This is a genomic window from Zobellia sp. B3R18 (assembly GCF_018860715.1).
Classification (GTDB): Bacteria; Bacteroidota; Bacteroidia; order Flavobacteriales; family Flavobacteriaceae; genus Zobellia; species Zobellia russellii.
The window spans coordinates 173,015-230,685 of record NZ_JAHKQG010000010.1; the positions used below are offsets into that span (position 1 = coordinate 173,015).

At 37.8% G+C, this 57,671-nt stretch carries 49 protein-coding genes (2 of these 49 running past the window's edge); 20 read left to right on the plus strand and 29 right to left on the minus strand.

Translation table 11 applies throughout. The annotated features are described in order from the left end of the window. Window positions 1-249, minus strand: partial view of a DUF1569 domain-containing protein gene (locus KO513_RS06045; protein WP_215912685.1) — the 5' portion only. It extends 204 nt beyond the left edge of the window; the window shows 249 of its 453 coding nt (coding positions 1-249); it begins with the start codon at window positions 247-249; its stop codon lies off the left edge, out of view. 197 nt (window positions 250-446) lie between these two features. On the opposite strand from KO513_RS06045, the gene KO513_RS06050 reads away from it, so the two are divergent. From KO513_RS06050 to KO513_RS06065, 4 genes are all read left to right on the plus strand, one after another. Then, on the plus strand, window positions 447-875 hold the full coding sequence (locus KO513_RS06050; protein ID WP_215912686.1) for a hypothetical protein: 429 nt from the start codon (window positions 447-449) through the stop codon (window positions 873-875). Window positions 876-1,017: 142 nt separating this feature from the next. Further along, a complete protein-coding gene (locus KO513_RS06055; protein ID WP_215441776.1) occupies window positions 1,018-2,100 on the plus strand; it encodes an efflux RND transporter periplasmic adaptor subunit in 1,083 nt (360 codons plus the stop codon). 24 nt (window positions 2,101-2,124) lie between these two features. Next, window positions 2,125-5,373, plus strand: a complete 3,249-nt coding sequence (locus KO513_RS06060; protein WP_215912687.1) for an efflux RND transporter permease subunit — start codon at window positions 2,125-2,127, stop codon at window positions 5,371-5,373. 3 nt (window positions 5,374-5,376) lie between these two features. After that, the gene (locus KO513_RS06065) at window positions 5,377-6,804 is read left to right on the plus strand and encodes a TolC family protein (protein ID WP_215912688.1); all 1,428 of its coding nucleotides are present in this window, start codon (window positions 5,377-5,379) and stop codon (window positions 6,802-6,804) included. A gap of 84 nt (window positions 6,805-6,888) precedes the next feature. On the opposite strand, the gene KO513_RS06070 is transcribed toward KO513_RS06065, so the two are convergent. Both KO513_RS06070 and KO513_RS06075 read right to left on the minus strand, forming a co-directional pair. Beyond that, the gene (locus KO513_RS06070) at window positions 6,889-7,803 is read right to left on the minus strand and encodes an SMP-30/gluconolactonase/LRE family protein (protein WP_215912689.1); all 915 of its coding nucleotides are present in this window, start codon (window positions 7,801-7,803) and stop codon (window positions 6,889-6,891) included. Next, on the minus strand, window positions 7,803-8,645 hold the full coding sequence (locus KO513_RS06075) for a sugar phosphate isomerase/epimerase family protein (RefSeq protein WP_215912690.1): 843 nt from the start codon (window positions 8,643-8,645) through the stop codon (window positions 7,803-7,805). The genes KO513_RS06070 and KO513_RS06075 overlap by 1 nt, the downstream gene beginning before the upstream one ends. Window positions 8,646-8,744: 99 nt before the next feature. Between KO513_RS06075 and mazG the strand changes: the two genes are divergently transcribed. The 5 genes from mazG to KO513_RS06100 all read left to right on the plus strand — a co-directional run bounded on the left by mazG (window position 8,745) and on the right by KO513_RS06100 (window position 13,423). Continuing rightward, window positions 8,745-9,527 (plus strand): nucleoside triphosphate pyrophosphohydrolase, encoded by a 783-nt coding sequence (gene mazG / locus KO513_RS06080; protein ID WP_215912691.1) that lies wholly within the window; start codon window positions 8,745-8,747, stop codon window positions 9,525-9,527. 70 nt (window positions 9,528-9,597) lie between these two features. Beyond that, complete coding sequence (locus tag KO513_RS06085) at window positions 9,598-10,968, plus strand: MATE family efflux transporter (RefSeq protein ID WP_215912692.1); 1,371 nt, start codon at window positions 9,598-9,600, stop codon at window positions 10,966-10,968. A 1-nt stretch (window position 10,969) separates the two neighbouring features. Beyond that, complete coding sequence (locus tag KO513_RS06090) at window positions 10,970-11,197, plus strand: hypothetical protein (protein ID WP_215441783.1); 228 nt, start codon at window positions 10,970-10,972, stop codon at window positions 11,195-11,197. A gap of 5 nt (window positions 11,198-11,202) precedes the next feature. Then, the gene (locus KO513_RS06095; protein WP_215912693.1) at window positions 11,203-11,778 is read left to right on the plus strand and encodes a phosphatase PAP2 family protein; all 576 of its coding nucleotides are present in this window, start codon (window positions 11,203-11,205) and stop codon (window positions 11,776-11,778) included. Continuing rightward, on the plus strand, window positions 11,768-13,423 hold the full coding sequence (locus tag KO513_RS06100; protein WP_215912694.1) for an ArnT family glycosyltransferase: 1,656 nt from the start codon (window positions 11,768-11,770) through the stop codon (window positions 13,421-13,423). The genes KO513_RS06095 and KO513_RS06100 overlap by 11 nt, the downstream gene beginning before the upstream one ends. A gap of 17 nt (window positions 13,424-13,440) precedes the next feature. Here KO513_RS06100 and KO513_RS06105 read toward each other — a convergent pair whose 3' ends face one another. The 3 genes from KO513_RS06105 to KO513_RS06115 are packed head-to-tail and all read right to left on the minus strand — an operon-like array spanning window position 13,441 to window position 16,051. After that, a complete protein-coding gene (locus KO513_RS06105) occupies window positions 13,441-14,403 on the minus strand; it encodes a glycosyltransferase family 2 protein (protein ID WP_215912695.1) in 963 nt (320 codons plus the stop codon). Window positions 14,404-14,444: 41 nt separating this feature from the next. Then, a complete protein-coding gene (gene meaB, locus KO513_RS06110; protein WP_215441787.1) occupies window positions 14,445-15,488 on the minus strand; it encodes a methylmalonyl Co-A mutase-associated GTPase MeaB in 1,044 nt (347 codons plus the stop codon). A 2-nt stretch (window positions 15,489-15,490) separates the two neighbouring features. Next, window positions 15,491-16,051 carry a DUF2911 domain-containing protein gene (locus tag KO513_RS06115; RefSeq protein WP_215912696.1) on the minus strand — a complete coding sequence of 187 codons (561 nt, stop codon included), beginning with the start codon at window positions 16,049-16,051 and terminating at the stop codon, window positions 15,491-15,493. A 154-nt stretch (window positions 16,052-16,205) separates the two neighbouring features. Between KO513_RS06115 and KO513_RS06120 the strand changes: the two genes are divergently transcribed. Further along, complete coding sequence (locus tag KO513_RS06120) at window positions 16,206-16,631, plus strand: organic hydroperoxide resistance protein (RefSeq protein ID WP_215441789.1); 426 nt, start codon at window positions 16,206-16,208, stop codon at window positions 16,629-16,631. A gap of 57 nt (window positions 16,632-16,688) precedes the next feature. Here KO513_RS06120 and KO513_RS06125 read toward each other — a convergent pair whose 3' ends face one another. The 3 genes from KO513_RS06125 to KO513_RS06135 all read right to left on the minus strand — a co-directional run bounded on the left by KO513_RS06125 (window position 16,689) and on the right by KO513_RS06135 (window position 19,598). Continuing rightward, window positions 16,689-17,594, minus strand: coding sequence for an aldose epimerase family protein (locus KO513_RS06125; RefSeq protein WP_215912697.1), 906 nt, complete (start codon window positions 17,592-17,594; stop codon window positions 16,689-16,691). Between the two features lie 185 nt (window positions 17,595-17,779). Then, window positions 17,780-18,379: a peptide-methionine (S)-S-oxide reductase MsrA gene (gene msrA / locus KO513_RS06130; protein ID WP_252735693.1), complete on the minus strand. Its 600-nt coding sequence runs from the start codon at window positions 18,377-18,379 to the stop codon at window positions 17,780-17,782. A 208-nt stretch (window positions 18,380-18,587) separates the two neighbouring features. After that, window positions 18,588-19,598, minus strand: a complete 1,011-nt coding sequence (locus tag KO513_RS06135) for a malectin domain-containing carbohydrate-binding protein (RefSeq protein WP_215912699.1) — start codon at window positions 19,596-19,598, stop codon at window positions 18,588-18,590. A gap of 520 nt (window positions 19,599-20,118) precedes the next feature. Between KO513_RS06135 and KO513_RS06140 the strand changes: the two genes are divergently transcribed. Both KO513_RS06140 and KO513_RS06145 read left to right on the plus strand, forming a co-directional pair. Further along, a complete protein-coding gene (locus tag KO513_RS06140; protein WP_215912700.1) occupies window positions 20,119-20,358 on the plus strand; it encodes a hypothetical protein in 240 nt (79 codons plus the stop codon). Window positions 20,359-20,868: 510 nt separating this feature from the next. After that, window positions 20,869-21,108 (plus strand): hypothetical protein, encoded by a 240-nt coding sequence (locus KO513_RS06145; RefSeq protein WP_215912701.1) that lies wholly within the window; start codon window positions 20,869-20,871, stop codon window positions 21,106-21,108. Window positions 21,109-21,620: 512 nt separating this feature from the next. On the opposite strand, the gene KO513_RS06150 is transcribed toward KO513_RS06145, so the two are convergent. The 10 genes from KO513_RS06150 to KO513_RS06195 form a co-directional block, all read right to left on the minus strand. Then, complete coding sequence (locus KO513_RS06150; protein ID WP_215912702.1) at window positions 21,621-22,835, minus strand: sensor histidine kinase; 1,215 nt, start codon at window positions 22,833-22,835, stop codon at window positions 21,621-21,623. Window positions 22,836-22,965: 130 nt separating this feature from the next. Beyond that, complete coding sequence (locus KO513_RS06155; protein WP_215912703.1) at window positions 22,966-24,357, minus strand: Gfo/Idh/MocA family protein; 1,392 nt, start codon at window positions 24,355-24,357, stop codon at window positions 22,966-22,968. Window positions 24,358-24,437: 80 nt separating this feature from the next. Next, a complete protein-coding gene (locus tag KO513_RS06160) occupies window positions 24,438-25,646 on the minus strand; it encodes a sensor histidine kinase (RefSeq protein ID WP_215912704.1) in 1,209 nt (402 codons plus the stop codon). A 245-nt stretch (window positions 25,647-25,891) separates the two neighbouring features. Further along, on the minus strand, window positions 25,892-27,100 hold the full coding sequence (locus KO513_RS06165) for a sensor histidine kinase (protein ID WP_215912705.1): 1,209 nt from the start codon (window positions 27,098-27,100) through the stop codon (window positions 25,892-25,894). A 299-nt stretch (window positions 27,101-27,399) separates the two neighbouring features. After that, window positions 27,400-30,762, minus strand: a complete 3,363-nt coding sequence (gene secA, locus KO513_RS06170) for a preprotein translocase subunit SecA (protein WP_215441799.1) — start codon at window positions 30,760-30,762, stop codon at window positions 27,400-27,402. 198 nt (window positions 30,763-30,960) lie between these two features. After that, complete coding sequence (locus KO513_RS06175; RefSeq protein ID WP_013994285.1) at window positions 30,961-31,185, minus strand: DUF2795 domain-containing protein; 225 nt, start codon at window positions 31,183-31,185, stop codon at window positions 30,961-30,963. A gap of 171 nt (window positions 31,186-31,356) precedes the next feature. Beyond that, complete coding sequence (locus KO513_RS06180; protein WP_215912706.1) at window positions 31,357-31,941, minus strand: cob(I)yrinic acid a,c-diamide adenosyltransferase; 585 nt, start codon at window positions 31,939-31,941, stop codon at window positions 31,357-31,359. A gap of 239 nt (window positions 31,942-32,180) precedes the next feature. Next, window positions 32,181-32,684 (minus strand): hypothetical protein, encoded by a 504-nt coding sequence (locus tag KO513_RS06185; protein WP_215912707.1) that lies wholly within the window; start codon window positions 32,682-32,684, stop codon window positions 32,181-32,183. 62 nt (window positions 32,685-32,746) lie between these two features. Beyond that, entirely contained in the window at window positions 32,747-34,624 is a 1,878-nt protein-coding gene (locus KO513_RS06190) for an ABC-F family ATP-binding cassette domain-containing protein (protein ID WP_215912708.1), read from the minus strand. Between the two features lie 4 nt (window positions 34,625-34,628). Then, window positions 34,629-35,807 carry an Lnb N-terminal periplasmic domain-containing protein gene (locus tag KO513_RS06195; RefSeq protein ID WP_215912709.1) on the minus strand — a complete coding sequence of 393 codons (1,179 nt, stop codon included), beginning with the start codon at window positions 35,805-35,807 and terminating at the stop codon, window positions 34,629-34,631. A 103-nt stretch (window positions 35,808-35,910) separates the two neighbouring features. Here KO513_RS06195 and KO513_RS06200 point away from each other — a divergent pair, with 103 nt between their 5' ends. Beyond that, entirely contained in the window at window positions 35,911-36,654 is a 744-nt protein-coding gene (locus tag KO513_RS06200; protein WP_215441805.1) for a CDP-alcohol phosphatidyltransferase family protein, read from the plus strand. A gap of 2 nt (window positions 36,655-36,656) precedes the next feature. On the opposite strand, the gene lptB is transcribed toward KO513_RS06200, so the two are convergent. The 3 genes from lptB to KO513_RS06215 all read right to left on the minus strand — a co-directional run bounded on the left by lptB (window position 36,657) and on the right by KO513_RS06215 (window position 39,309). After that, window positions 36,657-37,397: an LPS export ABC transporter ATP-binding protein gene (lptB, locus tag KO513_RS06205; RefSeq protein WP_194524294.1), complete on the minus strand. Its 741-nt coding sequence runs from the start codon at window positions 37,395-37,397 to the stop codon at window positions 36,657-36,659. A gap of 92 nt (window positions 37,398-37,489) precedes the next feature. Beyond that, entirely contained in the window at window positions 37,490-38,344 is an 855-nt protein-coding gene (tatC, locus tag KO513_RS06210; protein ID WP_215441806.1) for a twin-arginine translocase subunit TatC, read from the minus strand. Further along, on the minus strand, window positions 38,344-39,309 hold the full coding sequence (locus KO513_RS06215) for a KpsF/GutQ family sugar-phosphate isomerase (RefSeq protein WP_215912710.1): 966 nt from the start codon (window positions 39,307-39,309) through the stop codon (window positions 38,344-38,346). Before KO513_RS06215 ends, tatC begins: the two co-directional genes overlap by 1 nt. A gap of 256 nt (window positions 39,310-39,565) precedes the next feature. Between KO513_RS06215 and recQ the strand changes: the two genes are divergently transcribed. Further along, a complete protein-coding gene (recQ, locus tag KO513_RS06220; RefSeq protein ID WP_215912711.1) occupies window positions 39,566-41,776 on the plus strand; it encodes a DNA helicase RecQ in 2,211 nt (736 codons plus the stop codon). 80 nt (window positions 41,777-41,856) lie between these two features. On the opposite strand, the gene KO513_RS06225 is transcribed toward recQ, so the two are convergent. The 7 genes from KO513_RS06225 to KO513_RS06255 form a co-directional block, all read right to left on the minus strand. Further along, entirely contained in the window at window positions 41,857-42,909 is a 1,053-nt protein-coding gene (locus KO513_RS06225) for a S66 peptidase family protein (RefSeq protein WP_215912712.1), read from the minus strand. Window positions 42,910-42,998: 89 nt separating this feature from the next. Further along, window positions 42,999-44,330, minus strand: a complete 1,332-nt coding sequence (locus tag KO513_RS06230) for a carboxypeptidase-like regulatory domain-containing protein (RefSeq protein ID WP_252735695.1) — start codon at window positions 44,328-44,330, stop codon at window positions 42,999-43,001. A 192-nt stretch (window positions 44,331-44,522) separates the two neighbouring features. Then, window positions 44,523-45,254 carry a 23S rRNA pseudouridine(2604) synthase RluF gene (gene rluF / locus KO513_RS06235; RefSeq protein WP_215912713.1) on the minus strand — a complete coding sequence of 244 codons (732 nt, stop codon included), beginning with the start codon at window positions 45,252-45,254 and terminating at the stop codon, window positions 44,523-44,525. 89 nt (window positions 45,255-45,343) lie between these two features. Next, the gene (locus tag KO513_RS06240) at window positions 45,344-46,567 is read right to left on the minus strand and encodes a DUF3999 family protein (RefSeq protein WP_215912714.1); all 1,224 of its coding nucleotides are present in this window, start codon (window positions 46,565-46,567) and stop codon (window positions 45,344-45,346) included. Beyond that, on the minus strand, window positions 46,551-48,914 hold the full coding sequence (locus KO513_RS06245; protein WP_215912715.1) for a DUF2339 domain-containing protein: 2,364 nt from the start codon (window positions 48,912-48,914) through the stop codon (window positions 46,551-46,553). Before KO513_RS06245 ends, KO513_RS06240 begins: the two co-directional genes overlap by 17 nt. Before the next feature lie 160 nt (window positions 48,915-49,074). After that, complete coding sequence (locus KO513_RS06250) at window positions 49,075-50,217, minus strand: serine hydrolase (RefSeq protein ID WP_215912716.1); 1,143 nt, start codon at window positions 50,215-50,217, stop codon at window positions 49,075-49,077. 37 nt (window positions 50,218-50,254) lie between these two features. Then, complete coding sequence (locus KO513_RS06255) at window positions 50,255-50,506, minus strand: hypothetical protein (RefSeq protein WP_215912717.1); 252 nt, start codon at window positions 50,504-50,506, stop codon at window positions 50,255-50,257. 265 nt (window positions 50,507-50,771) lie between these two features. On the opposite strand from KO513_RS06255, the gene KO513_RS06260 reads away from it, so the two are divergent. The 6 genes from KO513_RS06260 to KO513_RS06285 all read left to right on the plus strand — a co-directional run. Further along, entirely contained in the window at window positions 50,772-51,662 is an 891-nt protein-coding gene (locus KO513_RS06260) for a peptidyl-prolyl cis-trans isomerase (protein ID WP_215912718.1), read from the plus strand. Further along, on the plus strand, window positions 51,613-53,103 hold the full coding sequence (locus tag KO513_RS06265; protein ID WP_215912719.1) for a peptidylprolyl isomerase: 1,491 nt from the start codon (window positions 51,613-51,615) through the stop codon (window positions 53,101-53,103). Before KO513_RS06260 ends, KO513_RS06265 begins: the two co-directional genes overlap by 50 nt. A 4-nt stretch (window positions 53,104-53,107) precedes the next feature. Continuing rightward, complete coding sequence (locus KO513_RS06270) at window positions 53,108-54,061, plus strand: AAA family ATPase (protein WP_215912720.1); 954 nt, start codon at window positions 53,108-53,110, stop codon at window positions 54,059-54,061. Between the two features lie 184 nt (window positions 54,062-54,245). Continuing rightward, window positions 54,246-56,519, plus strand: a complete 2,274-nt coding sequence (locus tag KO513_RS06275) for an aconitate hydratase (protein ID WP_215912721.1) — start codon at window positions 54,246-54,248, stop codon at window positions 56,517-56,519. 77 nt (window positions 56,520-56,596) lie between these two features. Continuing rightward, window positions 56,597-57,154, plus strand: a complete 558-nt coding sequence (locus KO513_RS06280) for a TlpA family protein disulfide reductase (protein ID WP_215912722.1) — start codon at window positions 56,597-56,599, stop codon at window positions 57,152-57,154. Window positions 57,155-57,243: 89 nt separating this feature from the next. Further along, window positions 57,244-57,671, plus strand: the 5' portion of a protein-coding gene (locus KO513_RS06285; RefSeq protein ID WP_215912723.1) for a TlpA family protein disulfide reductase. 37 nt of this gene lie beyond the right edge of the window; 428 of the gene's 465 nt are visible here — the first part of the coding sequence; the start codon lies at window positions 57,244-57,246; the stop codon falls past the right edge of the window.

Genomic DNA, 57,671 nt, shown 5'->3' on the forward strand with positions numbered 1-57,671 from the left:
TGTACGAATATTTCTTTTATAAGGTTTAGGGCCTATAACCAGATTTTTCGCAAAAAGTTTAATCATAAACTTCTTAAAACCTTTAGGTTTGGGGTATTTGTCCGTATAGGTCATGTCATAAGCCACATTACAATGAGCCAACATTTGGCCCACATTCATCTTTCCCCATAAATTAGTACTTGTTGAATTTAGTTGGTTGATACGGGAAATAATTTCGTTTACATCATTTTGGTCAAATACATTTTTCATGCTGCCTATGGTTTTTATAAAAGATGGTAATCTAAAGGACCTGATGGAAAGATATTAAAAAAAACGAACCTTTTACTTCTCTTTTGTTAGATAAATTAGGGAAGGAATAGTAATATGAAAAAAAATAAAGGGGTTAACAAATTTTTAAGAAGATACTATTTGTGCACCTTAAAGACGTACACTAGTTTTGCTCACAGATGAAAAAAAGGTATTTACAATATTTTTTATCTCTTTCAATACTCCTTTTAGGCGTTTGTGGTCAAATATCCGCAAATTCAGCTTACGGTGCTGGTACGGATGTAAGTGTAGGTCAGCAAACGGAAAGGAACAATGCTGCTATTGAACTAGAGCAGTTCATTCCCTCGGGATTAAGTTCCTCCTCGTCTGAAAAAAGACATACCAATAAGATTGAAATTACGGATGAACAAGAGGAAGAAGAGGAAAATGAGCCTACGCTATCCGAAAAGCAATTAAAGGAATACAACTCCTTAAACTTACTTTCTAGATTTTACGGAACAGGCTACTTTTTTCACCTGATCAAAAATCAACTTACGTTTTACAAGCATTTTAATTACTTGTCTACGTTTAAGACACTTCACCTTATGTTCAGCGTTCTACAGCTGTGATACTTGGTTTTGTTCGGCATATATACTACGCGCCGAACTTTTTTTTTAGTGCCATGCGGAAAATAAGGCACTTTAGAAAATTACCTCAATGATGTTTTAAACACATCAACATAAACCATTATCAAAACTAAAATTTTAAGTAATGAGAAGAATCTTCATGCTCATGAGCTTGTCTGTGCTATTGTTTCATTCAAGTTGTTCGTCCGAAAAAAAACATAAAGAAAAAGAGGCAAAATATCTGGTTACCAATCCTATACTAATGGATACCGTTATAACCAAAAATTATGTTTGCCAAATCCATTCCTATAGAAATATAGAACTACGAGCCTTGGAAAAAGGGTATCTAAAAACCATTTTTGTAGATGAGGGCCAACATGTAAAGAAAGGCCAACCCATGTTCAAAATTATGGACAAGGTCTATAAGTCTGAGTTACAGAGAGCTGAAGCGGAAGCCGAAGTAGCTAAAATTGAGTATAACAACACACAGTTGTTGGCGGACAGTAACGTAGTTTCTCCCAATGAATTGGCTATGAGCAAGGCCAAATACGATAAGGCTAAGGCAGAAGTTGCTATGGCGGAAACACATTTGAGCTTTACGGATATCCGCGCCCCTTTTGATGGAATAATTGATCACCTTATGGTAAGGGAAGGAAGCCTTTTGGATGAGGGCGAGTTACTCACCTCCTTATCCGATAACAGCAAAATGTGGGTCTACTTTAATGTCTCAGAAGCGGAATACCTAAACTATGCCCTTAACGGTAATTCAGATGATAAGGTAGGGGTAGAGCTGCTAATGGCCAATAATCAAAAGTTTGACCAAGAAGGAATAGTAGAGACTATAGAAGGAGAGTTCAATAATGAGACGGGAAATATTGCATTTAGGGCAACCTTTCCTAATCCTAAAGGTATTTTACGCCATGGGGAAACGGGAAATGTTCTAATGAAAATGTCCCTTAAAGATGTACTTATAATTCCTCAAAAAGCAACCTTTGAAGTGCTTGACAAAAAGTACGTTTTTGTGCTTGACGAAGACAATGTGGTTCATCAAAAAGAAGTTACCGTAGGTTCCGAGTTGCCACACTTATTTGTGGTGCAAGACGGATTGTCCAAAAACGATAAAGTACTGCTGGAAGGTATTCGGTTGGTAAAGGAAGGAAGTCACATAGAGCCAGATTTCATGGCGCCTAAGAAACAATTGGCCCTTCTTGATCTCTATGCAGAGTAATATCCAATCTTAAATACCAAAAATATGTTCAGTAAATTTATAAAACGGCCAGTTCTGGCTATTGTAATTTCGGTAATTATTGTTTTTGTGGGACTCTTGTCCATTAAGCAATTACCTATATCACAGTTTCCACAAATTGCCCCTACAACGGTAAATATTTTTATAGCATACCCAGGAGCAAGTGCGGATGTATTGGTGAAATCTACCCTAATACCTATTGAAACGGCAATCAATGGCGTGCAAGACATGCGTTATATTGCGTCTGATGCCACCAGTGCCGGAGAAGGTACTTTACGTATCATTTTTGAGCCTGGTACCGACCCGAACGAAGCGGTTGTTAGGGTAAAGACCCGTGTAGATCAAGTAATGCCTTTGTTACCGCCATTGGTGCAAAGAGAGGGGGTTATTATTACCCCGGTACAACCAAGTATGTTAATGTACGTGAATCTTTTTAGTAGCTCTAAAAAGAACGATGAAAAGTTCCTGTACAATTATGCGTATACCAAAATAGTTCCGGAGCTTCAACGTATAAAAGGCGTTGCCAGTGCAAAGATATTGGGTAGTAGAAAGTATGCCATGCGGGTTTGGTTAAAACCTGACCGTATGCGGGCGTACAATATTTCCGCAGAAGATGTCCTCGAGGCTATGGATGAGCAAAGTGTTATTGCTCGGCCCGGTCGTTTAGGGCGTAGTTCGGGTAAAAAATCCCAAGCGTTGGAATATGTGCTCACTTATGAGGGTAGGTATAATGAGGCAGACCAGTACAAGGATATTATTATAAAGGCGAATGAAGATGGTGAAATACTTACTTTAAAAGATATTGCGGATGTAGAATTAGGGAGTGAATTTTTTGATATTTACTCTAATTTGGACGGGAAACCCTCGGCATCGGTAGTACTCAAGCAAACTTTTGGAAGTAATGCCAGTGATGTAATAGATTCCGTAAAGGATAAATTAAAAGAGCTAAAGGAAAACTTGCCGCCGGGCATAGACTATCAAATAAGTTATGATGTTTCTAACTTTTTGGATGCCTCAATAGAGCAAGTTGTGCATACCTTACGTGATGCTTTTATCTTAGTGGCCATTGTTGTGTTTCTTTTCTTGGGCGATTGGCGTTCCACTCTTATTCCTATCATTGCGGTGCCCGTTTCTTTGATCGGGGCATTCTTTATCATGCAGCTTTTTGGACTGTCAATTAACTTAATAACTCTCTTTGCCTTGGTATTGGCAATTGGTATCGTGGTAGATGATGCCATTGTTGTGGTAGAGGCCGTTCATGCAAAGATGGAAGAAGAGCACCTAAACCCGTATCAAGCGGTTAAACAGGTGATAGGTGAAATTGGAGGAGCTATTATTGCCATTACCATGGTTATGGTATCCGTATTCGTTCCTATTTCTTTTATGACAGGGCCTGTTGGGGTATTTTACCGCCAATTTAGTATTACCATGGCCGGTTCCATTATTATATCCGCCATTGTTGCGCTTACACTTACTCCGGTGTTGTGTGCCATGATATTGAAGAACAATCACGGAGTGCCAAGAAAAAAATCACTTGTTGATAGGTTTATAGATTGGTTCAATAGAGGGTTTGAAAAACTCACGGGCAGATATGTAAACGTACTTAAATATATAGTGAATAGGCGAGTGGTTACTTTTGGAATTCTGATCGCTTTTTGTGCTGGTATATTTTTCACGAACGAAACCTTACCCGCAGGTTTTATACCAAACGAAGATCAGGGTACTATTTATGCAATTATTCAAACGCCACCAGGGGCCACATTGGAGCGGACTAATGATGTAGCTCATAAGCTTCAGGCAATGTGCGAAGAAATGGATGCTGTAGAGTCCGTATCATCATTGGCCGGTTACGAAATTATGACCGAAGGTCGTGGTTCCAATGCGGGTACCTGTCTTATCAACCTAAAACCATGGTCGGAAAGGCATGAATCGGTACATGAAGTAATGGAAGAACTTGAGGAAGAAAGTAAAAACCTCGGGGCCGTTATTGAGTTTTTTGAACCGCCCGCAGTACCAGGTTTTGGTTCTTCTGGTGGATTTTCTATGCGTCTTTTGGATAAAACGGATAATACAGATTATCATGAGTTTGAAAGAATAAACAATGAATTTATGGATGCCCTAAGCAAAAGGGAAGAACTTACCGGGCTCTTTACTTTTTTTGCGGCCAATTACCCTCAGTATGAACTTGTGGTAGATAATAAGGCGGCAATGCAAAAAGGGGTGTCTATTGGTAAAGCCATGGAAAACCTGAATATTCTAATTGGTAGTACCTATGAACAGGGTTTCATAAAGTACGGACGTTTCTTTAAAGTGTATACACAGGCCGCTCCGGAATATAGGCGTATGCCATCTGATCTTGAACAGCTTTTTGTAAAGAACGAAAAAGGGGAGATGGTACCTTATTCGTCATTTATGAAACTTGAAAAACGTTTAGGTCCAAATGAAATTACGCGTTATAATCTATATAATTCCGCAGCTATAAGGGGTCTGCCGGCTCCGGGCTATACCAGTGGAGATGCAATTAAGGCCATTCGCGAGGTAGCGGAAGAGAGTTTGCCTAATGGCTTTGATATTGCTTGGGAAGGCCTTTCCTATGACGAAGCGGGCAGAGGTAACGGCTCAATTTACATATTTCTAGTTGTACTGATTTTCGTTTACTTGGTATTAGCGGCTCAATATGAGAGTTTCCTATTGCCATTGGCGGTTATTTTGTCGCTTCCTGTTGGTATTTTCGGGTCTTTTCTACTCCTGAAGGCTATGGGATTGGCAAATGATGTGTACGCTCAAATTGGTTTGATCATGTTAGTTGGTCTTTTGGGTAAAAATGCGGTATTGATCGTAGAGTTCGCAGTTCAGAAAAGACGTGAAGGCGCTACAATACTTGATGCGGCCATTGAAGGTGCAAAAATGCGTTTCAGGCCTATCTTAATGACTTCTTTTGCCTTTGTAGCCGGGTTGATCCCACTAGTTATAGCAACTGGTGCCGGTGCCATTGGTAACCGTACCATAGGTGGTTCGGCTATGGGTGGTATGCTATTGGGTACACTTCTAGGGGTTCTTGTAATTCCCGGGTTGTATTTTGTTTTTGCAAAAATGGCAGACGGTCGTTCATTGATAAAAGATGAAAACAGCGAGCCTTTTACAGAAGGGCTGATCAGAACTTCGGAAGAGGAAAATGTTACTCAAGAGCAGGTAAGCCAGCTGCGTAGAATGCTCAAGAAAATCCTATCGCGAAAGAAAAATCCAAAAAATTAAAAGATGATAAAATATATTAAGACCCTGGTCTCCATTTGTGCGGTACTGGTAGTGCATTCTTGTGTGCCAACCAAAACGGTACGTGAAGCTGATGCCTCTGTTCCCGAGCAGTATTCGGGGGAGATGAATGATACGGTAAATACGGCCACGGTAAAGTGGAGAGATTATTTTAAGGATGAAAATTTGACGTCCCTCATTGATGTTGCATTGCAGAACAACCAGGAGCTCAACATTGTGTTACAGGAAATAGCAGTAGCACAAAGCGAGGTGAAGGAGAAGAAAGGGGAATACCTTCCTTTTGTTGACCTGAAAGCTGGTGGCGGACTCGAAAAAGTGGGCCGGTATACAAGTCAGGGTGCAAGCGATGCGAATAACGATATTAGGCCTGGAGAGGAATTTCCGGAGCCTTTGGGCGATTTCTTACTTGAAGCGCGAGCTGATTGGGAGATAGATGTGTGGCATAAACTTAGAAATGCAAAAAAAGCTGCAGTCATGCGGTATCTCTCTTCGGTGGAAGGCAAGAATTTTATGGTAACCAATCTCATTTCCGAAATAGCTAATGCCTATTATGAATTATTGGCCTTGGACAATCAAATGGCTATCGTAAAGCAGAATATTGGTATTCAGAGCAATGCTTTGGAAATTGTGAAACTTCAAAAGGCCGCCGCTAAAGTAAATGAGTTGGCCGTTAAGAAGTTTGAGGCCGAAGTTTTGCATACCAAGAGCCTTCAGTTTGAGATTCAACAGGAAATTGTTCAGAAGGAAAACGAAATCAATTTTCTTTTAGGCCGATATCCACAACCTATAGCAAGGAATTACAGCGGGTTTGAAACCTTGGTTCCGAAAACGGTTCAGCTTGGGTTGCCTTCTCAGCTGTTGGCCAATCGTCCTGATATAAAACAGGCAGAACTGGATCTAATGGCTGCTAAACTAGATGTAAAAGTGGCCAAGGCCAGATTTTATCCTTCTTTGGGTATATCTGCGGGAATAGGTTTTCAATCCTTTAAAACGGAGTATTTATTGGAAAGCCCTGAATCTTTGATTTACTCTGTATTTGGGGAATTAACAGCGCCTCTCATCAACAGAAATGCAATAAAGGCGGCATATACAGGTGCCAATGCAAAACAGTTGCAAGCGGTCTACAATTATGAACAGACCATTTTAAATGCTTATGTTGAGGTAGTAAATCAATTAGCGAAAATAGATAATCTGGAAAAGAGCTATGATTTAAGGTCAAAAGAGGTTGATGCTCTAACCGCATCTATAGATATCTCAAACCGACTTTTTAGATCTGCCAGAGCGGATTATATGGAAGTACTTATGACCCAGCGTGACGCGTTGGAAGCAAGAGTAGAGCTTATTGAAACCAAACAAAAGCAGATGAGTGCCGTGGTAAATGTATACCGTGCTCTTGGTGGCGGGTGGAATTAGCGTTTAAAATCCCCTACTTATTTTTACCTGTAAAAGCCATTTCACACTAGTGTGAAATGGCTTTTTTTTATAATATACCTGGGACTATCGTACGCCGTTTACGTTCATTTCTAAGGTATAGGCAGAGTCCATTGCGGTAATGAACAGTGTTTTTTGTTCGGGACCTCCAAAAGTTACATTGGCCGTCCAGCTCTCTGGAACATCAATATGTTCTATTTGTTCGCCTTTTGAGTTGAACACGGTAACTCCGTCTCCGGTAAGATAAACGTTTCCTTGGTTGTCCAAGGTCATACCATCGGAGCCCATATCGGCAAATAACTTTTTATTGGTTAGGTTTCCGTTCGCTTCAATGGTATAAGAGTAGGTTTTTTTAGCTCCGTTGTCGGAAACATATAAAGTTTTGCCATCCGGCGAACCTATAATTCCGTTGGGTTGTTCAAAATTATCATCGGCTACAATGCGCGGAACGGAATTCCCTTTTGGTAAATAATATACACGCCGGGCAGATTGTTCCGGCTCGGTGTGTTTCCACCAAGATCTTTTATAAAATGGATCGGTAAAGTAAATGCCCCCATTTAAATCTACCCATAGGTCATTAGGGCCGTTCAGCTTTTTTTCTTCGTAGTCATCAATTAGAACAGTCACTTTTTTATCCGGGGCTATACTCCAGAGTTCGTTCTTTTCATCGGCTGCTGCCAAAAGATTGCCATCATGGTCAAAATAGAGTCCGTTGGCACGCCCTGAGGGCTTCATGTAGTCGGAAACGGTATTAGTTGCGGCATCCCATTTCACGATACGATCATTGGGCTGGTCCGTAAAATAGATGTCACCATTTTTATCAACGGCCGGGCCTTCCGTAAATTTATATTCATCGGAAACCAAAGTTAATTTGGCATCTTTAGCTATAATATTTTTGGATAAATTTTGCTGCCCCTTACAGGAGGATAGTGCCAGTATAGCGGCCACTGAAAACAGTAAGGGTATAGATATATTTTTCATTAGTAAAGTGTTTTTAGAAAGTTCATGTTATGCTTCATACTTTTCATAGGAGTGCTGGCATATTCTTCTTGCTCTATAAAAATATGTTCAACACCGGAGTTTGATTTGTGTTTCATCATAGTGGCAATATCAAGACCGCCTTTACCAAATTCCGTACTTACCTTTTCGTGCATGTTCATATCCTTTAAATGCCATAACGGAAACCGTTTAGGGTACTTTTTAAAATAGTGCAATGGGTCTTTTTGAGCAACAATAACCCATCCTAAATCCAGCTCCATATGAACAAGGTCCGGATCAGTGTTGTCCATGAGAACATCATAGAGTACTTCGCCTTTATGGGATTCAAATTCGTACTCGTGGTTGTGGTACCCAAATTTTAGACCTAGTTTTTTGCAGGCTTTTCCAGCTTGGTTGAATGCGTCGGCCACTTTTTTGTAATTATCAATATTTTGCCCTTTGCTAGGTAGGGAAGAACAAATAACATACTCTTGACCTGATTCCACAGCTTGCCGCATGGTATCGTCAAAATTTTTGTCCAAAGCAACGTGTCCACTACAGAGTTTCATGCCCAAGCTATTACAGGTGTTTTTCATTTCCTTTGGAGAAAGCCCGTAATAGAGTCCCTCTTTGCTTCTTGCCGATTCTATTTTTTTAATACCGATAGCCGCAATTTGTTCCAAGGTTCTCTTGGCATCTTTGGCCATTTCATCACGAAAGGTATAAAGCTGTACGCCATACGCTTCATCAGGTATTTTGGAAAAGCCCATTGTTGGCAATATCAAGCTTCCGGCAGTGGCCAATCCGGACTGCTTTAAAAATTTTCTTCGGTTTATATTAGTCATAATCGGGTAGGGATAAATCTTAGTAAAGACTTCTAAAATACTCTAAATTTTCGACACGTTAAAGGGAGGGTCTTTGTACTTTTACGCAAATTTTCAGCCATGAATACAAGACAGCAGAAATTGGAAGCGTTTGATCGTTTGTTGACCATAATGGATGAACTACGTGAGCAGTGTCCGTGGGATAAGAAACAGACCATGCAAACCTTACGTCATTTAACTATTGAAGAGACCTATGAACTTGGCGATGCTATTCTTGAAGATGATTTGGAAGAGGTTAAAAAAGAACTTGGCGATGTATTATTGCACATTGTTTTTTATTCAAAAATTGGAAGTGAGACCAATGACTTTGATATAGCCGATGTTTGTAACGAAATATGCGAAAAGCTCATTAACAGGCACCCCCATATTTATGGTGATGTAAAGGTTACCAATGAGGAAGATGTAAAACGGAACTGGGAAAGCATAAAACTTAAAGAGGGAAAGGGCAAAAAGAGTGTCTTGGAAGGCGTGCCCAAAGGTTTGCCGGCCTTGGTTAAAGCAAGTCGTATTCAAGAAAAAGTGGCAGGTGTTGGTTTTGACTGGGAAAAGCCGGAACAGGTTTGGGAGAAAGTACAGGAAGAACTTGCCGAGTTACGGGAAGAGGTAAAATTAAAGAATCAAGATAAGATGGAAGCCGAGTTTGGCGATGTCATGTTCGCCATGGTGAATTACGCACGGTTTTTAAAGATAAGCCCGGAAAATGCATTGGAACGGACTAATAAAAAATTTATAGGTCGCTTTCAATATCTGGAGTCCAAAGCTAAGGAAATGGGAAAGGAACTAAAGGAAATGACCTTAGCGGAAATGGATGTTTTTTGGGACGAAGCCAAGCTATCCGAATAAACTTTCCAAAAACAAAGTCACTTAATTAGGTAAGATAAATTAAATCCTTACCTATAAAATACATTCAGTTTTGTTTCAGCAATACACTAAAGAATTCAAATATAACATTCAGCTCTCAGTACCTGTAATATTAGGGATGTTGGGGCATACATTTGTTCAGTTGGCCGATAATATTATGGTAGGTCAACTAGGAACGGCAGAGTTGGCGGCAGTTTCATTGGGTAACAGTTTTGTTTTTATAGCCATGTCATTGGGTATAGGATTTTCAACCGCAATAACACCTTTGGTTGCGGAGGCGGATGGTGCCGGAAACAAGTCCGATGCCAAAAGTGCCCTAAAACATGGTCTGGTGTTGTGCACCGTTTTAAGTTTGATGCTGTTTGGGGTCATATTACTGGCCAAACCATTAATGTATTCTATGCGGCAATCGGAAGAGGTGGTTGCCTTGGCTTTACCCTATCTGGATTTAGTAGCTTTTTCCTTGGTTCCGTTGGTTGTATTCCAGGCGTTTAAACAGTTTTCAGAAGGATTGTCGCAAACTAAATATCCCATGTACGCTACAATTATGGCCAATGTGGTGAATATTACAATTAATTATTTACTGATTTTCGGCTCCTTTGGTTTTCCTAAAATGGGCATTGTAGGAGCGGCAATAGGTACTTTGGTTTCCCGCTTTTTAATGGTGGCCTATATTTGGTATTTGTTAAAAAGTAAAAAGAAATTCCATGATTACGTAACCGGATTCGATTTTAAGAATATTGAAAGAAAAGTAATCAAAAAAATTATCGATTTAGGTTTTCCATCGGCATTACAAATGTTTTTTGAAGTAGCTATTTTCACTGCAGCAATATGGCTTAGTGGTGTGTTAGGTAAGAATGCGCAAGCGGCCAACCAAATTGCATTAAACTTAAGCAGTATGACCTTTATGTTCGGAATGGGGCTAGGTATTGCCGCTATGATCAGAGTGGGAAACCAGAAAGGTCTGCGCAATTTTGTGGAATTGAGGCGTATTGGTCAGTCTATATTTTTTCTAACCTTATTATTGGAGATTGTATTTGCTGCGCTATTTCTGTTAGGTAGGCACTGGTTCCCTACCTTGTATCTGGATTTGGATGATGCCTTAAACGTGGCGGATAATACAGAGGTTATTGTTTTGGCCGCTGAATTATTACTGGTGGCGGCGTTCTTTCAAATATCCGATGGGGTACAAGTGGTAGTTCTAGGAGCGTTACGTGGTCTTCAAGACGTTAAAATACCCACGCTCATAACATTTATAGCCTATTGGGCCATAGGTTTTCCGGTAAGCTACTTTTTAGGTTTACATACAGATTTGGGAAGTACCGGTATATGGATAGGTTTGTTGACCGGGTTGAGCGCATCGGCGGTTATGTTGTATATTCGCTTTAATTATTTGACTAAAAAGTTAATAGTAAATTCATAAGATGGAATTCCCAAAGTTTTTGTTAGGTGATAATACAGATTATCCTACAGCTATATTTGTTGTACATACTGAGTACCCTAGGTTTATTATCAACCTGGAAAATGATGAGGTAGAATGGTTAGAGGATTTTTCAACTGAAGATGAAAAGGAGTTGGAGTCCGAAGCACAAAGCCTTATAGAACAGGCGGGTGAATTTTATGACCGTGAGGTATCTAGATACGAAGAGTAGCTATCATGTGGCAAGAACTTATTCAGCAAGATAAAGAGCTTTTCCTTTTTTTAAATAATTTGGGAACTTCATCCTGGGATGCTTTTTGGTTGTTTATCTCTAATAAATTTAGCGCTATTCCCTTATATGCGGCCCTATTGTTCTTGGTGTATAAAACATACGGACTTAAAAAAACCTTGGTGCTTTTGGTTTCCGTTGTCCTGTTGATAGTAGTAACGGACCAGTTGGGCAATTTCTTTAAATACGGTGTGATGCGTTTACGACCTTGTCATGACCCTAGTTTAGACGGATTGGTAAGATTGGTAAAGTCATCCTGTGGAGGTAAATTTGGTTACTTTTCTGCGCACGCGGCAAATAGTTTTGCGGTAGCTTTTTTCTTTACGTTACTACTAAAACATAAGTATGCTTTTATTGGATACGTTCTTATATTTTGGGCCATTTTGGTAGCTTATAGCAGAATTTACTTGGGAGTTCACTTTCCATTGGATGTGCTTACGGGCGCCTTTATAGGATTGTTTTTTAGCTGGTTGTTTTCAAAGTTATATATATTTGCAATCGAGAAATACTTGAATGATATCTAACTTCAGATACATATTTTTATTGGTGCTGATTGTTCTGGTTTATATAGCCGGTATGTTCGTTACCCTTTTTGAGAACGATTCTGCCCAATTTGCCGTAATGGCAATGCGAATGGTTCAAGAAAACGATTTTATAAATCTCATAAAAGGCGGCACGGAGTATCTAGATAAACCCCATTTGCATTTTTGGTTAGCGGCTATATCTTTTAAAATATTCGGGTTGTTTGAATGGGCTTACAGAATACCCGCAATACTGGTAACTTTGGTTGGGGCGTATAGTTGTTTTGGCTTAGGAAAGCTTCTTTACAATACGAACACGGGTAAGTTGGCAGCGTTGATATATATGACCGCACAAACTATTGTGCTGTCCGTCATAGATGTGCGTACAGATGCGGTTCTTACCGCTTTTACCATCCTATCCATTTGGCAATTTGCGACCTATATTGAAAAGCGAACGTTAGTTTCTATACTTATTGGAGGATTGGCAGCTGGTATGGCATTTTCAGCAAAAGGTCAGATTGCTCTTTTTGTAATTGGGGTATCCATTATTTGCCATTTAGCTTATACCCGTAAATGGGAAAGCATTCTTAGTTGGAAAGTTCTGGTAGGGTTGGTGTGTTTTGGAGTTGCTACGGTACCTATGTTGTATGCGTACTACCATCAGTTTGATATGCATCCTGAAAAGGTGATTAGAGGAGCGGCCAATCGTAGTGGTATTTTTTTCATTTTTTGGGAGCAAAGCTTAGAACGTACCGGGGGAACTATGGGAAAGGCTTCTAAGGATTATTTTTTCTTTTTCCATACTTTTTTGTGGGTTTTTATTCCTTGGACCATTCCGGCAATCTTTGCTATTGGCGCCCGGTTTAAAACCCTGTATAAATTAAAATTTAGATACAATAGCAAGGTTGAGTTTTTAACATTGGGTACTATTACCATCTTTTTTGCGGTAGCGAGTCTATCCCAATTTAAATTACCTCATTACCTGAATATAACCATTCCATTATTCGCAGTGCTTACGGCATCTTATATAAATGATTTGATCAGATATGATCAAAAGAAGATTTTGAGAATCCTTTTAGGCTCGCAATACTTTGTATTGAGTATAGTCTTTACTGCCGTTCTATTTATATGTTTTTTCGTATTTAAATTTGAAAGTTTTTTGGCACCAGTACTTTTGACCCTTTTGCTAATGGTCATCATTTATTTCTGCCTGAAAAGAGAAGCACGTTTTCTGCGGATTATAACTTTGTCGGTTTATAGTTCTTTGCTTTTAAATTCTGTGCTGAACCTACATTTTTATCCGGAGTTGCTAAAGTTTCAGGCAGGTTCTAGTATGGCCGAGGTTGTTTCGGAGGAAAATATTCCTGTAGACCAAATTTATAAAGTATCCAATTTTCACACGTGGTCGTTGGATTTTTATAACCAATATCCGGTGCAGTACGCTTCCGTTAAAACTCTTGAGAATAAAAAAGATATCTGGCTTTACGTAAATGATACTGATTTACGGAGCATTCAAGATGCCGGATTTGATTGGGACCAGCAGTTTACGGAGAATGATTTTAGAATCTCTAGGTTGTCCAAAAGTTTTTTAAATCCTTCTACCAGAAAGCGGACTTTAAAAAAGATGCATCTGGTACATATTCATTAAACTTTCTATCTTAAAGATTAGGGTTGAACTTGGTTCGCTATGGTAACATCCTTTACTCTGTATGGTCTTTTCTTCTGTGACTCGTAATAGGTACGTATTAATAGTTCCATGACGATACCTATTGTAAAAAGTTGAATACCTGCCAAAATGAACATCATACCAAAAGTCAATAATGGACGTGAACCAATGTCTTCTCCCATTCCAAATTTTACTACCAGAAGATAAATGTTTGTAATAATTCCAATTAAAATTAGAACAACACCAAAGATTCCAAAGAAGTGAATTGGCCTCTGAAAGTACTTTCTTATAAATAAAAGCAGCATAATGTCCGCAACCACCTTAAAGATGCGTTCTAAGCCATATTTAGAGCTGCCGGCATGCCTGGCATGATGTTTTACCGGAACCTGTTTGATACGGGCTCCTTCAAAATGGGCGAGTAGGGTAATGAACCTGTGCATTTCGCCATACAGATTAAGGTCTTTTGCAATATCCTTGGTAAAAACTTTTAACGCACAACCGTTGTCTTTAATATCCAATTTGGCCGTTCGACGTATTAATGCATTGGCAATTTTTGATGGAATTTTTTTAACGAAGGAATCTTTTCTTTGGGCACGAATACCTGTAACTACATCATAATCGCCATTAACTACATATTCTAGCATAGAGGGAATATCGCTAGGGTCATTCTGCATATCGCCGTCCATAGTAATGATATACTCTCCCTGAGCATAATCAATACCGGCCGCCAATGCTAAACTTTGACCGTAATTTCTTTTAAGACTAATAAGATGAACTTTATCATCCTTCATCTCCTTTATAACCTTACGAGTACCGTCAAAAGAAAAATCGTCTATATAAACAATTTGATAATTGTATCCGGCTAAGCTTTCGTGAATTTTTTTTGTGAGCAGAACAACATTTTCCGACTCGTTAAAAACAGGAATGACAATTGATAAGAGAGATGTGGTAACTAAATCCATTAGGCTATAAGAAATTAAGCTCACAAAATTAAGCTAATTATTTAAGAGCGGCTTTTAAAAATTGCTATCAATTGGTCCGCAGCTTGAAAAGGTGAGATTTTTTTGGAAATTATCTGTTCAATATAGTGGTTTATTTCGTTTGATATTAAGGAGTCTTCAAAAAAATCCGATTTCAGCTTTGCTTCAATAGTTTCGTAGAGCCAGTTTTTATTCTGTTGTATTCTTTTTTTATTGAAATAGTCCGTTTTTCTACTTTGATAAATATAATTCTCAATATTTTTCCAGACCTCTTTAATACCGGTGTTTTCCGTTGCGGAGCAGCAAGATACCGTAGGTCTATATCCATTTTCTTTAGGCGGATATAACTGTAAGGCATTTTCAAACTCACTTTTGGCAATAAGTGCTTTAGGCAGGTTGTCTCCATCGGCTTTATTGATGACAATACCATCTGCCATTTCAATTATCCCTCTTTTAATACCTTGAAGTTCATCGCCTGCACCGGCCAATTTTAAAAGTAAAAAGAAGTCTACCATACCGTGTACAGCGGTTTCGCTCTGTCCAACTCCAACAGTTTCTATAAGAATAATGTTAAAACCGGCAGCTTCGCACAGAATGATGCTTTCTCTTGTTTTACGGGCTACTCCTCCCAATGAATGTCCAGAAGGTGAGGGGCGGATAAAGGCGTTAGAATCTTTGGTTAAAGATTCCATTCTAGTTTTATCCCCTAAGATACTACCCTTGCTTTGGCGACTGGTAGGGTCAACCGTAAGTACGGCAACTTTATTTCCTTTGGAAGTTAATAGTTGGCCAAAAGTTTCGATAAAAGTACTTTTTCCCACACCAGGAACTCCTGTGATACCTATACGTATGCTTTGGATTGGTTTTTGAAGACAAAGGGCAATGACCTTATTGGCTTCCGTAATATGTTTTTGGTGGTTACTCTCAATTAAGGTGATTGCGCGACTAAGTGCAGTTTTGTCCCCTTGGCAGAGGGCTTCGGCCAGTTTATTAGGGTCAATGGTACTTTTCCTTTTTTTCCGAATTTCAGAAATACCTTTTGCATCTATATTTTTATGGTTCTCCACACTTATTTACTAATAGGTACCTTAACTAGTGTTTTATCCCACATGATGCGCATATAGAGCTGTCCTGTATTATCAAAGTCTATAGTAAAATGCTCTACGGTTTCCGCTAATTGTTCGGTTGGGATTTCAATTTCGATAACATCTTCTTCCAGAATACGTGTTGTCTCTTTGCCTCCACTTAATATACTCACCCCCCAGTCAGGAATATTTTTATTGAATATTACCGACCACGTTTGCCTACCGGGTCTTGTCCATAGAGAATAAACCCCAGAAGAAAGGTTTTTACCGTCAATTTTAATATCAGATGCAGTAGAAAATGTAGTGGGCTCATTTGCCCCTGTACGCCAAACTATATCATAGGGCACGAGCTCGCCAAATATAATTCTATCCTTTTTAGAAGGGCTAGAATAGTTTACGGACAAATCCATTCCGTTATTTGTGTATACGGCCGTCTTTTCCGGACTATGCTTTTTGGTCTGTGTTCTCATATAGGGTCCAACAATAAAAAAGAATAAAAGACCTACTATAGCAAATACGATAAGAATCCATTTCGTAAATTTCATTGTAACGGCATTTGTTACCCCAAGTTACGAATTAGGGGTGTAATCCATTCTTTTTTTAACCGTAAAGATGCTTTTCACATTAATTTAATAATCCATTTTATTTTTTCACAAATTCATAGCTTAACTTCATGAAGTAATCATAAACTTATATGTAATGAAAACTATTTTTAAAGCGGAAGCAACGAATACAGGAGGTAGAGCAGGTCATGTGAAAAGTGATGACGGAGCTGTAGATTTAGATATAAAAATGCCAGGTGCGGACGGAAAAACGGACGGTAAATCTACAAACCCTGAACAGCTCTTTGCTGCGGCATATTCCACATGTTTTGCCGGGGCACTTCAGGCAGTTGCCAAAGAACAAGGTGTAGAAGATCTTGGTGATTTTAGCGTAACGGCTATTATTGGTTTTAACAAGGACGAGGACGGTTTTTTCATAGATGCCACTCTAGACTGTTTATTACCAACTGTAGATAAGCAAAAAGGCGAGGAGTTAATCAATGCTGCGCATGAAATATGTCCTTATAGTAAGGCTACAAGGGACAATATTACCGTAGAACTTAATTTAATGGTTGAAGCATAATTGCCAAGACTAAATGTAAAAGCCCTGAAAATTTTAATTTTCAGGGCTTTTTTTCTGCTATTTGACCGAAAAATGATATTTGGATATATTTTGATATTTCTCACCAGGTCTTAATACCGAACTAGGGAAGTTAGGTTGATTGGGGGCATCTGGAAAGTTCTGAGTTTCAAAACAGATTCCCGGAAACTCTGGAGGCGTATAAACAATAAGCGCTGGTTGGTTGGTTTGCACCGTCATTGTAATTCCAGATCTTTTGGATCTAACGCGGGCGGCCAGATTAGTTTTAGGGTGAATGGCAAAGGGAATATCCAATAATGAGTTACCTATGGGCCTTTCTTCAAGAAAGTTATAGGGAGTTCCTTTAACGGATACAAATTTTCCGGTGGGTAACTGATCTTGGTTAGATTCGGTAAAGTGCGTGCAGTTCATCTGTAATAAATGATCTGCTATGCTATCTCCATAATCTAATTTAAAGTACGAATGATTAGTGAGGTTAAGCACTGTGGTACGGTCTGTTTCCGCTTTATGCTCTATAACCAATGCACTGTCTACTATTTTATATGTAACCGTTACTTTTAAGTTTCCAGGATATCCTTCCTCTAAATGTCCACTAGTGTATGATAGTTTTACAAAAGGTTCAGGGCCGTTATTGACTTCTTCAAACTTCCAGGTTTTCTGGGCAAAACCTTGTTTACCTCCGTGTAGATGGATTCCATTAATATTATGTAACGGATATTTTTCTCGGTCTAAGGTAAATCCGCCGTTAGAAATTCTTCCGGCATATCTACCTACACAAGCTCCTAAGCATTTCTTATCGTTTTTATATGCGCTGGGGTAGTTAAAGCCAACCACAACATTTGTATAATTGCCATCATTGCCTTTCACCAATAATTTCTGAATAACAGCACCGTAATCCAAGACAATTAAGATGATGTTTTTTGTCTGTATTGTAACCTGTTTCAAATGTCTCTAATTAAAATTAGTGCAAAATTATGTGTTTTTTAGAACACAGGGGTATACTTTGACGCTTATAATAGTATAAGTTTAAAATAGATATTGAAACCGATCAATTTTTTTGATTTTAGCAATTGGAACAGGATGGTTACGAATAGATAAAATTAGATGGATTATAAAACAAAACTTAGGTCTTAATGGGCATCTTCCTTTAAATATTCTTTGAAATTTGCTTTAAACCGATTTAATCTTGGAATGGATACATTGGTGATGTACGAGTTGTTAGGATGCTTTTTTTCATAATCTTGGTGATAATCTTCGGCATCATAAAACTTGGTGAATTGGGTTACTTCTGTTGTAATTGGAGCACCTTCATAAACATTTTGGTCTGTCAGAGCCTTTATGTAAGCTTCAATAATCTTTTTTTCTTTTTCATTTTTATAAAATGCAACAGAGCGGTATTGAGCACCACGGTCAGGCCCTTGTCTGTTTAGTGTGGTAGGGTCATGGGAGCCAAAAAACACCTGCACTAGAGCGGTAAATGAAATAACTTTTGGGTCATAATAAATTTTAACGGCCTCTGCGTGACTTGTCATTCCTCCACCAACTTGCTCATAAGTTGGATTCTTTTCGGTACCACCTGAATATCCGGAAACCACTTCTTCAACCCCTTTTACACTTTCGAAAATGGCTTCAACACACCAAAAGCAGCCACTTGCGAAATAAGCAGTTTCAAACTTTTCTAAATCTTGGTTTGTTGGTTTTACAATTTCTTTTTTAACCGTTGACTCCATAGCGGTTTTTTTCTTCTCAACATGTGATTGACAAGAGGTGACTATTAATAGGGATATAGTTGAGATTATAGATTTAAAAATCATTTTTCTGTTTTTATGGAATTAGTATAAAATAGATACGTTTCCTTACTGACAAAGGTTCAAAAAAAATAGGTCTTCAAGGAATATTTCCCGAAGACCTATAATTTTATAGCTAAAGTTTTTGTTCTTAAGAACCGATAGTTCCTGTGCCAAAAACTTCTATTCCAGAAATTTTAGGTTTGTCAACAGTTGATTCAAAAGTGATAGTTAATTCACCATCAGTCACCTCGATATCGTACATACGACTGCCTGCTTTTCCTGCTCCATGTTCTTTGTACAAATCATATCCCGTGAAAATTTCCTGATTTTCCATTGAAATGTTGAAAATCCTACTTCCTATTCCTCCTTCGCGATTTTCTGGATTATCAACTCCCCAATAGACCTCTGCAAAATAAAGTTTTACAGTGTAAACACCATTGGTTAAAGGAATTTTATATGAAAAAGGTCCCTTTATAACAGTGTTGTCCGTTATTCTTTCAGTCAGGTAAAGTGCATCCATTTCAGTATCAGCTACTTCGGTTACCGAGGGATTGTTGTATGCTTCGGTAGGGCCATCGAAATACTGATCCTCTAAAAAGGTGATATCTCCAAAAGTCACTTCTGGACCACCACAATTAATTCTAAGAAGAGTAGGTCCAGCTGGTTCAGTTGACTGCTCCGCTTCCTGTGCAGGATTAGATTCATCAGGGTTAAAGGTAATATCCACTGTGCTGGTAATAGCTACATCGTCTAATTTTCCAGATACAGTAATGGTTTCTTCAACATCGCCACTAACTGTAGCGGTATAAGTTCCATCAGCGTTATCCGTAACTTCAGAAACAGTAGAAGAGCCAGTAGCCGATAGTACAACGGTACCTCCACTTTTGGTCAGTTTTTTTCCATCGGAATCTGCTAATGTAACAGTTACTGTAGATGTACTGATACCATTTGCATGGGCTGCTGCAGTAGCATCTATAACTGTATTCTCATTTGTTGGGTCGGCAACTTGTTCTGGCTCTGGTTCCGGATCCGGATCTGGGTCAGGCTTTTGTTCGGTATCAGTTCCACCATCATCGCTACTACATGCTACCGGTACCATAATGAATGATACGAACAAAGCTGATATTAACAACCATCTTGTAATTAAATTACGTCTCATAATTCAGTGATTTTAAATTAATCCATTTTCTTTTTCAAAAGAGGGTGCAAATTATATATTTAGGAGTATCGTTCCAATAATATTAACTAATAATCGACAAAAGTTGTGTGTTGATCGTTCGTTCAACAATCTGTTTGTAGGATAAATAGTATTTTTTTTGGGGAGGTTTCTATTTTCGGTAGGTGCTGATATATCAATGGGTCGTTCCAAGATTTACCCATACTAATTATAAGTCTACCGAAAAACAATTTTAAAATCTAGCTCTTAACTGATATTTTTAATTTGATGTTTTTTCTCTCAATAACTAATTGGTAAGCCTTTCTTGGTCAATAGTTTCATCCTAAATCCGATAAAATACACATTGATTCGGTAAAGTGTTTTTTGGTCCGATTACGTTCACCGATGGTTTTTTACAGTTGAACCGAACTTGTGCAGATAACCGAAAATACGGGGTTTTTCAGCGAACGGAACCTCGATAGAATGGGGCCTGTGGCGTTTTATTTATATAAACGCCCAAGTCATGAAAACTATCGCAACTTTAATTTTTGTTCTTTTTATCGGAGTAACTGCTCAAGCACAAACTGCAACCGAAGAGGTTAAAGTTGCTACCGTTGAAATGAGTATCGTTACCGAAACTTCTACCGAAGAGGTTAGCTTTGAGAACACAGTTGAAGTGGCACGTTTATACAAGAGAAACAACGCTAGAGTAACAAAAGCACTTTCTTTCACTACAAAAAGAAACAAAGCTAAGATGGCTTAATCATTGGTTTTTTAATTTGAACTTATCTTTTAAGAAAAGTACTTATATATTTTAAGTTTTCATTTTAGTAGTTAGAACCTACAAAGTTGTAACATAGTTTATATTTCACCGCCCAGGCTACGTAATATATGTTACTCATAAGCATCAACCTATTCTTTAAAAAGAAAATAGAGCTGATCAATTTGTTATTTATTAAATGAAACAATTCTACTATTGCTGTTATTTTTGGTTCGGGTTTTCATAGGTGATAAATCTAATGATGATTTATAAATGGATTAAAAGTATTGCAAAAGGTGAATTAGGATGATTTTTACTTGAAGAAGAATATCTCTTTTTCGGATTAAATACATATTGATTCGGTAAAGTGTTTTTTGGTCCGATTACGTTCACCGATGGTTTTTTACACTTGAACCGAACTTGTGCAGATAACCGAAAATACAGGGTTTTTCGGCGAACGGAACCTCGGTAGAATGGGGCCTGTGGCGTTTTATTTATATAAACGCCCAAGTCATGAAAACTATCGCAACTTTAATTTTTGTTCTTTTTATCGGAGTAACTGCTCAAGCACAAACAGCAACCGAAGAGGTTAAAGTTGCTACCGTTGAAATGAGTATCGTTACCGAAACTTCTACTGAAGAGATTAACTTTGAGAACACAGTAGAAGTAGCACGTTTATACAAGAGAAACAACGCTAGAGTAACTAAAGCGCTTTCTTTCACTACAAAAAGAAACAAAGCTAAGATGGCTTAATAGATACGTATTCCATTTCATTATAAAATGGTCTTAAATTAATGTATTACAACGATTTATATGTGATGATGAATGTTCTGTGATTATATTTAGATTACCCCCGAATTTTAGATGTGAAATCTTTTTAATCTTGCCGTTGCCCTAAGACCTAGGAATGCTTGGTTTACTAAAAGCAATTGTCAATGTTAAAAATTACATTTCTTAAATGGGTCTTGTTTTGGCTTATAGCTCTAATGATATTAAGGTTACTGAGAAAATTAAAACTAGTACCGGCTACTTAAAAGGGTGTATGCTGAGAGGTAAAATCATCAGTACATAACATTTAATGTGTTGCTCACAAGGATATAAATCTATTTAGAGTATAATTTTAAAACGATTGCTATGATGTTATTTGTTTTTTTAACAGCTATTGCCTTAATTATTAGTCATGTAGTATTGTTTCCAAAGACTAAAGGAATACTACGCTCTTTAAAATCTCCAGTGAAAAAATAGTTTCTTGAGTAGCCAGTGTTTTATGCTACACTAGTAATCTGATCTCGTATTTCTTTAAACTTTATAGTGTAATGGGTTCCTTTTTGACTAAGGTCTCTCATAATAGAACCTTGTAATTGGCGAGATAGGTTGTGTATTAATTTAAGTCCTAGTGATTTTGAATTTTTATGGGTAATGTCTTCAGGAAACCCTTTCCCGTTATCACCTAAATTAAGAATGAACTCATTGTTCTCGGCTTTTCTAAGTCTTATGTGTATTTCGCCTTTATCTTCATCTACAATACCATATTTAAGGGCATTGGTTACAGTTTCATTAATGAGTAGGCCCAAAGGTATGGCCGTGTCTATATTCAGCTTTATATTTGGAATATCTATGTTTAGGGTAATGTTACTACTGGTACCTTTTATAGAACGGACTAAATACTCCGTAAGTTCCTGCACGTAAGATTTATATTCAATTTTAGAAAGGTCTTCTCGCATATAGAGCATTTCATGAACTATGGCCATGGTAATTACTCTATTTTGACTGCTTTTCAAAAGACTTTTAACATCTTTGTCTATAATACTTCTAGATTGCAGGCTTAGCAAACTGGAGACAGTCTGTAAATTGTTCTTAACTCTATGGTGGACTTCTTTTATTAGGGTTTCCTTTTCACGTATTTTCTCTTCGAGTTCATTCTTGGTTTTATACAAGTTATGATGCGCATGGAGCAAGTTTTTACCAAATACGCCACCTAATAGGTAAACCGAAAACAGAACACTTAAAAGAGCGAACAGGTTTTTGGAAGAGTCCGGGACCACATTTTTTACAAAACTAAAGTCGGCAATACTCTGGACATATATGAGCGTAATAATTAACAAATTTAGGTATAGATAGAGTGTACCATATGCTTTAGTTGTAACGTAACCCGCAATCACAATAAGAGCAAGAACAAAAATAAACGGACTATTTATTCCTCCCGTATAGAGCGTTATAACACTGGCTCCGGCCAAAGTCATCATAGATACAATGTTATAGGTAAGGGTAAGCCTTTTATGGTATTTGTAGGCTAATGTATTTATAAGGTTTAGAATGCCAAAAGAGAGAAAGATATAGGGGATTACTTCCTTTATGTCTAGAAAAAAGAAACAAAGAACAGCAAAGATTAAAGAAAAAACAGAAGAATAATAATTGACTTTTAATACCAGTCTAACCTTGCTTTTTAATCTTTTTTCTAAATCGGTACTCTGCTGCATATAAAGCTAATTTGTATTTCTCTTTAATTGTAAGGAATATCCGCTTGGTTAGGTAAATCTAAATATGTTTTACCGCACAATCAAAGAAGTAGGTTAAATACTACCCTTGGACCATAGCATTTAACACTTTTTATCGTTTTTTTTGAGGTTTTAAATTAGTGAGGTGAGAAATGTCAATGGCTTTTCCCTCTTCAATACTACGCCTAGCTCCAATACCAATAAGAATGGACATGGCCCCATCTCTAATACCTGCTGTTCTACCAAAGGGGTCTTCCGCTTCCGATGTTTTAAAAATTTTGTCTTGCAGGCGTTTGTCTCCACCGCCATGGCCTTTTTTCTCCATAGCAACCTCTACATTTTCATGTTCTTTCCAAAGTTTATGAACTATAATAGATTCATAGGATAATTCCTCTTCTTTACTTTGTTTCATTTCATTGGCATGCTTTTCAGCTTCGGAGATGGTGGGGCTATCGTGATATGGAATGTCTTGTGAAGCCTCAATTCTTCCTTTTGTGCCATTAAAGGCTACACGCCACCCCTCAAAGGGCGAGTAGGTGGTAAGTGAATAATTAAGCGTAGTATTATCCGTATATTTTACTTGAGCGGACATTTTATCATAAATATCAATGTCCTTTCTAAACAAACAATTATCTCTAAGGTACCCATCTTCATGTTCATGGTCTGCATATAGTTCTTTCATAAATTTATCTTGATTGATATCCCAATAAAAATCACATTCTTTGGTATGATTGCAACTACGGCAATTCTTCCCTCTAAATGGTCCATTTTTTCCATAGAACTCTAAATCTCCATAGGCAAAAACTTTGCTTGGTTCGGAATCTATCCACCAATTTAGTAGGTCAAAATGGTGTGTTGATTTATGTACCCAGAGCGAACCGCTACTTTCCATTTCACCATGCCATCTTCTAAAGTATGAGGCTCCATGGTAAGTGTTAAGATACCAATTGAAATCTACGGAAACCAAATCCCCAATAGTCTTGTTCATCAAAAGTTCTTTTATTTTAGTGGCATACGGGCTCCACCTATAGTTGAAGCCTACTATTAAATTCTTGTCCGATTTTTTTTCGGCATCTAAAATGGCCTGGCATTTTGTTTCATCTATGGTAAGGGGTTTTTCAGTTAGAACATCGCACCCCATTTCCAAACCTTTAATTATAAAATGATGATGTGTAGAATCTTTTGTTGTTACTATAACTAAGTCCGGACGGGTATCTTTTATCATAGTATCAAAGTCCGTAAAAACAGGACACTTAACCCCAATATATTTTTTAGCGTACGCCAGTCGACTTGAATTTATATCGGAAAGACCAACAAATTCAATAATATCAGAATACTGGTCTACTAATCTTTTTCCCCAAAATGTGATGCCTCTTACACCAGTTCCAACAAGTACAACTTTTAGTTTTTTAGAAGTGTTAAAGCTAAACGCATGGAGGGGAACGGCGGTGCTAGCGGCAAGCATACTAATAGACGACAGGAATTTCCGGCGGGAATTATTCATTTTTTGGTTCTTTATAATGGTGGCGGTTCTTAAAGATATTGATTTCTAGGGAATTATTGGGTAAGTGTGTTTTGAACCTATCATCCGTTTATACTAGGTAGATGACGTTCCCTGTCTTTAAATGTAATGTGGTAGCCCGTTCCTTTTTCGGTTTTAATTCGGGATACGGAACCTCTTAATTGGCGACCTAGATTATGCATCAATTTAAGGCCAAGAGATGTGGTTGTCTTGTGATTTATATCTTCAGGAAAACCTATGCCATCATCTGTAATATCCAAAGAATAGCTATGGTCTTCGTCATTATCTTTTTTTAGGGTGATTTTTATGTTTCCAGAACTATTCTCAGGAAACCCATATTTTAAAGAATTGGTGACCGCCTCATTGATTAAGAGTCCTAAGGGAATAGTAGTATCTAGACCTAGATTTACATCTGGCATGTCTATGGAAACTGTAACATCTTGATTTTTACGGTTTGCAGATTTAACTAGGAAGTCGGTAAGTTCTTTTAAGTAAGGTTTAAATGCAATTTTAGCAATATTATCCCTCATGTAAAGCATTTCATGAATCATAGCCATAGAGTTTATCCTATATTGACTACTAATAGCTAGTTCTTTTATTTTATCGTTCGTAGTATTTTTAGATTGTAAGCTTAAAAGGCTTGAAACGGTCTGAAGATTATTTTTTACCCTGTGGTGAACAGTTCTAAGAAGTATTTCTTTTTCTGCAATTCCTTCCTTTATTTTGGCTTTTGATGCAATTAACCTTTCGTTGGTTATTAAAAGATGCTTCCCAAAGACCCCCAATAAAAGGTATGAACAAAAAACAATACTAATTAGACTAAAATTATCCTTGGCATTTTCCGGTATCTCATTGGTTATGGTACCATACTCACTTATTCCATAAATACATAAGATGGAAAAAAGTACAATTGCTAAGTAGATTTTACCAAAAATATGTCCCGCCATGTAACCGCCTAAAATTATAATGCTGAATACAAAAACAAACGGACTGTTTATGCCGCCACTAAAAATGGTAACAATCAATACACCCATAAGGGACAAAAGAGAACCTATTAATGAGCTAATCAATAATTTATTGAATTTTTTATATAACAGCGTGTTGATTAAGTTCAACAGGGCATATAAAATAAAGGTTATAGGTATGTATCCTACAATTTTGAATAGATACATTGACAATATGCCAACTATAAATGAAAGTGTAGATGAAGCATAGGCAAAGTTGATTAACAACCTACTTTGGTTGTCCAATCTACTTTGGATCTTATTCATATGAGGCATTTCTATTTTTATTGAAGCCGAAGCAGAAAACAGGAATAGAGGTGTTAGAATATGGCTCAAATAGCTAGTAAGCTAGGAGTGGATTCTAAAAAATCTAATAATTAAAAAAGGTAAATTAGGGGCTTCAGGTAGAAAACTACAATTTTATTATGAAATGTCTGTCATTTAATGAAAGAAAAAACTAATTTAGAATAAGGAAAAATAATTTTAGGATAAACCGGTGAACAATATAATAATTATGGTTTAAACTGACTCGAAATATCTTGAAATACTAATTTATAGGTAGTGCCTCTATCAGTGGGGAGACGTTCAATTTTTCCTTGTAGTTGTCTGGCAAGATTGTGTATCAATCTAATTCCTAGTGTATTCGAGTTTTTGAAATCATAATTTAATGGAAAACCAAGGCCATTATCGCTAATTTTGAGAATATATTTATTCTGATATCTTTTCTCCAGTTCAATAGTTATTTTACAATCATCTAAATTTTTAAATCCGTATTTAATTGAGTTCGTTACGGTTTCATTAATTAGTAAACCCAATGGTATGGCCGTATCTATACTAAGTAATGTGTCCGGAATGTCTGTAGAAACTTCTATCTTTCTATCCTTGCGTTCAACCGTTTTTAAAAGATGTTGTGTAAGTTCATTTACGTATGACCCGAACTCAATTTTTGAAAGGTTGTCCCTAACGTATAACATTTCATGAATCATTGCCATGGCCGTAACCCTATTTTGGCTACTTCTAACCAATTCTTTTATTTGTTGGTTGGGTGTATTTCTAGCTTGTAAATTTAGAAGGCTAGAAACCGTTTGTAGGTTGTTTTTAACTCTATGGTGAACTTCTCGCAAGAGATTTTCCTTTTCGTCCACACTTCTTTCAATTCTGGCTTTTGAACGGTATAGTTTATGATGGGTGTTCAACAAGTTTTTGCCTAAAACACCTCCTAATAAATAAACGGAAAACAATATGCTTAACAAACTGAACAAGTCTCTTGCATCATCTGGCACCTCATTAATAATGAAATCAAAATTAGCGTAGTCAATAAAGTATATAGCAACAATGGTGCTTATAATAAGATAAAGATAAATTTTTCCAAAAATCCTTGTAGAGATGTAGCCGGCAAGTACTATGAGTCCTAATATAAAGATGAACGGACTATTTATTCCTCCACTGAATAGAGTTATTACAATGGTGCTTATGAATGATAACACCGAAGTGCAGATAGCCATAGCAGTTAGGTTCTTATGTCTGCTAAAGGCGGCTATGTTTATTAAATTCAGAAAAAAGTAAAAATAGAAAATATAGGGTATGGTGCCGTACATATCAAATACGTACGTACATACCAAACCTATAATTAGACTAAGAAATGACGAGATATAGTTAAACTTGAGTAGTAACTTTGTCTTGTCATTAATCCTGTTAAGGCGTATTTTGGGCTTTCGCATCTATCCTTTTTGGGTATTCATTTAAAAAAAGAAGTGAACCCGCGTGTTATATGCGACACTTCAGCAGAGGTACAACAAGCTTCTATTTTAAAGCAAGTGTATATCTGGAAGTTAAATTCAGAATAAATCAGAATTATAGTTGCTTAATTTACTGCAACTTAACCCTTGGGGAAATTTACTCTAGCCTTGCAATAGTAGATACAATTGTTTTTAAGTGACTTTTTACTCGTTAATCGGGCAAAAAAAAACGGCAACTTAGAGACAAGCTGCCGTTTTAATGCTGTTATATGTACTAATTTTTAGTTTTCGGTTAGTACCCAATCACCGTTTTCAATAAGTGGTTCTGCTTGTTTATACTTAACGACTTTGCTTTCGCCGGACATAACGTTCTTAATGGTAACCCTATCGTTACGGCCAATTTTTGGTCGTTCGCGAACTATGGTTTCCGTAACTTGTGGACGTTGGCCCTGTGTTTGACCTGCTGCTCTATTTTGAGCCGCCAATTCATCGCTATTAGGAATTTCTTCTTTACTTGTCTGAAGATTTTCCTTTGGTCTACTTACGTTTCTGGCTTCCTGAATCTGGTTTGGGTTCTCACTTGGCAATTCCCCTTTAAACAAGAAAGAAACAACTTCTTTATTTACCTTGTTTATCATCTCTTTAAAGAGTTCAAAGGCTTCAAATTTGTAGATTAGAAGTGGGTCTTTCTGCTCATGAACGGCCAACTGTACAGATTGTTTTAACTCATCCATCTTACGCAAGTGCGTTTTCCAAGAATCATCAATAATGGCCAATGTTATATTTTTCTCAAAATCCGATACCAATTCCCTACCATTACTTTCGTAAGCACTTTGTAAATTGGTAACCACATTAAGGGTTTTTATACCATCTGTAAAAGGCACTACAATACGCTCAAACTTATTGGCACTGTCTTCATAAACCTTTTTGATAACTGGAAATGCAGTAGCTGCATTACGTTCCATTTTTTCTTGGTAATACTTATATGCCGTGTCATATACCTTATTGGCAATGTCCTGCACGCTCATTTTACCAAAATCACCTTCTGAAATAGGAGAAGTGATAGAAAAGTATTTTATCAGTTCAAACTCAAAGTTTTTGTAATCGTTTGCCGCTTTATTGGTATCTGCAATAACTTCACAGGTGTCATACACCATGTTAGCTATATCTACCTTTAGACGTTCTCCTTGTATAGCGTGCCTTCTTCTTTTGTAAACGACTTCACGCTGGGCGTTCATAACATCATCATACTCCAAAAGACGCTTACGTACACCAAAGTTGTTTTCCTCAACTTTCTTCTGCGCACGCTCAATAGATTTGGTCATCATGGAATGCTGAATAACCTCACCATCTTCCAAGCCCATTTTATCCATCATTTTAGCAACACGGTCAGAGCCGAAAAGGCGCATTAGGTTGTCTTCTAGTGAAACATAGAACTGAGAACTTCCTGGATCTCCCTGACGACCGGAACGACCTCTTAACTGTCTATCAACTCGTCTAGAATCATGTCTTTCCGTACCAATAATGGCCAGACCTCCGGCTTTCTTTACTGCTTCACTAAGTTTAATATCCGTACCACGACCGGCCATGTTGGTTGCAATAGTAACCACACCGGGGTTACCTGCTTCAGCAACAACATCTGCTTCTTTTTTATGAAGTTTTGCATTCAGTACATTATGGTTTACTTTTCTAATGGTAAGCATTCGGGACAGCAACTCGGAAATTTCCACCGAAGTTGTACCGATCAATACCGGTCTGCCTTCTTGTGAAAGTTTGGTGACTTCATCAATAATGGCATTGTATTTTTCACGCTTGGTCTTATAGATCAAGTCATGTCTGTCATCTCGGGCAATAGGTCTGTTGGTTGGTATTTCCATAACATCCAACTCATATATTTCCCAGAATTCACCTGCTTCGGTAACGGCCGTACCGGTCATACCTGCAAGTTTATTGTACATTCTAAAGTAGTTCTGTAAGGTAACCGTAGCAAAGGTTTGGGTAAGCGCCTCAATTTTCACATTTTCTTTGGCTTCTATTGCTTGGTGAAGTCCGTCTGAATATCTACGACCGTCCATTATACGACCGGTCTGTTCATCAACTATCATTACTTTGTTGTCCATAACCACATATTCCACATCTTTTTCAAAAAGTGTATATGCCTTTAAAAGTTGGCTCATGGTATGGATACGTTCACTCTTTACTCCAAATTCTTTAAAAAGCTCTTCTTTAAGTTCGGCCTCTTTTTCAATATCCAGGTTCTGGTTTTCTATTTTTGCAATTTCTCCACCAATATCCGGCATTACAAAGAAATCTCTGTTCTGCTCGCCTGAAATATAATTCACCCCTTTTTCGGTAAGCTCTATCTGGTTGTTCTTTTCATCAATAACGAACAATAGATCTTCATCTACAACAGGCATTTCCCTGTTGTTGTCCTGCATGTAATAGTTCTCTGTTTTTTGAAGTAGTTGTTTAACGCCTTCTTCGCTTAGGAACTTAATAAGGGCCTTATTTTTAGGTAGCCCTCTATGCACACGAAGCAAAAGGAACCCTCCATCTTTGGTATTACCTTCTTGAATCAGTTTTTTGGCCTCGGCCAAAACACCGGTCAAATGTTGTCTTTGTTTACTTACAATATCCGCAACTTTAGGTTTGAGCTCATTAAATTCATGGCGGTCACCCTCAGGAACCGGACCGGATATGATTAATGGGGTACGGGCATCATCTACTAAAACAGAATCCACCTCATCTACAATAGCGTAGTGGTGTGGGCGTTGTACAAGGTCCTTAGGCGTGTGCGCCATATTGTCCCTTAGGTAGTCAAAACCAAATTCGTTATTGGTACCATAAGTTATATCTGCATTATACGCCGCTCTTCTTCCTTCGGAGTTAGGACGGTGATGGTCTATACAGTCTACAGAAAGACCGTGGAACTCAAAAATTGGAGCCATCCAGGCGCTATCCCTTTTTGCTAGATAATCGTTAACGGTAACCAAATGCGCTCCATGACCGGCCAAGGCATTAAGATATAAGGGCAGTGTTGCCACCAAGGTTTTACCTTCACCAGTTTGCATTTCAGCAATTTTACCTTGGTGCAATGCAATACCTCCAATTAGCTGCACATCATAATGAATCATGTCCCAAGTTACTTGCTTACCTGCGGCGTTCCATGAGTTTTTCCAAATGGCATTGTCACCATCTAGAGATACATAATCTTTTGAGCCTGATAGTTCCCTATCGTATTCTGATGCGGTAACCTGTATGGTTTCGTTCTTGGCGAAACGCTTGGCGGTTTCTTTTACCACGGCAAAGGCTACCGGTAGAATTTCGCTAAGTGTTTTTTCGGTTACTTTATAGGATTCCTCTTTGAGTTTATCTATTTCAGCATAAATGTCTTCGTTCTTATCAATATCCGTAGACGTTTTTACTTCTTCCTCTAGCTCGCTTATTTTTTTGGTGAATTCACTAATATCCTCCGCTATTTTGAGCTTAAAGGTTTTGGTCTTCTCACGCAATTCATCGTGGCTTAGTTCCTCTAATTGCTGTTCAAAAGACCTTATTTGTTCTACAAGAGGCTTTAGCTCTTTAACGTCTTTTTCTGATTTATCACCTACGAATACTTTTAATATCGAATTTAAAAAACTCATTTCTCGCTGTTTTGTATTAGACCGCTTTTAAGATATTGATTGCGGTAGGGCATTATTTCTACAATGCACCTGTGGTGTATTTCTTCGCAAAAGGTATTCCAGTTTAAAACCTGTGTACATTTTACCTAAATACCTGCCAAAATTACATAAAAAAAAAGCCTCGATAGAGACTTTTTTGTTTCAATTAACGTAATATTTCTAATATTCGTCCTCGTTCCAGAGATAATCTTCTTCTGTAGGGTAGTCTGGCCAGATTTCTTCAATGGATTCATAAATCTCGCCACCTTCTTCCTCCATAGACTGAAGGTTCTCGACGACCTCTAGGGGCGCACCGGTACGTATTGAATAATCTATCAATTCGTCTTTTGTTGCGGGCCAGGGTGCATCACTCAAGTAGGATGCTAGTTCTAATGTCCAATACATTTCAGTTGTTCAATTTAATTTTTTGCAAAAATAATTTTTAAATACACATAGCCAAGGAAATAGGGCTATTTTATCGTCATTATTTTTGTTTTAATAGTTTGATAACGAAGAATTAAAGAAATTATTAGAGAATTACAAATTAAACTGAAGCAAATATTTAAATTTTGTGCTTTATTTATCCTTTTCCCTATTCTCTGGAATCCATTTTATTTCTTCGGCTTGTAAATTTTCTGACAATTTTCGTGCCAGTACAAATAAATAGTCGGAGAGCCTGTTTAAAAATAACAAGACATTTTCATTAAATGGTTCATTTTCGTAAAGAAGCGTGCTCATACGTTCCACTCTCCTGCAAACCGTTCTAGCAATATGACAGTATGACACGGTGGTGTGGCCGCCTGGAAGGATAAAATGCGTCATTTGAGGCAAGGCTTCATCCATAACATCAATTTCTTTTTCAAGCAACTCAATGTCAGAAGGTTCAATTTCTGGAATGTTCAGCCTTTTTTTTCCGTTCTTTAGAAGAGCCTTCTCTGGGTCTGTGGCTAAAATAGCCCCAACAACAAACAGATTTTTCTGAACTTCGGTTAAAGTTTCCTTAGACCTCTTATCTATTTTTTGATCCCTAATCAAGCCAATCCAAGAATTGAGTTCGTCTACAGTGCCATAACATTCTATTCTTACATGATGTTTTTTAACCCTCGTGCCCCCAATTAGGGCAGTAGTGCCTTTGTCACCTGTCTTGGTGTATATCTTCATTTTGAGAATTTACTAGGGTTTGTGCTGAAAAAAAAAACGATCACTAATTGATTCTATTCTTTTTCCTCTTTTTTGGTCCTTTCCTTCCGTTCATAATTGCCCATGAATTTCCGTGATTTCCGATCTTTGGATTTCCGGCGATTGGTCATGGATATGAGAACGTATATTACCGCTGCGACCCCTAGAATTATATAAATTGTATTGTTGTACATAATTGCAATTTAATCTAAAATAAGCGTTTAAATCCGAATCTTAAAATGCTCTTTGGCCTGTTCTTTTCTAAAGAAAACCGCGCCGCAATAAAACATATCTACCGTTACAGTAACATTTTTATGGTTTTTCACAGCTTTCCAAATGGCTTCACATTCATCTGATTCATATATGCCGTCCAAAAAAAACATAGTTTTGTTGTGGGTAATTTTTTTCTCCGCTAGAAGGTTAATTACCTTATTCAAGTTGGTTTTGGAAAAGTAGACCATATTCGTATTTGTAGAGGACTTTTCTATATGCTGAAAATGACTTTGAACAATTTCTTCAACCTTATCGGAATCATCTAAAAACATAATTCGTTCGGTTTTGAAATAGGCGATGCTCTTACAAAGAACATTTATGGATTTTAACCTGCTGAACTTCTTTTTTCCGTACAGGCACTTTGTTACGTAACTATAAACAAAAGGGGAGTGTACCCCATGTTCATTGGTTGCGGAAAGCAGGAAAGTTATATGTTTCAGGAATTTTTGCACGAAAAACCGTTTGTGATTTTATAATTAGAAAAGACCACTAGCGCTATATTTTATAATTACGATTATTCCTCCATTTGTGCGGAAAGCTCGAACCAACGCTCTGTTTTGGCTTCAATAGCCTCATTAACCTCTTTTAAGTCTATGGATAATTTATCTATTTCCTCTCCGCTAAGGGAACTATCGGCAAATTTGTTCTGCACTTGGACTTTTTTAGCCTCCAGTTTCTGGATGTCCTTTTCTAAATTTCTATATTCCTTTTGTTCTAAATAAGAGAGTTTGTTTTTTGAGTTGTTTTGTTTAGCGTCGTTTTTGCTCGCTGTTTCTTTTATTGCGGCTTTTTCTTCACGTACCTCTAAAACTTTACTGTCTTCATAAGTTCTGAAATCTGAGTAGTTTCCAGGGAAATCCTCAATAACGGCATTCCCTCTAAAAACAAAGAGATGATCTACAATTTTGTCCATAAAATAACGGTCGTGAGAAACCACTATCAAACATCCGGGAAAGTCTAAAAGAAAACTTTCGAGTACGTTTAAGGTTACAATATCCAAATCATTGGTAGGTTCATCAAGAATAAGGAAATTAGGATTCTGAATCAGAATAGTACACAGGTAAAGTCGTTTTCTTTCGCCTCCGCTTAATTTCTCAACAAAATCATATTGTTTCTTTCTGTCAAAAAGAAAACGCTCCAATAGCTGTTGTGCAGAAATCTGTCTCCCTTTCATAAGCGGGATAAAATCACCAAAGTCACGAATTACATCTATTACTTTCTGCCCTTCTTTTATGGTTATTCCCTTTTGGGTATAATATCCAAATTTAATAGTGTCACCAACTATTACTTTACCGGCATCAGGTTGGTCCGATCCGGTTACAATATTTAAGAAGGTAGATTTTCCGGTTCCGTTTTTTCCAATAATACCAATCCGTTCTCCTTTGGTAAAGGTATAGTCAAACTTATCTAGAATAGGCTTGTTAGGATATGATTTTACTAATTTGTGAAGTTCCAGAATTTTACTTCCTACACGCTCCATATTAATTTCAAGCTGAACCTGGTGCTCCTTTCTACGTTGGCTGGCTTTTTCCTTTATGGTGCTAAAATCATCTATTCTAGATTTTGATTTAGTGGTACGCGCCTTGGGTTGTCTTCGCATCCACTCCAGTTCTTTTTTGAACAAACGTTCGGATTTATGCTGTTCAGTGGCCTCTTGCTCAATACGGGCCTCTTTTTTTTCTAGATAGTAAGAGTAGTTGCCTTTATAGGGGTACAGTTGGCCGTTATCTAATTCTATGATTTCATTACAGACCCGTTCTAAAAAATAACGGTCGTGCGTAACCATAAACAAACTCATGTTTTCCCTGGCAAAATATTCTTCCAACCATTCAATCATCTCAAGGTCCAAGTGATTGGTAGGTTCATCAAGAACCAGTAAGTCCGGTTTGTTGATGAGAGCATCCGCTAAGGCCAAACGCTTTTTTTGACCTCCCGAGAGCAGCCCCACGTTGGCGTCTAGGTTATCTAATTTTAGCTTAAAAAGGATTTGTTTGTAAAGGGTCTCAAAATCCCAAGCGTTAAAACGGTCCATTGCTTCAAAAGCAATTTGGTATGCATCTGCGTCTTCAGGGTTTTGAAGCGCTTTCTCATAGGCGTTTATGACCTGAAGTATTTCATTGTCCGAAGCAAAAATGGTTTGTTCTACCGTTAATTTTGGGTCTAGGTCCGGTTCTTGGTCTAAAAATGAGACACGAATATCTTTGCGGTAGTTTACTTGCCCGGAATCCGGGCTGTCCAATCCGGACATTATATTTAAGATGGAAGTCTTGCCCGTACCATTTTTGGCGATTAAAGCAATTTTCTGGCCTTTATTGATACCAAAGGAAAGGTCTTGGAACAAGACACGCTCTCCATATGATTTTGAAATATTCTCTACAGTAAGTAAGTTCATGCAATTATGCGATTTTTGGCTTGTGATATGACCAGAATAAAAATAAATATCGTGCAATAAGGGCTGCCCAGATAGCCAATATTAAGGGCGAAAAAAGTTGAATGCCCAAGGTCCATAAAACGCCGGACACTACAATTAAAGCAGCTAGAAAAATAGCATACTTGGCCACCCAATTAGGTCCTCTCTTTTGAGCAACTACAAAGGCAATGATTAGGTTGGGAGGGAAGGCCCATAATATGTTAAAGTTACCGGCAGTGGCACTATGGTCTGTAAAGAACCATAAGAAAATGATAAGTAAGCCTATTAATCCTGTGGTAAAAAAGAGCGTAAAGTCTAACCATCTTCTACGGGTGTTGTTCTTAAAATCAAAATAAGTTAAAACCAGTATAATGATCAAAATAACAATAAGCCACAGTTCAGGAGAAAAAAAGAAACTAGAGCCATTATCCGCAGGTTTGGCGTCCAGTAAAGTTTTTGATTTAGCTACCAAGGGTTCCCCGTTTAATTGAGCAACATCTAGTTGTTTCATTATGTAATCTGGCAAGAACATGTGTTCTTTTGGTGTAGCAACATCATCTATGACAGAACCTAGGGCTAAATCAATTCCAAAACCGGACCATGAATTTATTTTAACCTTCTGCCTTATCAACTGGCGATGTGAATATAGCTGTTGCTGGAAGTTTTTGTCAAAAACGAGCTTATCTCCGTATACTTCTTTTAGGATATCCCAAATTTTTGTAGCGCAATTGTTGTAGAAAAAATCATATTTATAATCCCTATTTTCCGGAAGGTAATTAGTTTCCAAAAAATTAAAGAGCTGTTGGCGTTCGGTAAGGTCAAGTTTTAATTCTTGACTTTTTACCCATCTATTTTCATACTCATATTCCTTAAGGAAGTAAGGAAAACTTTGCCTTGCAAGTGTATAATCCAGTTTTCCACGGGCAAACTTCATGTAAAAATTGGGCGTGGTAAAGTCAAAAGTGCCATAGTTGTATATGGCATTTATTCCTAAACTGGAATCTTCTACGCGAACGGCACTATGTCCAAATGTTGAATAAAGTTCACTACCTGGGCCACAAGTTATAACACTTATTTTGGATAGGGGAGTCAATTCAGGCGCTTGGGCCATGCCCAAAATCGAAAAGCCGAAAAGTAATAGGAGGAGTATTTTTTTCAATTGCATTTCTGTTTTTTACTGAATTTTGTTGCGCAAATATCCGAATAAATTATGGTCTGACCTGATTGATGTTAAATTGTGTTATTTTTACCGCAAATCAAATGATTTCATGAAAAAATATATTCCTAATTTCATTACGCTGTTGAACGTTTTTTGTGGATGTGTCGCTGCCGTCTTTGCAGTGTCAAACCAGCTTGAAATGGCGGCTCTATTTGTTTTTTTAGGAATCTTCTTTGATTTTTTTGATGGCCTGGCAGCAAGGGTTTTGAATGTGCAAAGTGAACTGGGTGTGCAGCTAGATTCTTTGGCCGATATGATAACGAGTGGTCTTGTTCCCGGAATTGTTATGTTCCAATTGCTTAAAATGGCCATGAGCGGCGGTTGGTACAGTGGTGATGGTGCCTCTTTTTCTTTTCTTTATTTAACGGATTTTGTTCCGTTGATCGGTTTTCTTATTACCCTAGGCTCCGCTTATAGATTGGCAAAGTTTAATATTGACGAGAATCAGGTTTCGTCTTTCGTTGGATTGCCAACGCCAGCCAATGCCTTATTAATCCTTTCTTTGGCTTTAATATTGCAATATCATGAAAACGAAGCGTTAAGCGAATTCATACTTAATCCTTGGTTTTTAATCTTTATAACCTTCTTAAGCACGTATTTGTTGAATGCTAATATTGAACTATTCGCCCTTAAATTCAAAACTTGGAGTTTTAAGGACAATGCAGTGCGTTACATTTTTCTAATTGTGAGTGTGGCGCTTCTCATAGCCTTAAGGGTCTTGGCCGTGCCGCTTATAATCGTTTTCTATGTGGCTGCCTCATTGGTATCCAACTTATCGGCAAAGAAAAACTAATGCTAGAAATCCAACTTCTTTTTACGAAGTTCAAAGTTCTGGCCTAAGTAAACTTTACGTACCATTTCATCTGCGGCCAAATCTTCTGGAATCCCCGATTTTAAGATACCGCCTTCAAACATTAGATACGATCTTTCTGTAATGGCCAAAGTTTCCTGTACGTTATGATCGGTAATAAGAATGCCAATATTTTTGTCTTTTAACTGGGCTACAATACGTTGAATATCTTCAACCGCTACAGGATCTACACCGGCAAAAGGTTCATCCAGCAGAATAAATTTTGGGTCGGTGGCCAGGGCTCGAGCTATTTCGGTACGTCTACGTTCACCACCGGAAAGTAAATCGCCTCGGCTTTTGCGAATATGGCCCAAACTAAATTCTTCAATAAGCGACTCCATTTTCATTAGTTGCTCCTTTTTGCTGAGTTTGGTAAGTTGTAGTACGCTAAGAATATTCTTTTCAATACTTAACTTCCTAAAAACAGATGCCTCTTGCGCTAAGTACCCTATTCCATTCTGGGCTCTTTTATACATAGGAAAGTTGGTAATGTCCGTGCCATCTAGATATATGTTGCCGCCATTTGGCTTAACGAGACCTACGATCATGTAGAAAGAGGTGGTTTTTCCTGCCCCGTTAGGACCAAGCAGACCAATGATTTCTCCTTGGTTTACTTCCAAAGAAATACCCTTTACAACTTTCCGGCCACGGTAGGCCTTCATTATATTTTCAGCTCTTAATTTCATCTTAGAGGTTTCGTGTTTTTTGGGTCCTGAGACCAAAATTAATGGCCATCAAAAAAATAAAGAAACGGGAAACTTTTTAAATAGCCTTACGTTTACCTTTTCTTTAACCCTTTTTCCTTTGCTTTTCTCTCTCTCTTAGCCTCGTTTTTCAACACTATTTTTGAAATGTAAATACTCACTTGGTATAATACAAGGACTGGTACGGCTACAATAATCTGACTAGCCACATCGGGAGGGGTAATTACTGCAGAAAGAATCAATACCACAACTAGGGCTATCTTTCTGTATTTTTTCATTATTTCAGGGGTAACCAAGCCTACTTTGGTCAGGAAGTAGATAATAATGGGCAGTTCAAAAAGAACCCCACAGGCTATTACCGCGGATCTTACTGTGCTAATATAGGAGTCAAGGTCAAATTCGTTTAGGACAATCTCGCTAACCTGGTATGTGCCCAAGAAGTTTATGGATAAGGGGGCTACCACATAATACCCAAAAAGTACGCCCATAAAAAAGAGAAAGGAGGCAATTAAAATAAAGCCTCTTGAATGTTTTCTTTCGTTAGGGTGAAGCCCTGGGCTAATAAACTTCCAAAGCTCATAAAGAACGTATGGGAAACCAACTATAAAACCTACCCAGATTGCCGTCCAAATATCTGCGGAGAACTGCCCGCCCATAGTACGGCTTTGTATGGTAAATGGGAGTTTTTCAGCACAGAATGCGGAATCAAACCCTAATGAAGTGGCTATATCACAGAAGAACCTGTAAGTTGGGAAATCCATTTTTGAAGGCCCAAAAATAATAGTGTCAAAGATGAAACGACTCATAACGAACGCCACTGAAGCCAATATTACTACGGCAAGGACCGATCGTATTAAATGCCATCTTAGTTCTTCTAAGTGGTCTAAAAACGACATTTCGTCTGGGGACTTCGTATTTTGCTTTGCCATTATAATATACCTTCGTTGATCAAGTTGTGCAAATGTACAACACCCATATATTTTTTACCCTCTACACCCAATAATTGTGAGATGCCTTTTTCTTGCATGAGCTCTAAGGCTTCAATTGCTAAAACATCTACCGGAATGGTCTTGGGGTTTTTACTCATTATATCTTTTGCGGTGAGTCCACTAATATTATCGTACTTGTTCAGCATGCGTCTAATATCTCCATCTGTTACAATGCCAACTAGGTCATCGCCATCAGTAACAGCGGTAACGCCCAACATCTTTTCAGAAATTTCTACTATAACCTTTTTGACCTCGGCATTAACGTCTACTTGAGGTTTTTGATTGGCTCCAACAATGTCCGTAACCCTAAGGTACAAACGTTTGCCTAACGAGCCTCCAGGGTGGTATTTTGCGAAATCCTTACTGCTGAACCCTTTCAATTTCAGTAGGCAAATAGCAAGCGCATCTCCTATGACAAGTTGGGCAGTAGTACTCGTGGTAGGTGCTAAATTGTTTGGGCAGGCTTCTTTTTCTACATAGGTGTTCAGAACAAAGTGCGCTTCTTTTGCCAAATAAGACTCGGTATTACCGGTCATGGCAATTAATTTGTTGGTTCCTCTTTTGATAAGCGGAACCAACATTTTTATTTCTGGAGTGTTACCACTATTGGAGATGCATATGACCACATCATCTTCTTGAATGGTTCCTAGGTCTCCATGAATGGCATCACCTGCATGCATGAAAATGGCGGGTGTACCGGTAGAATTTAAGGTGGCTGTAATTTTAGAGGCAATTATGGCGCTTTTGCCGATCCCGGAAACAATAACTCTTCCTTTGGACTCAAGAATGCAATTAACCGCATCCGAGAAATCTTCGTTAAGTAAAGTGCTTAAATGGAGGATGGAAGCACTTTCGGTTTCTATCGTTTTTTTGGCTACGGCAAGAATAGATTTGCTATTGTTCAAACTATGAAAAGGGTTAAGATTCTATTGTTTTTATGTGCTTATAATCGACAAATACGCTCGTTTTGAATAAAACTATCCTAAAACCGGAATAGTTTCTAAAACTTTGTTTTATATTTAAGATTACAAAATTACATAATCTTGACGTATAGCTAATTTAATACCCTTAAATATATTTTGACTAAATTAGAGTCCCCCGCAACGAAAAGTATGATATTTCAGCAATTAAGATACAATTACCTAAAGTTTTTTACGAGATATGGCAAAAGATAATAATGTTTTGAAAAAAACTGAATTGCATGCCTCGTTAAAAAAATATTTCGGTTTTTCTGAGTTTAAAGGTCTACAGGAAGGTGTTGTAACCAGTCTTTTGGAAGGAAACAACACGTTTGCGATTATGCCTACAGGTGGCGGTAAGTCACTATGTTTTCAGCTTCCGGCTTTAATGAAGGAAGGAACGGCTATTGTGGTTTCTCCTTTAATCGCTTTAATGAAAAATCAGGTAGACGCTATTAGAGGTATTTCTTCGGAACACGGTATAGCCCATGTACTCAATTCCTCTTTGACAAAAACGGAGGTACGGCAGGTAAAACAGGATATTACGAACGGTGTAACAAAACTACTTTATGTTGCTCCGGAATCTTTAACAAAAGAGGAATATATAGAATTTCTTCAATCTGTAAACTTATCATTTGTTGCGGTAGATGAGGCGCATTGTATTTCTGAATGGGGCCATGATTTTAGACCGGAATACAGAAATTTAAGGACTATAGTAAATAGATTGGATGACGGTATTCCTATAATAGCGCTTACGGCAACAGCTACTCCAAAAGTTCAAGAAGATATTATTAAGAATCTAGGTATAACGGACGCCACTACGTTTAAAGCTTCGTTCAATAGACCCAATCTTTTCTACGAGGTACGGCCAAAAACCGCCAATGTAGATTCGGATATTATCCGTTTTGTAAAGAAAAATACAGGAAAGTCAGGCATTATCTATTGTTTGAGTAGAAAGCGCGTAGAGGAGTTAGCTCAGGTGCTTCAGGTAAACGGGGTTAGTGCTGTTCCTTATCATGCCGGTTTTGATGCAAAGACTCGGTCAAAATATCAAGATATGTTCTTGATGGAGGATGTAGATGTTGTAGTTGCTACCATTGCTTTTGGAATGGGTATAGATAAACCGGATGTACGTTTTGTAATTCACCATGACATACCTAAAAGTATTGAAAGTTACTATCAGGAAACGGGTAGGGCAGGTAGAGATGACGGTGAGGGGCATTGTCTGGCTTTTTACTCATACAAGGATATAGAGAAACTTGAAAAATTCATGTCCAATAAGCCTGTTGCAGAACAGGAAATTGGTAATGCTCTTTTGCAAGAAGTTGTCGCATATGCAGAAACCTCTATGTCGCGCAGAAAATTCATGCTCCATTATTTTGGGGAAGAATTTGATGAAATTAATGGGGATGGGGCCGATATGGATGATAATACCAGAAACCCAAAAGAAAAACAAGAGGCGAAAGAAGATGTTGTTAAACTTATTAAGGTGGTAAAGGCTACCCATGAAAAGTTTAAATCCAAAGAAATCGTACGTACTCTTTTAGGAAAGGTGAACGCTTTGATAACATCGCACAAGACCGATGAAAAGGAAGAGTTTGGTATTGGTTCCGATAAAGATAAAGAGTACTGGATGGCACTTATACGCCAGACCTTAGTTGCCGGTCTCCTTAAAAAGGAAATTGAACAATACGGAATTTTACATGTAACGGAGAAGGGAAAAGCGTATTTAAAGTCTCCTGAGTCCTTTATGATGACCGTAGACCATACGTATACGCAAGAAGGGAACGACGCCATTGTAAGTGCGGCAAAAGCAGGTGTTTCAGATGAAAAACTGCTAAAACAGTTAAAGGATTTGCGTAAAAGTCAGGCAGATAAGCTTGGTGTTCCTCCATTTGTGGTGTTTCAAGATCCATCCTTAGAGGATATGGCCATGAAATATCCTATTTCCCTAGAAGAACTTACCACCATTTACGGTGTGGGAGAAGGGAAAGCTAAAAAGTACGGAAAACCGTTTGTTTCGTTCATTGCTAGTTATGTTGAGGAAAACGAAATCATACGACCAGACGATTTGGTGGTAAAAAGTACTGGAGCAAATTCTGCTCTTAAGTTGTACATTATCCAGAATGTAGACCGAAAACTTCCATTAAGTGATATTGCATCGGCAAAGGGAATTGAGATTCCTCAACTTATTAAAGAGATGGAACAGATTGTCTTTAGCGGAACAAAATTGAATCTTGATTATTGGATCGATGAGGTGTTGGACGAAGACCAGCAAGAAGAAATTCACGATTACTTCTTGGAGGCCGAAACCGATGACTTGGAAGAAGCTATGAAAGAATTTGATGGTGACTACGAAGACGAAGAACTACGCTTATACCGGTTGAAATTTATTAGTGAAGTAGCTAATTAACTATATACATAAGCTTTATAAGAACAAGGCAGACTAGAAAGCTACATGGTATTTCTTGTCTGCCTTATTTTTTTGTGGAATTACAAAACGGCCTTTTCCAAAAGTTGAAATTTCATTGTTGTAGCATTCATAGCAGCTTTGGTTCCAATTGGAAATGTAAAGTTGTTTTCTACGTGACCAAAACTCATGCCGTACATCGCCGGAATCCCTAGTGGTTTGATTCGGTCCATGATGACTTCTTTTAAGGAAAATGAAATTGGATTGGTAGACTCGTTGCAACCGGCGCAAACGCCAAATAGAATACCTGCCGCTTTATTGAATGTCTTGCCTTCTATCAACTGAGTGAGCATTCGGTCTATACGGTAAGGAGCCTCTTCTACATCTTCAATACAGACTATGGCATCTGTAAAGTCTATTTCATCTGCAGTGCCAATTAAGGCATTAATAAGGGTTAAGCTTCCGCCAACAACTTTTCCTGTGGCACTGCCTTCCGTAATAGTATAACGCTCAAACTCCGGATTGGTGGTTAATTCAGGTTTTAGAAGTTTTATATTCTCTATTTCTAATTTTTCTTTGGGAAACATGACAACGTTTTCTAGTTGACGAATGCTGTACGGGTCGTTTAACGTAGAGCCCACGGGCCCATGAAATGTAACTAGTTCCGTTTTTTGGTGAATACCGTTAAGCAATGCGGTAATATCACTAAAACCAATAAAGGTTTTGGGGTTCCTTACGATATTTTCATAATCTATCATTTTCATGATACGGGTACAGCCATAACCACCTCTTGCACACAAGATGCCATTAATTTTGGGGTTGGAGAACATTTCGTTTAGGTCCGTTGCTCGCTCCTCATCTGTATTGCTCAAATAGCCGTGATTACCTAAAACACGGTTAGTGTGGTAGGGTTTGAAACCCATAGACCTTAAGGTCTTTTTTGCTTCTTCCAGTACTGAAGAATGAATGGCGTAACCGGGAGCTATTAAACCAATGGTATCTCCTTTTTTTAGTCTTTTAGGTTTTATTAAAACAGGTTCTTGAGAAGAAATGGGGTTAGCTCTGCTTAAATTTGGTAGTAATGCCGCTGCTGAGGCACTTACTACTGTACCTATAAATTGTCTTCTATTGGCCATATGCTCGGGTTTGATGGTATGAATTTAAACAGAATCATAAAAAAAATCGGCCATTTGGCCGATTTTATAAATAAAGTTTTGCTTAGCTTTTAAGGTGTTGAGGTACCACCATCTGCATTGGCTCTTCGTAATTGCCGTTGTATTTTTTTTATGGCGGACTCAATAGATTTTTCAGGTTCTATGATATTGTATTGGCCCCAAAAGTCAGGATCCGCAAACCCAATGGCCTCATCGCTTAAAATAATGGATGTTTTGATTCTATCCTTGGCTTTGGGAAATTCGGTGACCAAATTTTTCTTCCAGTCGGTAACGGCCATTTCACACGTCATACTGTAAACCGAATTAAAGAGGCGTTTGTCCCAATTGATTTTAAATTCTAACAGAACATTGCTGTAACTATAGTACCATTTTCCATTTTTTTCACGATAATCTACCCGATAGGCAACATCTGTGGGCCATACCTGTGCGTTTCTCGGCTTTCTGCGAACGAATAACTTTGCCGCCAAATCTTTATCCGTAATATTAAGACTGTATATGGCACTGGTAAGAATCTTGTTCTCTGCATCAATATAAAGTTTGCCTTTGTACAGAGGGTCTATGACCTGTGTACTCTGTTCAAAATTGATGACATATACTAGTTTGTCATTTACCCGCGTAGAATGGTCAAATTTAAATACATAATGGTCTAGTGTTTCCTGAGAGAAAATATATTCAGGATATTTCATGATGTCAACAAAAAGTGCATTAAAAGGGCCGCCTTGTAGCTTAAGGGCCACAGTGTCCAATTTGTCGTAGTCCGTACTTTTTCTAGCCTTGTATAGCTTTACACCATCTTTTTTAAAGGAGTTGTAGGGTGTTTTGTAAATATTTACCACAGCCTCAGAAAGGGAGACATTTTTTCTGCGTTTTTTTATAGTTTCCCTATAGAAAGCGGTCATTAACGTAGGGTCATCAAAATAATTTTCGCCTTTCTTTTTAAGTACTTCGCGTACCAGCTCTTCTGCATTTTTGGGAACCGCAATATTAACTTCGGGTAGTTCCGTAACCGAAGTATTCATTATAATTCTATTCTTCTCTTTGTTGAGCTGAGTTAAAGGTATGGTCTTGGTACTGTAACCTAAGAAAGAAACTATAACATTTGCATTGGAAACATCCTTGGGGATTTTTAAAGAGAATTCTCCTTCTGTATTGGTTATAGTGCTAATATTGGATTCCTCTATGGCCAGCGAAGCAAACACCAAGGGTTTTTTTGTTTTGGAATCAATGACTTCTCCTTTGTAAAGGTTATATTCTATTTCTTGCTCCGTGTTGTCCTGAAAGAAAGCCGAAGCCTTGTGGGGACCGATTACCATGCTCAGGAGCATGGTTAACAGTACCGCAACTGCAAGTTTTTGAGTGTTCTTTTTCTGTTTTGGTATCATGACGTTATGTTTTGAGGGCGTATTCTTTTTTCATTCTCTCTAAGTTAATGATTTTTAGTCAAATACATGTTCTAAAATCAACTTAAATTATAGTGTAGGTTTAGTCTCCAGCGAGTAACATAAATTACAGGTTTCAGCCCTATAACATAAAAACGTCTATGGAACGGACCGCTTGAAAAAAGAGGAACTTATCTAGAAGTGCGTTTTTGACGAAGAGGATACGAGTCTGTTTATTTCTTCCAATTCCGTATCTGTAAGGTGTCTCCATTTGCCGACTGGAACATCTAATTTTACGTTCATGATACGTATTCGTTTCAGCCTCTGGACGTTGTAGTCCAAATACTCGCACATACGTCTAATTTGTCTGTTCAGACCTTGGGTAAGTATAATCTTGAATTCATATTTGCCAATCTGCTCTACCTTGCATTTTCGTGTTACGGTATCTAAAATAGGCACGCCATTTTGCATTCGCTCTATAAAATCAGAAGTAATGGCCCGGTCTACGGTTACCAGATATTCTTTTTCATGATGGTTTCGGGCACGAAGAATTTTGTTTACAATGTCTCCATCGTTGGTCAAAAAGATAAGACCTTCACTAGGTTTATCCAATCTGCCAATAGGAAAAATACGTTTAGGATAATTAATATAGTCAATTATATTATCCTTTTCAACTCTAGTATCTGTAGTGCAGACAATACCAATAGGTTTGTTAAAGGCAATATAAACGGGTTTCTCCTGGGGTTCCGAAATTAATTTGCCATCTACTCTCACCTCGTCTCCTTCGGTAATTTTTGTGCCAATTTCCGGTACTTTTCCGTTAATGGTGACCCTGCCTTGGTCTATGAGTTTATCCGCTGCACGACGCGAGCAATAGCCAACTTCACTTAGGTATTTGTTAATTCGGGTCTGTTTGGGTTCTTGCACGCTTTTCTCTTTTAGAAATGCAAATTTACAGGATTCTAAAATGGTATGCTAACAAGTTTTTTTTGATGCGAAGTTTATACGGGTTCTTTTTAACGCTTCGCCATCATCCGTAAGGTAAACCAACCTAAAACCACTATTATGGTTCCCATAATTAACCATAACCATAGTTTGTTTTCAAAAAGAGGACTTTTTGAAGCTTGTTTTGGCTTTTTGATTTTATGGATATCCCCTAAGTTTAAAGTAGGTGCATGCGGTGGAATGGAATGTGTTATCTGCTGAATATCATATTTGGGGCTATGCGCATTTTTGTTGCCGTAGACCAAGTAATAATCCGCCTCGGTAGAAAAACGGGCCAATAATGTATGTGCATACCCTTTTGCGATTGCGGATTCTATCTCCAATGCTTCATTATCGTTGTTCTGAATGGTGATTCTTAGCTTTTCCGCTAGCGTACTGGCAAATTTAAAACCTGTGGTATCTACAGATGCTAGAGTTCCGTTAAACAAGTTTCTGTAAGTATATTTTATGCCTTTCTCGGTTTGAATACTATCGGATATATATTGAAGTTTCACAGAACGGTAGTAATCTATTTTGTCCGCTACTTTTAGTTTTAGAAAACTAATGGGCAATCTTTGGTTCAAATCTATATCTATGATGGTCTCCTTACCTTTTTGGTCTATATTCATAAAAGTAATAGGGTAGGTGTTGTATAAAGCATCTACGGAACCGTCCAAACTTATTATGGCCTTTTGTAGTTTGGGGTTTTCATCACTTTTGACCAATAGCCGATAATATTTGTACTTGGATTCGGGAAAAGTCAAGGTACTGTATGTATAACTGGTCTGGTTGTTTTGGATGGATAAAATACGATAATCATCCAAGATTTTAAACCACTCGTTTTGGGTTTGACTTCCTTCTAGAACAATATGCCAGTTAAAATTGGTTTCTTTAAATTTTAAATCAATTTTATTGATAGCCTCCGTAGTAGGAACTTCATAGGTAAAGTAATACCCAATTTTGGTAGACGCCGTATTAAGCGGTTTAAAGGCGATTTCTTTTTTGTTGTTTTTTTCGGAAGTAACCTTTAGCATATAGGGAGCTTCTATGGTGTCCGTCTCGGTAACGCCATAAATACGAATATCGGAAAGGTCATCTTTGGTGTTGTGAAATACGTGATTGGGTAAAGCAATTGTTTGCCATTCTTTTGAAATACCGTTTAGTTCTTGTTGGTATTCATACGTAGAAAGCTGCCCGAAAGCCATAGTACAAGACCACAATCCAAAGAAAAAAAGAATTTTATTTTTCAGGTTCATCCGAAATAACATTTTTGTATTTATTGTAGAGAAATGAGATGATTAGTAACAGTACACCTAACGAAACAAAAACAATGGTCTTAGAGATGGTATTAAGTGATGCTATGTCATAGAGAAACAATTTGGCCAATGTAACGCCAAATAGAGAAATGGCGCCAATGCGCAGGTACTTTCGCTGCTTATTGATTCCAAGTGCAATAAGGAACAGTGCATATACGCCCCAGAGAATACTTAAAGCTAATTTGTAGGATTGGTCGGAGCCAGCAAGGTCCATCCAATTTAACAGTTCGCTACTAAGGATCCAAAGGATTGAAATATGAGTTATTATTTCAAATGGTATTTTTAGATTGATATTCATAAAAGTACGTTTAGAGAGTTTTATGAGGGCAATCCATAAAAGCGCAAAAAATGCAAATGATATATAACGTAGGGCAATGTTCATTACACCAATTTCGTAATATTCAGAAAGTGCACGTTCTATATAGCTTTCGCGTAGTTCACTTAGTAAATACAATCCTGCAGTTAGAAAAAATAGACTAGCGGCTACACCCGTAATCAAAGTGCTTAGGCCCAATATTCTATTTTTAATTTTTTTGATGTTCACAAAGGCAAGGATGCTTAGGAATAAAAAAGTGTAATTAAAAAGCCAAATACTACTAAAGTCGTCTAAGTCATAATTGTACTCACTGTAACTATACGTATCATCTGGTTTTAGTTCTATTTCCGATGCTGCAAACATGGAGTTCCAATACTGTTCTATTTCTAGAAAAAGGGACATATAAGAAACGAACAATAAAATAATTGGTATAACAAATGACATGACCAATGGTAGCTTGGAAGCAGGTTTTTCATTTGGTGTAATTCTGTGTTTTTGATTTATCCAATTAATGAAACCAAAAGCAACAAGAAATAGCATTGAGGTTAAAAAGTAGCTATTGAAAATAGGGGTTATATCCGTTTTTGAAAAGTAATTGCTATAGCCAGCGCCCCAATCTTCGGTAAGACTAAGAAGAGCCAAAAACATAAGCGGGTAGGAGAGGTACTCATAAAACGAAACCTTCTTGGTCCGGCCAATATAGAATAACAATGCGGCCTGTAATGTCCATAACAAGGTAACCCAATTACCATCTAATTGAACGGGTATGGCAATTGTAATGAATACAAGAACAAGCCCCGCAACTAAATGAAAGAGGTTACGGTCTGCCAGTTTTTTCTTGAAGAGTATGGCACTTACTATAAAGTGTACAAGAGCGTTTGTTAATGTAAAAACTCCAAGGAGGTCCTTACCGGTTTCGTGGTTGGATAAAAGACTATATCCCAGACCATAGAAAATAAATGAATTTAAGAGCAGTAATACAATATCGCTCTTTAGGAATTTTTCTTTTTTAATTACTTTATACGCTAAAAACGTAGCATAAAATATAGCGAAGAAAACGGTTAAATATATGAATGCCATTGAAAAATGATCTTCTGTTGTGTAGGAGAAAATCATCCATGAGCTATAAATAAGATAGGTAAATGAAAAGGCGGAATAGAAAAGAAGCTTCCAATATTTTTTTAAGGAAATGACCAGAATTCCTATGTTAATGCAGGCCATATAGGCGAATAACGTAGCGGCGCTTCCAGAATCGTTACTGAGTAAAAATGGTACGGCATAAGCGCCAACGAGTCCAATATGGGCAATAACTTGTTTGTTATAATTTAGGGCCGCAACAACCCCAAAAATGGTAAAAATAAGCATTAAAGCAAACGCCATTAATTGCGGAAACAAGCCATAAAAATTGTAAGCGGCAAAGGTTATGAAATAAAGAATGGTCAAGGCGCCGCTTACTAGTACGGCACTATAATTTTCATATTTGGCCTTTAACTTTATTCCAAAGCCTATAAGACCTAATCCTGCTAAATAGCCTAGTATGATTCGGGTAAGCGGACTTATTAATTCATTTTCTATGGAATATTTAGCGCCAATGGCTACACCAATTACGGTTATAGCAATACCAATTTTATTGATGAGGTTTTCTCCTATAAACTTCTCAAGATTGGATTTGCCTTTTGGCTTTTTTATTTTTTTTGGAACCTCTGGACGGGCAATAGGAGGTTCAATAACGGGTTCAGCCGTTTCCTGAATTATTTGTTGTTCAGTATTTGTAGGTTCTGGAACCGCGCTAGCTTCCTGGACGGGTTCGGGAATTACTTGTTCTGTGGCCAGTTGGTCAGGACGCAGTTTTTTTAGGTCTTCAATTTCTTGGTAAAGTGCCATCAGTTCCTTGGCAAAACCCTCTTGTTTACTTAAAAGTAGTTCAAGTTTTTGGTTTAACTGATCAATTCGGTCTTGGTGATTGGACATGTTGTGGTTCCTTTTTGTTGTCCCAATAGAAAATATAAAGCAACAGGACTAACCTATATAACGGAAGATGAAATGATTTATTGATAGGAAGCTAAGATATAAGAGGATATGAGTCCTAATTTAGAACCGGGAAACGACTACCTGGATACCGGGTAGCGATTTACTGCTTTCTGTTCAGTTCAAAACTATAAAGTTGCCTACCTAGCTCGGCTAGAAACGGAATGCCAATAGCATCATATTCATAAGTATTGTCGTTAAAGACCCCATTTGAATTGACCAATACGGTGGCGGTAATCATAAATTCCACATTGTTAATAGTATCCTTAATGTAAGCGCAGTCGGTTAAAGTGCCATAAGCAAAACCCACCTTGTTGTAGATTTCAATGTGGTCCGGAATGTTTTCTTTGGTATCTCCATACATGAAAAACTTACAATATCCATCATAGAAGTCCGTGGCGTTGTAACCCGCATTTCTTGGCACGGTGCGCATAGCGGTCATTAAGAAGTGGTGTTGTTTGTCGCTCAAATTAAAACGTTCGTTCTTGTCAAATTTTTCGGGAAAAATGATTCGCTTTAAAAGAGAACTTTGAGCTTCAATGGGGTAATAATTCTTTAAGCTGAAATCAAATGGTTCAACCATAAGGGAATCGTCTTCGTAAAAACCTGTTCCCTTTTTTATATGATTTATTTCTAGAGCTTTGGGAAATGTGTTAATGGTGGAGGGCAGCATATACGTAGTGCTGTCGTTCTCATAAACAATTAATGGTTTTGTGGCGGTATTTTCTTCTCCATTGCCCAGTCTTTGCCATATACGAACAGGAGAAACACCTTTTCTTTTAAGAATTGCATTAATAGAATCCTGCCCTAAAAATTCAATCAACCTGTTATTTGCATCGTTATCGCTTACTGCGAATATTTGTGAGATAGCTTCTGAAAAAGTCGTTTCCACAGAATCGCCTTCAACGTAAAAACGCGTATCAAAATCAAGAGAATCCATTTGGTTCAATTGCTCAAGGGCCACTACTGCCGTTGGGAATTTTACAGTGCTGGCAGGGTAGAAGTAGTTATTTGAATCTACTTGAAAATCAAAATCATCAAAGTAAACTTGGTTCCCTTTTCTATTGATTTGAGTATACCGTATCTGAACTTCATGCTCGTTTAGGTGGTCCATTACTCGCCGTATTTTTGGAGAGTCGGAGTTTAGTATTGCCATTAGCGGGTCTCCTACTTTTTCTTCCTTTTTGGATGCACAGGAAAAAAGGAGTACGAGACTTAGGGTTATAAAGGCAAGCTTATTGTACATGAGCTTCAATACATTTTATAATACTTGGTGTTACGACCTAGTTCTGGGCCGGTTCAACATACACTTCTCCTCTATGGGGTTTAAGGGCATCTCTAACGGATATCATTTCGGTCTCATCTACCACCATAAAGGCTATACTGTGCATTTCGTTAAAATCCTGGGAACCACTAATATTAAGATTGGTTTTTTCTAGGGCAATAAACTCCTTTAAATGAATAACATGATGTTCTGCAGTTTTTTGTGCGGCTGGACCTCTAAAATCCCATATCAATTTTATTTTTCTACTCATAAAATTTGTATTCTATCTACTGTGGATGATTAACCGGAATCCTCAATTTAAGTTTTTCACTATAATTCGGGACTAATTTTTTAAACTAATTAAAGCTACGAAAGGGTAAAAGTAATATGGTTGCAACTAACAATAGTCTTTCATTCAAGTAAATTTATATAAACAAAGTGAAATGTGTAGGTATAGGATTACAACTGAAATTAAAAAGTCTGTTAAGAGCCTAGTGGTCTATTGCCTACCGTAACGGAATTGCTATTTTTGCCCCATGAGATTAAAAATAACACCATTGCGCTATCTGGTTCGTTGTTGGGCCGTTATGGCAACTTTATCCCTTTTAGTGGGCTGCGGTTCTTTTTTGGCGAAAGACGAACCTGGATATTTAGCACGTGTTGGTGAAAACTATTTATATCGCGAAGATGTGGCCAAATTGTTGGCCAAAGGTATTTCTAAGGAAGATAGTGCTTCGTTCGTAACCAACTATATTAACAATTGGGCTTCTAAACAGTTGTTGCTGGAAAAGGCAAAAATTAACCTTCCCGAAGAGAAACTAGCGGCATACGATGTTCTGGTTTCGGATTACCGTACGGATTTGTATACCAGAGCGTATAAAGAAGCATTGGTGCAACAAGATGGAGATACTGTAATAAGCGCTTCTCAATTGAACGGATTCTATGAGCGGGAGAAGGAAAATTTCAAATTGAAGGAAAAAATTGTGAAACTTAGGTTTGTAGAGTTACCTACTCAATTTTTGAATAAGGACGATGTGATAAGTAAACTAAAACGTTTTAAAAAGGACGATATTAGTTATTTGGATTCTATTGGGGTACAGTTCAAGAAATTAAACTTTAACGATTCTATATGGGTAAGTGCCACTAGAATTATTGAGGAAATACCACCACTTACCTTTGAAAATGCCGATAAACACCTAAAAAAATCACAATTTTTTGAGTTGGAGGATGCAAACGGGGTATATTTGGCAAAGGTTACCGATGTTCTAGATGTTAATGACGTCGCTCCACTATCTTTTATTGAACCTACCATTAAGCAGGTTTTGCTAAGTAGAAGAAAACTCGATTATTTACGAAAACTGGAAACAGAAATTATAGATGAGGCTATTAAAGAAAAAGAATTTGAAGTTTACGAGCAAGGTGAATAAGTATATTGCCATTTTGGGTTGCTTCTTGATCGCGGGAAGTGCTATTGCTCAAGAAACTGAAGAAGTTACCGAAAGTCAAGAAGAAGTTACAGAACCAGCTATGGATGCTGAGGCTAGTGCGGAAATGGATTCGGTTAAGCCTACAAACTTCAAAAAAATTAAGCTAGATGGTATTTCTGCAGTTGTAGGGGACTATGTTATCTTAGAATCGGATATAGAAAAAACCCTTATTGATTTAAAAAGCCAAGGAGTTTCAACTGCGGATGTTACCCGTTGCGGACTTTTAGGTAAATTAATGGAAGACCGTTTATATGCCCACCAGGCCGTGCAGGATAGTCTTTTGGTTTCGGATGATGAAATTGCGGCTACTACCGATCGTCAGATTCAGTCTTTCGTGCAACAGACAGGCTCTATGGAGAAACTGTTGAAGTTCTACAAAAAAGAAGATGAGGCCAGTTTACGTGAGGATATCAATAAAATTAATAAACTGAGAATGCTTTCCGAAAAGATGCAATCCAGTATTGTTGAGAAAATTGAAATTACACCAGAAGAGGTTCGTCAGTTTTTTAATAAAATTCCGGAAGATGAACGTCCTGTTTTTGGTGCGGAAATGGAAATAGCACAAATCGTGAAATCTCCAAAACCTACAGAAAAGGAAGTTCAGGATGTCTTGGATAAACTTAACGAGATTAAGGCAGATGTAGAGGATAACGATGCAAGCTTTAGCGTAAAGGCTATTTTATATTCGCAAGATCCAGGTTCAAAGTCAAAAGGTGGTTTTTATAGTATAACCAAGGATACAGGGTTTGATAAGACGTTTAAGGATGTAGCTTTTAGTTTGGCGGAAGGCGAGGTTTCTGAACCTTTTGAGACTCAATTTGGATATCATATTATTTATATTGAGAAAATTAGAGGTCAAGAATTGGACTTGCGTCATATTTTGGTGCAACCTAAAATATCTCAAACCGCTTTGGATGAGGTAAAGCAGGAGTTAGATACTATTCGTAAGCATATTATGGAAGGTAAATATACCTTTGCTCAGGCAGCCCTTAATTTTTCGGATGAAAAAGAAACGAAGTTTGATGGTGGTCTTTTAAGAAACCCTACCAATTTTGATTCTAGGTTTGAGTTAACAAAAATGGATCCAACATTGTACAACCAAGTACGGAACCTTAAGGATGATGAAATTTCATATCCTTTATTGGAGGAAGATCCAAGAGGTGGCGGTCCTAAATATAAAATCTTAAAGGTTACCAACCGTTATGATGAGCATGTAGCCGATTTTTCTAAGGATTACATTAAGATCCAACAGTTGGCTAAAACTGAAAAGCAGTACAAAGCCATTAAAAAATGGATGGACGAGCATATAGAGGATACCTATATTAGCGTAAACGAAGACAACAGAGACTGCGATTTTGCCAATAACTGGGTAAAGGAATAAATGCATGTCAGACGTTCAGGCAATCAACAATCTTGTAGAAAAACATCAGGCGCTTAAAAAGGAAATTGCCAAGGTCATTGTAGGCCAAGATGTGGTAATAGACCAAATTCTTTTGAGTATTTATACCGGTGGACACTCTTTGTTGATCGGGGTGCCCGGATTGGCAAAAACGTTAATGGTGAATACCATAGCCCAGACATTGGGGTTGGATTTTAAACGTATTCAATTTACTCCTGATTTAATGCCAAGTGATATTCTTGGTAGTGAGGTCTTGGACCAAAACAGAAACTTTAAGTTTATAAAGGGGCCAATCTTCGCAAATATTATTTTGGCGGATGAGATTAACAGAACACCTCCAAAGACGCAAGCAGCCCTATTGGAAGCCATGCAGGAACGTTCCGTAACCATTGCAGGTCAGCAGCATAAATTAGAGCTTCCTTATTTTGTGCTGGCCACCCAAAACCCTATTGAACAGGAAGGTACATACCCGCTTCCAGAAGCGCAGTTAGACCGTTTCATGTTCGCTATTGAGTTAAAGTACCCTTCCGTTGAGGAAGAAATAGAGGTTGTTAAAAGTACTACTTCGGACCGGTCAGTAAATATCAAGGCATTATTTAACACACGGGAAATAATTGATGTGCAGCAATTGGTGCGTCGTATACCCGTTCCGGACAATGTGGTGGAGTATGCCGTTAAATTGGTGAATTCAACCCGTCCAAATTTGGATACGGCAAGTGATTATGTTAAGCAATATATAGATTGGGGAGCAGGACCAAGAGCTTCGCAGAATCTTGTTTTAGCAGCAAAAGCTCATGCGGCTGTTAACGGTAAGTTTTCACCGGATGCCGAAGATGTCCAAGCTGTAGCCACCGGTATTTTAAGACATAGACTTATTAAAAACTACAAAGCAGAGGCCGAGGGTATTTCCGAAGAAACCATTATTGGTAAATTACTCTAGTTAAAAATTAACATATCTGCTGTAAATTTGCAGGTTTTCTGCCTTTAATGCCTTCGTTAGTGTAACCGAAAGGCAATCTACTGATCAATTTCTAAAAAAGGTGTGAATCCTAAGGTAAAAGTTTTATTTACGCTTCTTATTTTCTTAATTTTACGGGATTACAATAACTTAAACAAATTAGATAATGGCATTTGATATTGATATGATCAAAGGGGTGTACGCCAATATGGCCGAACGTGTTGAAAAAGCGCGTGAAATTGTCGGCAAACCGCTTACCCTTTCAGAGAAAATTTTATATTCCCATTTATGGGACGGTAACCCTAGCAAAGCATTTACAAGGGGAAAAGACTATGTGGATTTTGCTCCAGATCGTATCGCTTGTCAAGATGCTACTGCGCAGATGGCCCTTTTGCAATTTATGCAGGCCGGAAAGCCAAAGGTAGCAGTACCAACTACAGTACACTGTGATCACCTTATACAGGCTAAAAACGGTGCTACGGCAGATTTAAAATCTGCAAATACAACCAGTGCCGAGGTATTTGATTTCTTGGAGTCTGTTTCCAATAAATATGGAATCGGTTTCTGGAAACCAGGTGCAGGTATTATTCACCAAGTTGTTTTGGAAAACTACGCATTTCCAGGTGGAATGATGATTGGTACGGATTCGCATACGGTTAACGCAGGTGGTCTAGGTATGGTAGCTATTGGTGTTGGTGGTGCAGATGCTGTTGATGTAATGGCAGGTATGGCCTGGGAACTTAAGTTTCCAAAATTGATCGGAGTAAAATTAACAGGTAACATTTCTGGTTGGACAGCTCCAAAGGATGTTATCTTAAAAGTAGCCGAAATACTTACCGTTAAAGGAGGTACCGGTGCTATTGTAGAATACTTTGGAGAAGGGGCCAAGAACCTTTCTTGTACTGGTAAAGGTACTATCTGTAACATGGGGGCTGAAATAGGGGCTACAACTTCTACTTTTGGATATGATGAGTCTATGGAGCGTTATTTACGCGCTACGGATAGAGCGGATGTTGCCGATGCAGCAAATGCGGTTAAGGAACATTTAACTGCCGATGCAGAGGTTTATGCAAATCCAGAACAATATTTTGATGAGGTTATAGAAATCAACTTATCGGAATTAACACCATTGTTGAATGGACCTTTTACTCCGGATTTATCTACAGGAGTAGGAACCGATATGACTAAAAAAGCAACTGAAAACGATTGGCCACTTCAAGTAGAGTGGGGATTGATCGGTTCATGTACCAACTCTTCCTATGAAGATTTATCAAGAGCTTCTTCAATTGCACAGCAAGCCTTGGATAAAGGAATAAAAATGAAGTCGGAATTAGGTATTAACCCTGGTTCTGAGCAAGTTCGTTATACTGCTGATAGAGACGGTATCTTACAGGTTTTTGAAAAATTGGATGCTAAAATCTTTACAAATGCTTGTGGACCATGTATCGGTCAATGGGCAAGATATAACGATCCAAAAAATGCACCTAAAAACAGTATAGTTCATTCGTTTAACCGAAACTTTGCTAAGCGTGCAGATGGTAATCCAAATACGCATGCCTTTGTTGCATCACCTGAAATTACGGCTGCAATAGCTATTTCCGGTCGTTTGGATTTTAACCCTATCACGGATACTTTGATCAATGAAAATGGTGAGGAAGTTAAATTTGACGAGCCAACAGGATGGGAGTTGCCACCAAAAGGATTTGCTGTTGAGGATGCAGGATTCTTAGCGCCAGATGAAGATGGTTCCGGTGTAGAGGTTATTGTTGCTCCGGATTCTGAAAGATTACAGTTATTAGAACCTTTTACACCAATTAAGGACGAAAGCCTTATGGGTGCTAAGCTTTTAATCAAAGCATTCGGAAAGTGTACAACGGATCATATTTCTATGGCAGGACCATGGTTACGTTTCCGTGGACATTTAGATAATATTTCCAATAACTGTTTAATAGGCGCTGTAAATGCATTTGGCCATAAAACAAATATGGTTAAAAACCAGTTAACAGGAGAATACGGAGGTGTTCCCGATACAGCACGAGCTTATAAAGCGGCAGGAGTTAGATCGGTGGTAGTAGGTGACCACAACTACGGTGAAGGTTCTTCTCGTGAGCATGCGGCTATGGAGCCAAGACATTTAGGTGTTGCAGCTGTAATCGTAAAATCTTTTGCGCGTATCCACGAAACAAACCTTAAAAAACAAGGTATGTTAGGATTGACTTTTGCCAACGAGGCAGATTACGATCTAGTACAGGAAGATGATACATTCAACTTTATAGATATTGCCGAGTTTGCACCGGACAAGCAATTAACTTTAGAGTTGGTACATGCAGATGGTAGCAAAGATGTAATCAAATTGAACCATACGTACAATCAACCTCAAATAGATTGGTACAGAGAAGGTTCTGCATTGAACGTTATCAAAAAGGAAAATGCAGCCTAATTCCTATTGAAATAGTATATTAAAACTCCCGTTAATTAACGGGAGTTTTTTAGTTTTATAACTATCCAACATTTTTTATGAAAAGAAAAACTTTCTTTACACTCATTATCATGGTCTTTGTGCTTTCTTTCTTTGTTACACCTGTGGGATATTGGGGAAAGGTTTGGCTTATGCGCTTGTTTGCTTCTCCCCCCGAAATTATAGCTGTAGATGATAGGAAAAAAATAGATGGGTACGATTGGAAACTTAAGGATGCCAACTGGGATTTCTTTAACCTGAATGAATCCAAAGGAAAGGTTTTGTTTATTCATTTCTGGGCTTCCTGGAATACGCCAAGTGCAGCAGAACTAAACGGTATTCAAACATTATATGATGCTTACTCGGATGGAGTTGATTTTTATATCGTTACAAATGAAGAACGTGAGCCGGTAGAAGAGTTCATGGCTAAGAATAAATATACATTTCCTGTAACCTACAGAATTGTGGGAGAGGGGGCTCCTTTTGAGATACCAAAGATACAAGGGACCTATATCATTGATGATAATGGAGAAATTATAGTTAACTCTCAGGAAACTCATGATTGGGATAGCGCTACAGTAACCCAACTATTAGATTCAATAACGGATAAATCTTGAAGATATCGTTCAAATATATATTTCTTGGGCTACTCCTTATAATTATTTGTGTCCTATTTACGCCTATAGGGCCTAAACTTAGAGCTTATGTGGGAAGAATTGTTTCATATAGTTCAGTAAAACTGAAAGCCGAAAAGACGATTCCTGAAAGTACATATAGTTGGGAAGTAAAAGACTTGGATGGAAAGGCATACCTTTTCCAAAACACTAAAGGGAAAATCGTTTTCATTAATCTTTGGGCCACATGGTGTAAGCCATGTTTAGAAGAATTGCCCAGTATTCAAGCTTTATATGAAGATTACCAAGATAAGGTAGACTTTTTGCTCGTTAGTAAAGAAGAGTCTAAGAGGGTCAATACATTTGTTTCCAAGAAATCTTATCAACTGCCTTTCTATTTGGCTGAAGGTCAGATACCTCAAATATTTAAATCTGCGACCTTACCAACAACCTATATTATAAATAAGCAGGGTAAAGTGGTTAGAGCGGAAAACGGTACAGTTAATTGGAATAGCGAAGA

Coding starts and splice junctions, on each gene's coding strand:
- KO513_RS06275 (WP_215912721.1), top strand. CDS start 54,246: ATGGCATTTGATATTGATATGATCAAAGGGGTGTACGCCAATATGGCC.
- KO513_RS06155 (WP_215912703.1), bottom strand. CDS start 24,357: ATGAATAATTCCCGCCGGAAATTCCTGTCGTCTATTAGTATGCTTGCC.
- KO513_RS06050 (WP_215912686.1), top strand. CDS start 447: ATGAAAAAAAGGTATTTACAATATTTTTTATCTCTTTCAATACTCCTT.
- KO513_RS06075 (WP_215912690.1), bottom strand. CDS start 8,645: ATGACTAATATAAACCGAAGAAAATTTTTAAAGCAGTCCGGATTGGCC.
- KO513_RS06255 (WP_215912717.1), bottom strand. CDS start 50,506: ATGAGTAGAAAAATAAAATTGATATGGGATTTTAGAGGTCCAGCCGCA.
- KO513_RS06245 (WP_215912715.1), bottom strand. CDS start 48,914: ATGTCCAATCACCAAGACCGAATTGATCAGTTAAACCAAAAACTTGAA.
- KO513_RS06195 (WP_215912709.1), bottom strand. CDS start 35,807: ATGCAATTGAAAAAAATACTCCTCCTATTACTTTTCGGCTTTTCGATT.
- KO513_RS06265 (WP_215912719.1), top strand. CDS start 51,613: ATGAGGCTATTAAAGAAAAAGAATTTGAAGTTTACGAGCAAGGTGAAT.
- KO513_RS06190 (WP_215912708.1), bottom strand. CDS start 34,624: ATGAACTTACTTACTGTAGAGAATATTTCAAAATCATATGGAGAGCGT.
- KO513_RS06135 (WP_215912699.1), bottom strand. CDS start 19,598: ATGAGACGTAATTTAATTACAAGATGGTTGTTAATATCAGCTTTGTTC.
- KO513_RS06060 (WP_215912687.1), top strand. CDS start 2,125: ATGTTCAGTAAATTTATAAAACGGCCAGTTCTGGCTATTGTAATTTCG.
- KO513_RS06070 (WP_215912689.1), bottom strand. CDS start 7,803: ATGAAAAATATATCTATACCCTTACTGTTTTCAGTGGCCGCTATACTG.
- KO513_RS06095 (WP_215912693.1), top strand. CDS start 11,203: ATGTGGCAAGAACTTATTCAGCAAGATAAAGAGCTTTTCCTTTTTTTA.
- KO513_RS06280 (WP_215912722.1), top strand. CDS start 56,597: ATGAAAAGAAAAACTTTCTTTACACTCATTATCATGGTCTTTGTGCTT.
- KO513_RS06140 (WP_215912700.1), top strand. CDS start 20,119: ATGAAAACTATCGCAACTTTAATTTTTGTTCTTTTTATCGGAGTAACT.
- recQ (WP_215912711.1), top strand. CDS start 39,566: ATGGCAAAAGATAATAATGTTTTGAAAAAAACTGAATTGCATGCCTCG.
- KO513_RS06065 (WP_215912688.1), top strand. CDS start 5,377: ATGATAAAATATATTAAGACCCTGGTCTCCATTTGTGCGGTACTGGTA.
- mazG (WP_215912691.1), top strand. CDS start 8,745: ATGAATACAAGACAGCAGAAATTGGAAGCGTTTGATCGTTTGTTGACC.
- KO513_RS06120 (WP_215441789.1), top strand. CDS start 16,206: ATGAAAACTATTTTTAAAGCGGAAGCAACGAATACAGGAGGTAGAGCA.
- KO513_RS06260 (WP_215912718.1), top strand. CDS start 50,772: ATGAGATTAAAAATAACACCATTGCGCTATCTGGTTCGTTGTTGGGCC.
- secA (WP_215441799.1), bottom strand. CDS start 30,762: ATGAGTTTTTTAAATTCGATATTAAAAGTATTCGTAGGTGATAAATCA.
- tatC (WP_215441806.1), bottom strand. CDS start 38,344: ATGGCAAAGCAAAATACGAAGTCCCCAGACGAAATGTCGTTTTTAGAC.
- KO513_RS06270 (WP_215912720.1), top strand. CDS start 53,108: ATGTCAGACGTTCAGGCAATCAACAATCTTGTAGAAAAACATCAGGCG.
- KO513_RS06200 (WP_215441805.1), top strand. CDS start 35,911: ATGAAAAAATATATTCCTAATTTCATTACGCTGTTGAACGTTTTTTGT.
- KO513_RS06230 (WP_252735695.1), bottom strand. CDS start 44,330: ATGATACCAAAACAGAAAAAGAACACTCAAAAACTTGCAGTTGCGGTA.
- KO513_RS06165 (WP_215912705.1), bottom strand. CDS start 27,100: ATGCGAAAGCCCAAAATACGCCTTAACAGGATTAATGACAAGACAAAG.
- lptB (WP_194524294.1), bottom strand. CDS start 37,397: ATGAAATTAAGAGCTGAAAATATAATGAAGGCCTACCGTGGCCGGAAA.
- KO513_RS06145 (WP_215912701.1), top strand. CDS start 20,869: ATGAAAACTATCGCAACTTTAATTTTTGTTCTTTTTATCGGAGTAACT.
- KO513_RS06160 (WP_215912704.1), bottom strand. CDS start 25,646: ATGAATAAGATCCAAAGTAGATTGGACAACCAAAGTAGGTTGTTAATC.
- KO513_RS06175 (WP_013994285.1), bottom strand. CDS start 31,185: ATGTATTGGACATTAGAACTAGCATCCTACTTGAGTGATGCACCCTGG.
- KO513_RS06150 (WP_215912702.1), bottom strand. CDS start 22,835: ATGCAGCAGAGTACCGATTTAGAAAAAAGATTAAAAAGCAAGGTTAGA.
- KO513_RS06225 (WP_215912712.1), bottom strand. CDS start 42,909: ATGGCCAATAGAAGACAATTTATAGGTACAGTAGTAAGTGCCTCAGCA.
- KO513_RS06090 (WP_215441783.1), top strand. CDS start 10,970: ATGGAATTCCCAAAGTTTTTGTTAGGTGATAATACAGATTATCCTACA.
- KO513_RS06105 (WP_215912695.1), bottom strand. CDS start 14,403: ATGGATTTAGTTACCACATCTCTCTTATCAATTGTCATTCCTGTTTTT.
- KO513_RS06240 (WP_215912714.1), bottom strand. CDS start 46,567: ATGAACCTGAAAAATAAAATTCTTTTTTTCTTTGGATTGTGGTCTTGT.
- KO513_RS06250 (WP_215912716.1), bottom strand. CDS start 50,217: ATGTACAATAAGCTTGCCTTTATAACCCTAAGTCTCGTACTCCTTTTT.
- msrA (WP_252735693.1), bottom strand. CDS start 18,379: ATGGAGTCAACGGTTAAAAAAGAAATTGTAAAACCAACAAACCAAGAT.
- KO513_RS06055 (WP_215441776.1), top strand. CDS start 1,018: ATGAGAAGAATCTTCATGCTCATGAGCTTGTCTGTGCTATTGTTTCAT.
- KO513_RS06115 (WP_215912696.1), bottom strand. CDS start 16,051: ATGAAATTTACGAAATGGATTCTTATCGTATTTGCTATAGTAGGTCTT.
- KO513_RS06100 (WP_215912694.1), top strand. CDS start 11,768: ATGATATCTAACTTCAGATACATATTTTTATTGGTGCTGATTGTTCTG.
- KO513_RS06180 (WP_215912706.1), bottom strand. CDS start 31,941: ATGAAGATATACACCAAGACAGGTGACAAAGGCACTACTGCCCTAATT.